Source organism: uncultured Gemella sp. (assembly GCF_963525165.1).
Classification (GTDB): domain Bacteria; phylum Bacillota; class Bacilli; order Staphylococcales; family Gemellaceae; genus Gemella.
This window is the reverse complement of the sequence record NZ_CAURJN010000009.1, coordinates 1-57,671: the sequence shown is the minus strand read 5'-3', so window position 1 is coordinate 57,671 and position 57,671 is coordinate 1. Positions and strand designations below refer to the sequence as shown.

At 29.5% G+C, this 57,671-nt stretch carries 51 protein-coding genes, 1 pseudogene and 2 other annotated features (1 of these 54 running past the window's edge); of the genes and pseudogenes, 42 read left to right on the top strand and 10 right to left on the bottom strand.

Going from position 1 to position 57,671, the window contains the following annotated elements; all coding sequences use genetic code 11:
* The 6 genes from RWQ74_RS03120 to RWQ74_RS03095 form a co-directional block, all read left to right on the top strand.
* A protein-coding gene (locus RWQ74_RS03120) for a TetR/AcrR family transcriptional regulator (protein ID WP_314396711.1) crosses the window boundary here: on the top strand, nt 1–534 show its 3' portion. 102 nt of this gene lie to the left of the window's left edge; 534 of the gene's 636 nt are visible here — the last part of the coding sequence; the start codon falls outside the window, past its left edge; it ends in the stop codon at nt 532–534.
* Between the two features lie 237 nt (nt 535–771).
* On the top strand, nt 772–1,512 hold the full coding sequence (locus RWQ74_RS03115) for an ABC transporter permease (protein WP_314396708.1): 741 nt from the start codon (nt 772–774) through the stop codon (nt 1,510–1,512).
* Nucleotides 1,513–1,683: 171 nt separating this feature from the next.
* Complete coding sequence (locus RWQ74_RS03110; protein WP_314396706.1) at nt 1,684–2,403, top strand: ATP-binding cassette domain-containing protein; 720 nt, start codon at nt 1,684–1,686, stop codon at nt 2,401–2,403.
* Nucleotides 2,404–2,424: 21 nt separating this feature from the next.
* Nucleotides 2,425–4,107 carry an ABC transporter ATP-binding protein gene (locus tag RWQ74_RS03105; protein ID WP_314396704.1) on the top strand — a complete coding sequence of 561 codons (1,683 nt, stop codon included), beginning with the start codon at nt 2,425–2,427 and terminating at the stop codon, nt 4,105–4,107.
* 226 nt (nt 4,108–4,333) lie between these two features.
* Nucleotides 4,334–4,645, top strand: a complete 312-nt coding sequence (locus RWQ74_RS03100; RefSeq protein WP_314396702.1) for a hypothetical protein — start codon at nt 4,334–4,336, stop codon at nt 4,643–4,645.
* A gap of 528 nt (nt 4,646–5,173) precedes the next feature.
* Nucleotides 5,174–6,574 carry an LPXTG cell wall anchor domain-containing protein gene (locus tag RWQ74_RS03095; protein ID WP_314396699.1) on the top strand — a complete coding sequence of 467 codons (1,401 nt, stop codon included), beginning with the start codon at nt 5,174–5,176 and terminating at the stop codon, nt 6,572–6,574.
* 265 nt (nt 6,575–6,839) lie between these two features.
* Here RWQ74_RS03095 and RWQ74_RS08700 read toward each other — a convergent pair.
* Nucleotides 6,840–6,935 (bottom strand): annotated as a pseudogene (locus RWQ74_RS08700) (transposase); the annotation flags it as partial.
* 725 nt (nt 6,936–7,660) lie between these two features.
* Here RWQ74_RS08700 and truA point away from each other — a divergent pair.
* The 11 genes from truA to RWQ74_RS03035 all read left to right on the top strand — a co-directional run bounded on the left by truA (nt 7,661) and on the right by RWQ74_RS03035 (nt 20,661).
* Nucleotides 7,661–8,458, top strand: coding sequence for a tRNA pseudouridine(38-40) synthase TruA (truA, locus tag RWQ74_RS03085; protein WP_314396697.1), 798 nt, complete (start codon nt 7,661–7,663; stop codon nt 8,456–8,458).
* A 317-nt stretch (nt 8,459–8,775) separates the two neighbouring features.
* Nucleotides 8,776–9,597, top strand: coding sequence for an energy-coupling factor transporter ATPase (locus RWQ74_RS03080; protein WP_314396695.1), 822 nt, complete (start codon nt 8,776–8,778; stop codon nt 9,595–9,597).
* Nucleotides 9,582–10,469, top strand: a complete 888-nt coding sequence (locus tag RWQ74_RS03075) for an energy-coupling factor transporter ATPase (protein WP_314396693.1) — start codon at nt 9,582–9,584, stop codon at nt 10,467–10,469. Before RWQ74_RS03080 ends, RWQ74_RS03075 begins: the two co-directional genes overlap by 16 nt.
* Nucleotides 10,462–11,250 carry an energy-coupling factor transporter transmembrane component T gene (locus RWQ74_RS03070; RefSeq protein ID WP_314396691.1) on the top strand — a complete coding sequence of 263 codons (789 nt, stop codon included), beginning with the start codon at nt 10,462–10,464 and terminating at the stop codon, nt 11,248–11,250. Before RWQ74_RS03075 ends, RWQ74_RS03070 begins: the two co-directional genes overlap by 8 nt.
* Nucleotides 11,251–11,275: 25 nt before the next feature.
* Complete coding sequence (locus tag RWQ74_RS03065) at nt 11,276–12,307, top strand: L-threonylcarbamoyladenylate synthase (RefSeq protein WP_314396689.1); 1,032 nt, start codon at nt 11,276–11,278, stop codon at nt 12,305–12,307.
* A 15-nt stretch (nt 12,308–12,322) separates the two neighbouring features.
* Nucleotides 12,323–13,285 carry a glycosyltransferase family 2 protein gene (locus RWQ74_RS03060; RefSeq protein ID WP_314396687.1) on the top strand — a complete coding sequence of 321 codons (963 nt, stop codon included), beginning with the start codon at nt 12,323–12,325 and terminating at the stop codon, nt 13,283–13,285.
* 6 nt (nt 13,286–13,291) lie between these two features.
* The gene (locus tag RWQ74_RS03055) at nt 13,292–14,860 is read left to right on the top strand and encodes a hypothetical protein (protein WP_314396685.1); all 1,569 of its coding nucleotides are present in this window, start codon (nt 13,292–13,294) and stop codon (nt 14,858–14,860) included.
* The gene (locus RWQ74_RS03050; RefSeq protein ID WP_314396683.1) at nt 14,841–16,040 is read left to right on the top strand and encodes a leucine-rich repeat domain-containing protein; all 1,200 of its coding nucleotides are present in this window, start codon (nt 14,841–14,843) and stop codon (nt 16,038–16,040) included. Before RWQ74_RS03055 ends, RWQ74_RS03050 begins: the two co-directional genes overlap by 20 nt.
* A 337-nt stretch (nt 16,041–16,377) precedes the next feature.
* Nucleotides 16,378–18,321, top strand: a complete 1,944-nt coding sequence (thrS, locus tag RWQ74_RS03045; RefSeq protein ID WP_314396680.1) for a threonine--tRNA ligase — start codon at nt 16,378–16,380, stop codon at nt 18,319–18,321.
* 211 nt (nt 18,322–18,532) lie between these two features.
* Nucleotides 18,533–19,117 (top strand): peptidylprolyl isomerase, encoded by a 585-nt coding sequence (locus tag RWQ74_RS03040; RefSeq protein WP_314161151.1) that lies wholly within the window; start codon nt 18,533–18,535, stop codon nt 19,115–19,117.
* Between the two features lie 263 nt (nt 19,118–19,380).
* Entirely contained in the window at nt 19,381–20,661 is a 1,281-nt protein-coding gene (locus tag RWQ74_RS03035) for a solute carrier family 23 protein (protein WP_060914076.1), read from the top strand.
* Nucleotides 20,662–20,793: 132 nt separating this feature from the next.
* Here RWQ74_RS03035 and RWQ74_RS03030 read toward each other — a convergent pair whose 3' ends face one another.
* The gene (locus tag RWQ74_RS03030; protein ID WP_314396676.1) at nt 20,794–22,011 is read right to left on the bottom strand and encodes an MFS transporter; all 1,218 of its coding nucleotides are present in this window, start codon (nt 22,009–22,011) and stop codon (nt 20,794–20,796) included.
* Between the two features lie 71 nt (nt 22,012–22,082).
* Nucleotides 22,083–22,517, bottom strand: coding sequence for a helix-turn-helix domain-containing protein (locus RWQ74_RS03025; protein WP_314396674.1), 435 nt, complete (start codon nt 22,515–22,517; stop codon nt 22,083–22,085).
* A 208-nt stretch (nt 22,518–22,725) separates the two neighbouring features.
* Between RWQ74_RS03025 and RWQ74_RS03020 the strand changes: the two genes are divergently transcribed.
* The 15 genes from RWQ74_RS03020 to RWQ74_RS02950 all read left to right on the top strand — a co-directional run bounded on the left by RWQ74_RS03020 (nt 22,726) and on the right by RWQ74_RS02950 (nt 34,586).
* Nucleotides 22,726–23,616, top strand: coding sequence for a membrane protein insertase YidC (locus RWQ74_RS03020; protein WP_314396672.1), 891 nt, complete (start codon nt 22,726–22,728; stop codon nt 23,614–23,616).
* A 263-nt stretch (nt 23,617–23,879) separates the two neighbouring features.
* Nucleotides 23,880–23,951, top strand: a sequence feature (ribosomal protein L21 leader region).
* A 19-nt stretch (nt 23,952–23,970) separates the two neighbouring features.
* Nucleotides 23,971–24,279 (top strand): 50S ribosomal protein L21, encoded by a 309-nt coding sequence (gene rplU / locus RWQ74_RS03015; protein WP_003144981.1) that lies wholly within the window; start codon nt 23,971–23,973, stop codon nt 24,277–24,279.
* 2 nt (nt 24,280–24,281) lie between these two features.
* Complete coding sequence (locus RWQ74_RS03010; protein ID WP_314160904.1) at nt 24,282–24,611, top strand: ribosomal-processing cysteine protease Prp; 330 nt, start codon at nt 24,282–24,284, stop codon at nt 24,609–24,611.
* A gap of 5 nt (nt 24,612–24,616) precedes the next feature.
* Entirely contained in the window at nt 24,617–24,898 is a 282-nt protein-coding gene (gene rpmA, locus RWQ74_RS03005) for a 50S ribosomal protein L27 (RefSeq protein WP_003145565.1), read from the top strand.
* 221 nt (nt 24,899–25,119) lie between these two features.
* Entirely contained in the window at nt 25,120–26,754 is a 1,635-nt protein-coding gene (locus RWQ74_RS03000) for a Na/Pi cotransporter family protein (RefSeq protein WP_314396671.1), read from the top strand.
* Nucleotides 26,755–26,993: 239 nt separating this feature from the next.
* Complete coding sequence (gene pnp, locus RWQ74_RS02995) at nt 26,994–29,081, top strand: polyribonucleotide nucleotidyltransferase (RefSeq protein WP_314396668.1); 2,088 nt, start codon at nt 26,994–26,996, stop codon at nt 29,079–29,081.
* 9 nt (nt 29,082–29,090) lie between these two features.
* On the top strand, nt 29,091–29,345 hold the full coding sequence (locus RWQ74_RS02990) for a DUF2129 domain-containing protein (RefSeq protein WP_314396666.1): 255 nt from the start codon (nt 29,091–29,093) through the stop codon (nt 29,343–29,345).
* 106 nt (nt 29,346–29,451) lie between these two features.
* Nucleotides 29,452–30,006 (top strand): 16S rRNA (guanine(966)-N(2))-methyltransferase RsmD, encoded by a 555-nt coding sequence (rsmD, locus tag RWQ74_RS02985; protein ID WP_314396665.1) that lies wholly within the window; start codon nt 29,452–29,454, stop codon nt 30,004–30,006.
* Nucleotides 30,007–30,008: 2 nt separating this feature from the next.
* The gene (gene coaD, locus RWQ74_RS02980; RefSeq protein WP_314396662.1) at nt 30,009–30,500 is read left to right on the top strand and encodes a pantetheine-phosphate adenylyltransferase; all 492 of its coding nucleotides are present in this window, start codon (nt 30,009–30,011) and stop codon (nt 30,498–30,500) included.
* Between the two features lie 2 nt (nt 30,501–30,502).
* Nucleotides 30,503–31,585: an undecaprenyldiphospho-muramoylpentapeptide beta-N-acetylglucosaminyltransferase gene (locus RWQ74_RS02975; protein WP_314396660.1), complete on the top strand. Its 1,083-nt coding sequence runs from the start codon at nt 30,503–30,505 to the stop codon at nt 31,583–31,585.
* 1 nt (nt 31,586) lies between these two features.
* Nucleotides 31,587–32,189, top strand: a complete 603-nt coding sequence (locus RWQ74_RS02970; protein WP_314396658.1) for a phosphatase PAP2 family protein — start codon at nt 31,587–31,589, stop codon at nt 32,187–32,189.
* Nucleotides 32,182–32,436 carry a DUF997 family protein gene (locus tag RWQ74_RS02965; RefSeq protein WP_314396656.1) on the top strand — a complete coding sequence of 85 codons (255 nt, stop codon included), beginning with the start codon at nt 32,182–32,184 and terminating at the stop codon, nt 32,434–32,436. The genes RWQ74_RS02970 and RWQ74_RS02965 overlap by 8 nt, the downstream gene beginning before the upstream one ends.
* Nucleotides 32,426–33,880, top strand: coding sequence for a sodium/pantothenate symporter (gene panF / locus RWQ74_RS02960; RefSeq protein ID WP_314396653.1), 1,455 nt, complete (start codon nt 32,426–32,428; stop codon nt 33,878–33,880). Before RWQ74_RS02965 ends, panF begins: the two co-directional genes overlap by 11 nt.
* A 45-nt stretch (nt 33,881–33,925) precedes the next feature.
* On the top strand, nt 33,926–34,102 hold the full coding sequence (locus RWQ74_RS02955; RefSeq protein ID WP_003145576.1) for a DUF6501 family protein: 177 nt from the start codon (nt 33,926–33,928) through the stop codon (nt 34,100–34,102).
* A 16-nt stretch (nt 34,103–34,118) separates the two neighbouring features.
* Entirely contained in the window at nt 34,119–34,586 is a 468-nt protein-coding gene (locus tag RWQ74_RS02950; protein WP_314396651.1) for a LysM peptidoglycan-binding domain-containing protein, read from the top strand.
* A gap of 41 nt (nt 34,587–34,627) precedes the next feature.
* Here the strand turns inward: RWQ74_RS02950 and RWQ74_RS02945 are convergent, their stop codons facing one another.
* The 5 genes from RWQ74_RS02945 to RWQ74_RS02925 form a co-directional block, all read right to left on the bottom strand.
* Entirely contained in the window at nt 34,628–35,839 is a 1,212-nt protein-coding gene (locus tag RWQ74_RS02945; RefSeq protein ID WP_314396649.1) for an OFA family MFS transporter, read from the bottom strand.
* A 116-nt stretch (nt 35,840–35,955) separates the two neighbouring features.
* The gene (locus RWQ74_RS02940) at nt 35,956–37,137 is read right to left on the bottom strand and encodes an aminotransferase class I/II-fold pyridoxal phosphate-dependent enzyme (RefSeq protein WP_314396647.1); all 1,182 of its coding nucleotides are present in this window, start codon (nt 37,135–37,137) and stop codon (nt 35,956–35,958) included.
* Between the two features lie 21 nt (nt 37,138–37,158).
* Complete coding sequence (locus RWQ74_RS02935; protein ID WP_314396645.1) at nt 37,159–37,986, bottom strand: MetQ/NlpA family ABC transporter substrate-binding protein; 828 nt, start codon at nt 37,984–37,986, stop codon at nt 37,159–37,161.
* A 20-nt stretch (nt 37,987–38,006) separates the two neighbouring features.
* Nucleotides 38,007–38,687 (bottom strand): methionine ABC transporter permease, encoded by a 681-nt coding sequence (locus RWQ74_RS02930; RefSeq protein WP_271987873.1) that lies wholly within the window; start codon nt 38,685–38,687, stop codon nt 38,007–38,009.
* On the bottom strand, nt 38,677–39,696 hold the full coding sequence (locus RWQ74_RS02925) for a methionine ABC transporter ATP-binding protein (RefSeq protein ID WP_314396640.1): 1,020 nt from the start codon (nt 39,694–39,696) through the stop codon (nt 38,677–38,679). Before RWQ74_RS02925 ends, RWQ74_RS02930 begins: the two co-directional genes overlap by 11 nt.
* A 45-nt stretch (nt 39,697–39,741) precedes the next feature.
* Nucleotides 39,742–39,955, bottom strand: a binding site (T-box leader).
* Between the two features lie 255 nt (nt 39,956–40,210).
* On the opposite strand from RWQ74_RS02925, the gene RWQ74_RS02920 reads away from it, so the two are divergent.
* The 10 genes from RWQ74_RS02920 to dltD all read left to right on the top strand — a co-directional run bounded on the left by RWQ74_RS02920 (nt 40,211) and on the right by dltD (nt 55,771).
* The gene (locus tag RWQ74_RS02920) at nt 40,211–40,975 is read left to right on the top strand and encodes an isoprenyl transferase (RefSeq protein ID WP_314396638.1); all 765 of its coding nucleotides are present in this window, start codon (nt 40,211–40,213) and stop codon (nt 40,973–40,975) included.
* The gene (locus RWQ74_RS02915; protein WP_314396636.1) at nt 40,965–41,738 is read left to right on the top strand and encodes a phosphatidate cytidylyltransferase; all 774 of its coding nucleotides are present in this window, start codon (nt 40,965–40,967) and stop codon (nt 41,736–41,738) included. Before RWQ74_RS02920 ends, RWQ74_RS02915 begins: the two co-directional genes overlap by 11 nt.
* 20 nt (nt 41,739–41,758) lie before the next feature.
* Nucleotides 41,759–43,051, top strand: coding sequence for an RIP metalloprotease RseP (rseP, locus tag RWQ74_RS02910; protein WP_314396634.1), 1,293 nt, complete (start codon nt 41,759–41,761; stop codon nt 43,049–43,051).
* Nucleotides 43,052–43,431: 380 nt separating this feature from the next.
* Entirely contained in the window at nt 43,432–44,571 is a 1,140-nt protein-coding gene (locus RWQ74_RS02905; RefSeq protein ID WP_314396632.1) for an exonuclease SbcCD subunit D, read from the top strand.
* A complete protein-coding gene (locus RWQ74_RS02900) occupies nt 44,558–47,584 on the top strand; it encodes an AAA family ATPase (protein ID WP_314396631.1) in 3,027 nt (1,008 codons plus the stop codon). The genes RWQ74_RS02905 and RWQ74_RS02900 overlap by 14 nt, the downstream gene beginning before the upstream one ends.
* Nucleotides 47,585–47,610: 26 nt before the next feature.
* Nucleotides 47,611–51,456, top strand: a complete 3,846-nt coding sequence (locus RWQ74_RS02895; RefSeq protein WP_314396629.1) for a PD-(D/E)XK nuclease family protein — start codon at nt 47,611–47,613, stop codon at nt 51,454–51,456.
* A 227-nt stretch (nt 51,457–51,683) separates the two neighbouring features.
* Nucleotides 51,684–53,186: a D-alanine--poly(phosphoribitol) ligase subunit DltA gene (dltA, locus tag RWQ74_RS02890; protein ID WP_314396627.1), complete on the top strand. Its 1,503-nt coding sequence runs from the start codon at nt 51,684–51,686 to the stop codon at nt 53,184–53,186.
* Between the two features lies 1 nt (nt 53,187).
* Nucleotides 53,188–54,345, top strand: a complete 1,158-nt coding sequence (dltB, locus tag RWQ74_RS02885) for a D-alanyl-lipoteichoic acid biosynthesis protein DltB (RefSeq protein ID WP_314396624.1) — start codon at nt 53,188–53,190, stop codon at nt 54,343–54,345.
* Nucleotides 54,346–54,366: 21 nt separating this feature from the next.
* Nucleotides 54,367–54,600 (top strand): D-alanine--poly(phosphoribitol) ligase subunit DltC, encoded by a 234-nt coding sequence (gene dltC, locus RWQ74_RS02880; protein WP_003145008.1) that lies wholly within the window; start codon nt 54,367–54,369, stop codon nt 54,598–54,600.
* A 4-nt stretch (nt 54,601–54,604) separates the two neighbouring features.
* Complete coding sequence (gene dltD, locus RWQ74_RS02875; RefSeq protein ID WP_314396622.1) at nt 54,605–55,771, top strand: D-alanyl-lipoteichoic acid biosynthesis protein DltD; 1,167 nt, start codon at nt 54,605–54,607, stop codon at nt 55,769–55,771.
* Between the two features lie 498 nt (nt 55,772–56,269).
* Here dltD and istB read toward each other — a convergent pair whose 3' ends face one another.
* Both istB and RWQ74_RS02865 read right to left on the bottom strand, forming a co-directional pair.
* Nucleotides 56,270–57,022 (bottom strand): IS21-like element helper ATPase IstB, encoded by a 753-nt coding sequence (gene istB, locus RWQ74_RS02870; protein WP_314396725.1) that lies wholly within the window; start codon nt 57,020–57,022, stop codon nt 56,270–56,272.
* The coding region (locus RWQ74_RS02865) for a Mu transposase domain-containing protein (protein ID WP_399540729.1) at nt 57,012–57,671 on the bottom strand (660 nt) is incomplete at its 5' end. The genes istB and RWQ74_RS02865, both read right to left, overlap by 11 nt.

The window sequence follows — 57,671 nt, the reverse complement described above, 5'->3', positions numbered from 1 at the left end:
ATAATAAATGAATTAGGTGGATTGACAAAAGGTGTTATTTATCATCATTTTGAGTCAAAACAAGAAATATTACAATCGATTATTAGAGCAAACAATCAAGAGATTTTAAATTATAATTGGAGAGGAGATACTGGGTTAGAAAAAATACAAAATTCTTTGATGGATGCTTTCTCTAATTTTGAACAACAAAGGCTTGTATATTCAGCTTCGATTAAGCTAAGGAGCCCACGTTTGTTAGGAGAGCAGTATCTAAGTTTATTTTCTGATTTTTTACCAGAAATTAGAGAAAGAGTTTACGAAGGTGTTAAAGATGAATCGATTAAAACAGAATATCCAGAAGAACTAGCTGATTTGATTGTTTTAACTTTAAATATTTGGATTGGATTTCAAATTTCTGTTTATTCAGTAGAGGAACTAAAGAGAAAAATGAAATTCATTAAACTTTCGTTTGATGGACTAGGGGTACAATTGATTTCTGATGAAATGATGGAGATAATTTTCGAATTATTTGATCACTTAAAAGGTATTAAATAAATAATCTTAGGGTATTTTTGTTAGCAATGATTTTATGTATTTGATATTTTAAAAATAACATACTCAGGTATGTTATTAAAAACCATATTTACATACCGATAGTATGTTTATATTTTTAAATAGTAACATACCGAAGGTATGTGGAATAGTGATGTTTCATTAAAGTGATTATTTTGAATATGTGTTCAGAATAGTCTAAATAATATAAACTATATATACTTTTAGGAGGAAAAATCTATGTTGTCGCTTATTAAAATTGAAATAAATAAGGTTTCAAAATCTAAATTATTTTTGGCTTGGTTTTTTACTATATTGATAGTATTAGGTGTTACGGGAATTATAATTATGGGACTATGTACGGATAATAAATTGGGAGAATTTGTAGGGCAGGGTTCTAATAATTTTAGAATTGCTGATAAATGGGAAAATTGGGCAATTGCTACCTCATTGTTTTCATCTTTATTTACAAAAGCAGCATTTTTAATTTTTGAAGCTTATTTATTGTCTATAATTTTTATTGATGAATTTAAACAAAGAACAATTTTTCAGTTGTTTTCTTACCCTATTTCAAAAATAAAGTTACTATGGGGAAAAGTTATATCGGTGATTTTAATATCATTTATTGCTCATTTTACTGCACATTTAGTTATTCAATTATTAATTAAATTAGTCGCGGTTTTAACTGAATCAAATTATATCCCAGTAGTTAATCAATTAATTAATCTAATCGGAATTTCATTTGGGACAGTATTAATTGGGGTATTACCTTTTGTTATAGGTATGATTAAGTATTCAACACCTATAACAATGCTTTCAGGACTTGGTTTAGCAGCATTACTATCTAATGCAACTCCGGGAAGTTTAACTAATAATTTTGTTAACAACTCATTATTCTTAATATTTGCTAGCTTCATAAGTATAATTATTGCTTCAGTTTCAATTTATAATATTTCAAGAAAAGATATTAATATCAAGTAGTATAACTTAATTTACTGGAATGAATTGTTTCAGGAATAAAAATGAAACGACTAAAATAAGTAATAGTTTTTTAATAATTACTTTAAAAGAGGAGACTATACAAGTTAGTATTTATAATCCTGAAAAAAGAATCTTGTATTGAGAGTTGGATATAGAAAGAGAGGTATAGAAATGAAAAATGTTGTTGAAATAAAAGAACTTTTTAAAACTATTGATAAGGAAGAAATTTTGAGTGGTATTAATCTTCAAATTGCTGAAGGAGAAATATATGGTTTTTTAGGTCCCAATGGTGCTGGGAAAACAACTTTAATGAAATGTATGTTGTCCTTATCAACTATTACATCTGGTAGTATTGAAATTTTCGGGAAAAATTTACAAGAACACAGAGAGGAAATTCTAAGTCAGATTGGTAGTATTATTGAAACACCAATTTTTTATGAAAATTGTACTGCAAAAGAAGTCTTAAAAATTCATGCTCAGTATATGGGGGAAAATATAACTGAATCAGATATAATAAGTGTCTTAAGTATGGTGGGATTAAAAAATACTACTAAAAAAGTAAAAGAGTTTTCGTTAGGAATGAGGCAGAGACTCGGTTTAGCTAGGGCTTTTTTAACAAAACCTAGATTATTAATCTTAGATGAACCAATTAATGGTTTGGATCCAATAGGAATTCAAGAAATTCGAAATCTTTTGCTGACGCTTTCTAAGGAACATGGAATTACAATATTAATCTCAAGTCATATCTTATCCGAAATTTCACAGATAGCAGATAAGATTGGTGTTATAAAAAATGGAGAAATGATTGAACAAATCTCTATGAAAGAAATTATGAGTGAGAATATTGACTTAGAAGAATATTTTATGTCGCATTTTCTAAATAAAATTTAAGAATTATGGGGTGGATTAAGAATGAAACAATTAATAAAGAATCATAAAAAGTTTTATTATGCTTTCATGATTTTTAATATGCTAGTCCCTTTAACTAATATTGCTTTTGCTTATTCTATTAAAGATATTATCGATAGTGGAATGTCGCAAAATAGAGAAGCTCTGACCCAGGCGGTACTAGTCGGCGCTACTGTTATTTTTCTCTATGCAGGGCTTAATTTTATATCCCTTCGATTGAGAAATAAACTTGTTAGAAAAATTATGTCAAGATATAAAAATAAGGTGTTTCAATCGATTTTAGATAAGGATTATAGAGAATTTTCTAAGGATAAATCAGGAAAATATATTTCTATATTGACTGAAAATATGAAGAAAATTGAGCAAGACTATTTGTACCAGTATTTTAATATTTCAAAAAACTTTTCCTTGATGATTTTCTCGCTAATAGCCATGTTTATAGGTAACTGGTTTTTAACTTTATTGGTTATCATTACCAGCATTATTCCAATGATAATTTCAGGATTTATTGGGAAAATGTCAGTTTCGTTACAGAATAGTGCTATTATTGCCGATCAGAAGTATTTAGCTAAGGTTAAAGATATTCTATCAGGTTTTCTAGTTATTAAAAGTTTTAATGTTAAGGAGGCTATTCGTCAAGATTACAGTCATGAAAGCGAAAAATTGGATGAGATATATTTTATGAAAGGAAAATTTGATACTTTGACTAATGTTATTTCTCAGCTTTCAGGGATGATTGTGTTTTTAGTAGCCTTTGGCGGAGGAATGTATCTCGTCTTCGATGGTCATACCACAATTGGAAGTGTAACAGCTATTGTTCAACTAGTCAATTTTGTAGTAATGCCACTAAATGAAATTGGTATGGGAATAAGTAGATTCCATGAAGGAAAGGCAACATTAGGTTCATTTGAGATGAAGGATGTATACGAACTACAAACTGGTAAAAGGAAAGAATATTTCGATGATGTTATTTCTTTTTCAAATATTGATTTTTTTTATCCTAACTCTGAAGAAAAAATTTTCAATAATTTATCTTTGAATATTAAAAAGGGTGAAAAAATTGCAATCGTAGGTATGTCAGGGAGTGGGAAATCAACTTTACTTAATCTATTATTGCGTTTTTACGATGTAACAAGTGGGCACATTTCAATTGATAATCAAGATTTGCAAGATATTTCGTCAGAGAGCCTATATAATTTAATGACTGTTGTTCAGCAAGATGTTTATATTTTTGATGATACTTTAAGTGCGAATATTACCCTTAATCAACCTTTCGCAGAAGATGATATAAAACAAGCTGTACAGCAGTCTGGGTTAGAAAATTATATTTTAGAAAATGAATTAGGTTTGCAAACTTTATGCGGTGAGAATGGATCAAATTTATCCGGTGGACAAAAACAGAGACTTAGCATTGCACGTGCCTTAATTCGTAAAACGCCAATCTTATTATTAGATGAGGCTACTTCATCTTTGGATAATCAAGTTACTACTGAAATTGAAAATTCAATTTTGAAAATCCGAGATTTGACAGCTCTTGTTGTCACACACAAGTTAAATGAAACTATTTTAAAAAAATATGATAGAATTCTTTTTATGAAAGATGGTGTCATTGTAGAAGACGGTATTTTTGACGACTTGATGTATAGGGAAGGTGAGTTTTATAAGTTGTTTAAGTTAAGTGTATGACTTTGATAGTTAAAATATAATATTATAAAATGTAAATCAAAATTTACGAGTCGATTGTGAATTGCTTAATGATTTAAGAATATAGTTCATATATTTAATAAATCTGTTTAATATTGTATATTTACTTATAATATTGATAATCTCTATCAGTAGAATATATTTGTTGTTTCCTAACTCTTAGTATATAATCTTTAATTAAGAGATATACATATTTAGGAGAACAAGAATGAAGTTAGAAGATTTTACAGAACAGGAACAAGAACAGATTAAGAAAGGTCTTACTTTTTCGGTAATTAGTGATAAAGAGACCGCAGAAAGAATACTTTCATTAGTTCCTGAAGAATTAATGAAGAAGATTCCATTTTTCGTAAGAAAACATGCTAACACACGTACAGTAAAGAGAATTTCTGTTGAGTATCCAGAACTTTATGCAGCAGCTCAAAAAGAGGGAGAATGGCCAGAAAAAGAAAAAGAAGAACTGCGTAAAGTTATTACGGAGATTTTCCAAGAAAAAATGAATAAACACAGTATAAGATAATTAATATTTTTTCTGATGTTATTATAAATGTTTAATTCATTTGAGGACGAATTTACTAGATGAATGTAAAACAAATACTTGGATAATATTTTAAAACGAACATGATATGCTGTATCAGTTCGTTTTTTTAGTGAAAACATAATAACTTGCTGATTTTATGTATATATAATATAATGAAAATAATTTATAATATTTATGTAATTAGAAGAGGAAATAAGTTTTTGGAACAAAAATAGGATGATATTATTTTAAATTTTGTTATTTTTCTAATGATTCTAATTCCAATAATTTTTTAATACTTATAAAATTTGAGATATGAGCTATGCTTCGTATCTCGAATTTTTTTTTGTCTAGTATTAATTAAAATGATATTTAAATTTTAATCTTTTTATACAATTTCTAACAGAATTTTATACTAATAATTCAAAAAAAGGATTAATGCTTGCTCAATTTGTTCATTTATATTATAATTATAATGATATAAAAGCGAATTTTATAAACTTTATATGATTTTATAAGGAGGAAGCTATGACTAAAAATAAAAAATATTCAGTAAAAAAAGTTACAGTGGCTGTTACGAGTATTTTAATAGGTATTTCTGCTGGTTCACTTGGAACAGCTTATGCACAAGATAATAATATTAAACCTGCTGTAGAAACAAAACATAATGATACTGAAGAGCATTTAAATAAACCTATTATAGAAGGAAAGAACTTAGCGGGAACTAGTAAACTAGACGAGTTAAATGAAGTAGCTCCAAAAACTATAGATAAATCAGTAGAGAAACCAACGAAAAAACCTGTAGAACCAGCAAAAGATGATAAAACTGATGGAGAAGCTATCGGAGAAAAGATTGACTGGAATTCTATAGATGCAAGAGAATTTTTGAATCATATAATATCTGATGCTAAAACGGATAAAAATAAAGAACATGAAATTAAAATTTTGTGGTTAACTAAAATTAAGGATTTATTAACAGTATACCCTAATAATGAAAATCTTCAAAAAATAAAAACTATTTTAGAAGATGATTTGAAAAAAGATAATGTAAAAGAAGAAAAAACTTCTGGAGATAAGAAAGAAGTTTTAAAAGATAAAGATAATAAAGAAGCTCCAAAAGAAGAGAAGACACCAGAGGATAAAAAAGACAATAAAGAAGTCTCAAAAAATAAAGATAATAAAGAAACTTCTAAAGAAGAACAATCTTCTCAGGAGGGGAATGCTGAGAAAGAACTAAAAAAAGAGACTCCTAAAAAAGAAACTACAGAAAAACAAGAAAATCTGTTAAATAGTGCTGCAGACAATCATGTTTTATCATCAAAATTATCAGGACACGATGTTAATGTATCTTTTGATAAAAATAAGATAAAAGCTGATGAGGTCTTTGTAGGTGCTATAAATGATGAAAATCTTAATAAAGAAATTATCAATAAATTGGGTAACGAATACAAGGTTGTTGAAGTTTTTGAAATTCACTTTAAAAAAGATGGTAAGAAGCTAGATAGTGATGCTGAACGTACAGTTAGAGTATCTGTAGTGAAAAGTAATTCTGCAAAGCTTGAAGTATATCATATAGCAGAGAATAATGTTTTAGAAAAAGTGGAGAAAAGTAGTTTTAGTGATGGAATAGTAGAATTTACAATAAATCATTTTAGTAAATTCACTATATTAGAGAGAATTAGAGTAGGAGCAAAAGATTTAGAAAGTCGTGTTCAAATAGTAACTCCAGTAAAAGCTGAATATAATGAAGAAAGTATACAAATTACTAAAACTGCAACAGCTAACAATCAAAGTAGTAAAAAAGGGGAAAACATAAAAAAAGAAAATGAAGATCTGCCGAAAACTGGTTTAAAAACAACTGATACATTCGGTATTGCATTGTTATCTTTAGGGATTGTAATAGCTATTAGAAGAAAACAAAGACAGTAAAATCTATTTAAATCAAAGATAGAGAAACCACCTCTTTTTAGGTTCTTTGTCAAGTGCAATTGATTTTGAAAATTAGAAGAAAGCTATGCTATATTAAGAGGTATAGCTTTTTTCCTATTTTTTAGTTTTGATTTTATTTTTTTCTTTTTAGCGAGAATAGCTTGACACTCTTCTTTTGAATATCTAGGTTTCTTTATGGCTTTAGAAGGTATAAATAAGCTGAATACAAGGAGTATTTTAGCTTTAAAGTTACTAAAAGATTGCAGCCATAAGAAATACGTTTGATAACTTTAATTTTATTGTTAATTCCCTCTAAAGGACCATTAGAAAGCCCATTGTAGTACATAGTATTTTTAATCTGTCTTTTATATTTTCGTCAGTTATTTGTAGCGTTGTTTTAAGAGATTTGCTATAATTACACATATGAATGTAAATTTCCTTTCTTGACTTTTTGCTCATACTTAAATTATAAAGGAATTTTACATTCTTTTATATTTTTTTATAAATTTAAATACGGTTGATATCTATTATCAAGCGCATTTATTATAGATCAATTCAAGAAATTAATTAATAAAGAAATAATATAAATTTAACCTGGGAATAGTGATTTGCAGGTCTATTTGTCATGCTTTTTTTATTTTGATTCCTTTTGAAAAACTCCCAAAGTAAAAATTCCTTGTTTTATACCGGAACTTACCTTGGAAATATTTTTATTGTTATTTTACTTTTTTCCCCAAGGTAATTTCCACTTTAATTTCTTACTGGAATTTACTTTGGAAATTTACCTATAAATTTAAGAAAGTAATTATTTGAAATCACGATTTTTGAATTACTCCCTTTTTTTGTTTTGTCAAAATAATATTTTTAGTATATAAGGTAAAGTTATAACTTTGTATGCCAGCTGAGTAGAGTTAAGAGTGATTTATACTTATTTGTTGTTGTGCTGAACTCTTATCTTGTCTTTTTCTCTTTCTATTGTTATGGTATAATAGCATATAGAATGAGTCGTTAGAAATCATCCAAGGGATGATGCGACGGTTAAGAAGTAAGAAATAAAGATTAAAATAAAATATTTAGGAGATACGAGTGAGAGTAGTTTTACTTTGTAGGTATGATGGTAGTAATTACCATGGGTTTCAAATACAACCAAACAATAATACAATTCAAGAAGAAATTGAGAAAAGCTTAAAGAAAATTAATAAAAAAGATGTACGACTTTATATGAGTGGAAGAACCGATAGTGGTGTTCACGCTTATGGTCAGGTATTACATTTTGACACTGATTTGAATATTCCAGATGAAGCATGGGTTAAGGCACTAAATGCTACTATTCCAAAAGATATTAGAATAGTGGGGGCGACGTCAGCTTCTGAAGATTTTCATGTTAGGTATAATAGTACACAAAAAACATATTATTATAAATTGCATATTGGAAGAGAAGTGGATCCATTCTTATTAAATTATGTAGGTAAACATAGTTTTGATTTTGATTTTGAAAAAGCTCAAGAAGCGCTGCAATATTTTATTGGAGAACATGATTTTTCATCATTTTGTTCAAAAAATTCTAGCGTTGAGGATAAGGTTAGAACGATATATAGTTTAACTATGGAGAAAGATCCTGTTAATCCTAATATTGTAAACTTTGAAATTACTGGGAATGGTTTCTTATATAATATGGTTAGAATAATTATCGGAACTATACAAAATGTGGCTGCTGGTAAATATGAAGCGGATTATGTTAAAGAAATATTAGAAAAAAAAGAACGCCAATTCGCAGGGCCTAAAGCTGATGCAGCAGGATTGTACCTTAAAGAAGTAGTTTATGATGATGATAAAATAAACAAATTTATAAATAATAGTTTAAAAGCTTATTGTAATAAATAATGGGAGTGACTCAAAAATCGTGATTTCGGAGAAACAAGATTTTGTTGAGTCACCCCCGCACAGTTTATTAGATATATAAAAAGCTTTTCTAAAGCGATTTTAGATATCAATAAACCACTGCGTCTATGAGTTCTCATATGAACTTTGTCAAATTTTAGGACTTTTGGGTCAACCCCGAGAGAAACCGAAGCGAAAGTTCTCTTTAAGAAAAATGAAAATGATATAAATATATTTAAATAGCCATCCATATTTGGTTTGAGAAAAATCGGGATATTTGTTATAATAAAAAGATATTCTGTAGAAAATTAGGTAATAAAATGATAAAATTTGAAGATGTTTTTTTTCAATATTCTAGTTCTAAAAAGACTGCATTATCAAATATAAATTTAGAAATAAAAGAAGGGCGCTGGCTTAGTGTTTTAGGAAAAAACGGAAGCGGGAAGTCAACGCTTATGAAGTTGATTTATGGGCAGAATTTAGCAACTTCAGGGAAAGTAACTTTTAATAATAAAGAATACAATAAAGAACTTTATGATGATATAAAAAATAAAATAGCTATTGTTTTTCAAAATCCTGACAATCAATTCGTAGGATCTACTGTAGAAGAAGATATAGCATTTGGACTTGAGAATAGAAATGTTCTTCAAGAAAAGATGGATGAGATAATAGATAGAGTATTAGAAATTGTTGATATGACGGACTATAGAAAATATGAGCCTTCATCATTATCAGGTGGGCAAAAACAAAGGGTGGCAATAGCAGCCTCACTGGCTTTAGAACCAGAGATTTTAATATTGGATGAGGCTACGAGTATGCTTGATCCTAAAGCTAAAAAGTCTATTTTAGAGTATATAAAAAAAATAAATAAAGAAAAAGGAATAACTATAATCTCTATCACTCACGATGCAGAAGAGAGTGTTTATTCAGATGATATTGTCATATTGGAAAGCGGAGAAATAGTCTATCAAGGGAATTATACAACGTTATATGCTGATCCTGAAATTTTAGAAAAATATAGCTTAGAGGTTCCTTTTGTAGAAAGAATAAAAAAAGATTTAAATAATTACCTGAATCAAGAAATATTTGAAATAGAAGAAGACGAGGGGAGTGTAGTAAGAAAAATATGCAAATTAGTTTAAAAAATATAAGCTATACTTATAATTATAAGACCCCATATGCTAGAGAAGTCTTAAAAGATATAAACTTGAAGATAGATGAAGGAAGTTATACGGTAATAGTAGGTAAGACAGGTAGCGGAAAGTCTACCCTTATAGAGCATATTAATGGCTTATTATTACCCACAAAAGGAGAAGTAGCAGTAGATAATATATTGATTACTAATCCACAGAGTAAAAAAGAAAGAAGAGAATTAGCTAAAAAACTGAAAATATTAAGACAAGATGTTGCGGTATTATTCCAGTTTTCTGAACAGCAATTATTTGAAACAAGCGTACTAAAAGATATTATCTTTGCGCCCTTAAATTATGGAGTCGCAGAAGAGAAAGCTATCTTAAAAGCAAAAGAATTAATAAAATTAGTAGGACTTGACGAAAGTTACTTAGATAAATCTCCTTTTGAATTGTCAGGAGGAGAGATGAGGAAAGTTGCCTTATGTGGTGTACTTGCCTTAGAACCCAAAGTGCTAATATTAGATGAACCTACAGTAGCCCTAGATTATCAGAGTCGTGAGGAAATCATGGCTATGGTGAAAAGACTTAAAGAAGAATTTGATATGACGATAGTACTTGTAACTCACAATATGGATTATGTATTAGAATATGCGGATAAAGTTTTCGTCTTGAAAAATGGAGAAATTAGTTTTGAAGGTAAGGTAGAAGACCTTTTCTTGAATGAACAAGTACTCAAGGCGAATTCATTAGAATTACCAGAAGTATTGAAGTTTTACAAAAAATTAGAAGCAAATAATATAGTATTGGATGTATTTCCTAGGAAATATGAAGAATTGATTAATGCTTTAAAAAATAAGATAGGAAGTAGTAGAAATGAATAATTCGTTAATAAGCAAGTATATTCCATTAAATACTATTATTCATAATCTTGATTCGCGAGTTAAAATATTTTTTGTAATTTGGTACTTAGTAGATGTCTTTATTGCATATAATGTGTTAGAATTTTTTATCTTATTTTTAATGTTGGTGGCGATAGTTATACTATCTAAAACGAGTCCGGCATTTTTAATTAATAGCGTAAAAGCTATTAGTATACTAATTTTATTTACTTCATTGATTCACCTTGTTTTTAATAAAAAAGGTACCGTGTTGTATGAAGTATTAGGTTGGAAGATTTATAGCGGTGCACTTTTAGGAATTGCATTGATTACAGTCAGGTTTATTTTAGTTGTTGCGATAATGGTTGTCTTTATGGCTACTACCTCACCAACAGAAATAACAAGTGCTATAGAAAAGAGTCTTGGGTTTCTACAGAAGGTAGGGGTGCCAATCTCGACTTTTGCGTTAGTATTATCTATATCGCTTAGATTTATTCCGACTATATTAGAAGAAACTAATAGAATAATAAATGCACAGGTTTCACGTGGTTCAGATTTTAATGAAGGAACCTTAGCACAGAAAGTAAGGAAGTTTATTCCTATACTGATACCATTATTTATAGCTACTTTGAAAAGGGCTGATGAGCTTGCTACTGCAATGGAAGTGAGAGGCTATTCTACTACTGCTGTAAGAAGTAAGTATAAAGTACTAAAATATAATAAACTAGATTATTTAAGTTATATATTAATAATAGTTATTACAATATTTATAATGTTAGTGTAGTATGAAATTTTAGAAAGGAGATAGGATGGAAACTGAAATAATTAATATTTCGAAAAGTGAAAGTAAAGAAGAAATATACAGTAAGTTAACTGAGTATTACGAAAGAGGAAAGCTTGTAGCTATTCCAACAGAAACTGTTTATGGCTTAAGTGCTAACGCTATGGATGATGAAGCGGTGAGTAAGATATATGAGGCAAAAGGTCGTCCTAGTGATAATCCACTAATTGTTCATTTTTATGAAATGAGTCAGCTAGATAATATCGTTGATTATAGTGATGAAAATGTTAAGAAATTGATAGATAAGTTCTGGCCAGGTCCGATGACTTTAATTTTAAATGTTAAAGAAGATAATGGTATTTCTAAAAAGGTTACTGCGGGCTTAAATACGTTAGCTGTCAGAATGCCGTCTAATATTACTGCTCGAGAATTATTAAAAGAAACTAAAGTTCTATTAGCAGCACCAAGTGCTAATACAAGTGGAAAGCCATCTCCAACAAAATTTGAACATGTATATCATGATTTGAATGGGAAAATAGATGTAATAATCGAAGATGAACAATCGGATATCGGTTTAGAAAGTACGGTTATTGATTGTACAAGATATCCACTTGTTATTGCGCGCCCTGGGGATATTACTAAAGAAGACATTGAGGCTGTATTAGGAGAAGGTAGTGTGAAGTACAATGATGAAATACTTACACAAGATGCTACACCTATATCGCCGGGAATGAAATATAGACATTATTCTCCTGAAGCGGAATTAGTATTGTTTAATGATTCGTTTGAAAATTTAATAAATATTTTAAAAGATAAAAATCAAAAAACAGGTTTTATTACATACAAAGAAATGGAATCTAGAGTTAATGATTTAAATGTTTCTATAAAATATTTAGCAGATAATGAGAAAAGTGTTGAACAATCTAATAAAAATTTATATAATATTCTAAGGGAGTTTGATGAAGAAAAGGTAGAGGAGATTTTTATACTACCAATCGAAGAAACGAAAGAGAATAAAGCTTTGTTGAATAGACTTAATAAAGCTATAAGTAAAAAGTAAAATAGGAGATTTGTAATGAAAAAGTTATATGTAGTTATACCTTGTTACAATGAAGAAGAGGTATTAAACGAGACTGCAAAAAGATTAGAAGTTAAAATGAATTCTATGATAGAAGAAGATTTAATTTCAAAAGATAGTCGTGTTGTCTTAGTGAACGATGGTTCAAAAGACAGAACATGGGAAATGATAGAAGAACTTCATGAAAAAAATCCATTATTCAGTGGTATTAACTTAAGTAGAAATAGAGGACACCAAAATGCGCTTTTAGCAGGACTTATGACTGTTAAAGATCACTGTGATGTAAGTATCTCAATGGATGCTGATTTACAAGATGATATTAATGCTATGGATGAAATGATGAAGAAGTATCTAGCTGGTGCTGATGTAGTTTATGGTGTTCGTTCTGCAAGAACTACAGATACATTCTTTAAACGTTTTACGGCTGAAGGTTTTTACAAAGTAATGGAAAAACTAGGAGCAAATACAGTGTTTAACCATGCTGACTATCGTTTAATGAGTAAACGTGCGTTGGAAGGATTAGCTCAATTCAAAGAAGTAAACTTATTCTTACGTGGTATTGTTCCTATGATTGGATATCCAAGTGACATCGTTACATATGAACGTGCAGAAAGATTCGCTGGAGAAAGTAAGTATCCACTGTCTAAGATGTTGGCATTCGCTTTTGAAGGAATTACTTCTTTATCTGTAAAGTTAATTAGATTTATTACTATAGGTGGAACATTAATGATATTTATTGCTGCGATAGTATTTTTCTACACATTGTATAGTTATTTTGCAGGTTTTGCAAGACCAGGATGGTCAAGTTTAATGATATCAATGTGGTTTATCGGTGGAATGATTATGATTTCACTAGGTATTGTGGGTGAATACGTAGGTAAAATCTACTTAGAAACAAAAGGACGCCCAAGATTTATTGTTGAAAAATTCTTAAACGAAGAGAAAAATGAAGAGGAATAATTGACAATGAACAAGGAAATATTAAATAAATTTTCTAACTTTTTAGTAAAAGTTATAGCTGTAATTTTTATGGTGCTTATGGGGATAAACTCTTTATTAGTATTAACAAAAACAGCGATATTTCCGAAAGATTATCAAGAAACTTTATATTATGAAAATGTCAGTGCTATACTAAATATTATGTTCCTTATAATATTTAGTATAGTTATCTTAATATTAGCAAGATATTTGAAGAAGATAATAAGTGTTCAAAGATTAGTATTGATAGTTATGATCTATGCGTTTATTATTAGTATCTTGTTTGCAATATTGAGAAGAGACTATGTTCAGTTTGATCCATTTAACGTAATAGATCAAGCTAATAATTTCATAAGAGAAAACTACAGTGGTCTTGATAAAGGAAATAACTATTTATACATATATTCACATCAAATTACAACAGTATTTTTATTCCAAATTATACTGTCATTATTTGGTAGAGCAACATTTATTTTATATATAATGCAAAGTTTTTCAATAAGTTTTATTATCTTTATGTTATATAAAATAGCTAATATAATGTTTGATGATGAGGATACGAATTATCTAGTTGTAATTCTTAGTGGTCTATGTTTTCCGTTAATATTTTATGTTGCATTTGTTTATGGATTGTTACCGGGTATGTTTTTAACACTACTGGCTTATTATTATTTTATAAAGTATACTAAACATAAGCAGTGGTACATGTTGGTAATAAGTGCTATAAGTATTAATGTTGCTATACTATTTATAGGTAATAACTTAATACATATGTTAGCTATATTCTCGGCGGCAGTTATTTATCTTATTAGAGTAAGGGATAAAAAAGCCATTGCGTTTATGGTCAGCTGTCTGTTTTTAATGAGTGCCTCTAAGAGTTTAATCTACAACTATTATGAAGTGAAAAGCCAAAAGACCATTGCTGATGGTGTACCGAAAATTACATGGATAGCGATGGGGATGCAAGAAGGTGATCGTGAAGCTGGTTGGTGGAATAGATTTAACTACGATATTATGCCAGAAGAAGACTATGATGCGAAGCGTATAACTGAGATTTCAAAAGATTCTATAAAGCAAAGATTAGATGTATTTAGGAAAAATCCTAGATATGCTGTAGATTTTTATCAAAGAAAGTATGAAAATCAGTTTATAGAACCGACATTCCAAAGTTTATTGGTAACTGCACCACAAAGGAATTTTGATAATGAAACTAAGTTAGAAAAAGTAAAAGACTTTTTTATAAAACAAATTTACTTTGATGAAACTCATCACGTACTTACCTTTATCATGAAGGTATTTCAAGTATTTGTGTATGTATTTTCTGTAGTATTTGCAGTAAATGTTTATAAAAAGAAAAAAGAAATACTAACGATAATTCCTGTAGCCTTTATTGGTGGAACGTTATTCCATATGATATGGGAAGCAAAAAGTAGATATGTATTTCCGTATTTTGTATTTTTAATTCCACTTGCTGCATATGGATTAATAATTGTAAGAAATAAAATAACTGAATATAGAAAAAATAAAGAGGAAAAAAATGAAAAAGGTAATATATAAAGCTTTTATCATAACGTTATTAGGATTAACAGTATCTGCTCCAGCGATAAAAGCTAACGATGTTTATGTACCCTTTGGAGAAAAGAAATTTGCAGAAATTGAAAATAGTGAAAAAATAGATTTCGATGATCTTAATCTTAAAGCAGCCTTAATAGAATACTATAAGTTTCATATTAATAAAGACTTTAAAGGTGAGGAAATAACTGTAGGTATGATGGAGCAATTTACAAGTCTGTCATTACCTTGGAAAAACATTTTTTCTCTAAAAGGGTTAGAGCATGCTGTTAATCTAAGAAACTTAAATTTATCTAATAACTTTATTGAGGATATTACACCATTAGAAAAGCTAGTAGAGTTGGAAGATTTGAATCTTACTAATAATAAAATAAAAGATCCAAAGAGTATAGCTAAATTAACAAAGTTAAGACAACTAGTTCTTAGAAAAAATTTAATGAATAATTTAGATTTTCTAAATAATCTAAAAGTAGAATCATTAGATATTTCGATGAACAGTGTTTTAAAAGATTATATTCCGAATAATTTAAAACTAGAAAATCTAAGAAGTCTAAATATTTCAGGTATAGGTTTAGATAATATATCATTTTTAAAAAATGCAGGAAAACTTGAGAGTCTAGTCGCAGAAGAAAATGCTATTAAAGATTTAACACCATTAGCTGAGTTGAAATCTCTTAGAGTACTTTATTTGGATAGGAATAGTATAAGTGATATTTCAGCGTTAAGAGATTTGGTTAGCTTGGAGGAATTACTATTATATAAAAACAATATCGAGAATGTAGATGCGTTAAAAGGTAAAAAATATCTATATCGACTAATGTTAAATGATAATCTAGGTTTAAAAAATATTGATGCATTAAAAGATGTGCCGAATATTTCTAGCATAGATATATCTAATACTTTGGTAACTGATATTTCAGCATTAAAGGATGCTAAGTATCTATATTATATCGCTTTGAAAGATACTAAAATCAGTGACGGTGATATAACTTCATTCGAGAAAAGTAATCTAGAGGTTAAAAAGTCTAATAACATAGATAAAAAGCTAGAAATAGTAAAAACAGAAGCTGCGAAATATTTTAGTATTAAAAATTATATTTTTATGGTGTTAATACTAATTTTCACTTTTAGTGGCATTAGAAGCTACTGGAGAAAAAATAAATAAAATGTAAAAGATAGATGAGTTTCCCCTTGAAATTCATCTATCTTTGTGCTAGAATTACATTAATGAAATAAATCAATATATACTTAGGACACGATATATATTTAACTTATTTAAGAGAGGGTATGGTGCTGAAAATACCTATAAGCAATATATGTTACTACCTAGCAATAGTATTAACATAGTTAGTGAGCTTTATTCACAAAGAGGAAGTAAATTTACTTCGAATTTGGGTGGTACCACGAAAATATTCGTCCCTTCTTTAGTTTCGGCTAGAGAAGGGATTTTTTAATTTTTGAGTAAGTTAGATTAAGTATATAAAAAAGAAGGAGACCTTAATATGGCTAAATTAGTTTTTCCAGATGGAAATGTAAGAGAATATGATAATAAAACACCATTAGAAATCGCTGAGAGTATTAGTGTAAGTCTTAAGAAAAAAGTGATTTCTGCAAAATTAGATGAGGATTATATCGAAGTTAACAAACCAATAACAAAAGATGGTCACTTAAAACTTATCGTTGCAGATGATGAAGATAAAGATAGTTTATATGTATTACGTCACACTTGTGCACACGTATTAGCGCAAGCATTAAGAAGATTATATGGTAAAGATGTACACTTCGGTGTTGGTCCAGCTATCGATGGTGGATTCTACTATGATTTTGACGCTGAATACAAAGTGACAGAAGAAGACTTTAAAGCAATTGAAAAAGAAGTTAAGAAAATTATTAGCGAAAATCATGCAATTGAAGGTCGCGAAGTAAGTAAAGAAGAAGCTTTAGAAATCTTTAAAGAAGATCCTTATAAAGTAGAATTAATTAACGATTTTCCAGCTGATGAAGTTATCACAGTTTACACACAAGGTGACTTCACTGACCTTTGTCGTGGTGGACACGTAAGTGCAACTTCAAAAATTAAAGAATTTAAATTATTATCTGTAGCTGGTGCATACTGGAGAGGTAATAGTGATAATAAAATGTTACAACGTATCTACGGAACAGCTTATTTCACTAAAGAACATTTAGAACAACACTTAGTACGTCTACAAGAAGCACGTGAACGTGATCACAGAAAATTAGGTAAAGAATTAGGAATCTTCACAACAAGTCAAAAAGTTGGAGCAGGATTACCATTATGGTTACCAAACGGAGCTACAATCCGTCGTACTATTGAAAGATATATCGTTGATAAAGAAGTAGAGTTAGGATATGATCACGTCTATACTCCAATTATGGGGTCTAAAGACTTATATATTACAAGTGGACACTGGGAGCACTATCAAGAAGACATGTTCCCACCAATGGAGATGGACCACGAAACAATGGTTCTTCGTCCAATGAACTGTCCTCACCACATGATGGTTTATAAAAATGAACGTCACTCATACCGTGAACTTCCAATCCGTATCGCAGAGCTTGGAATGATGCACCGTTATGAAGCGAGTGGAGCAGTGAGTGGATTACAACGTGTTCGTGGTATGACTCTAAACGATGCTCACATTTTCGTACGTCCAGATCAACTTAAAGATGAATTTAAACTTACTGTAGGTCTTATCGAAGAAGCATATAAAGATTTAGGTATTAAAAACTTCAGCTACCGTTTATCATACAGAGATCCAGAAAACACTGAGAAATACTTCGATGATGATGCAATGTGGAATAATGCTCAACAAATGTTAAAAGAAACTGCTGACGAGTTAGGATTAGATTATGTTGAAGCTGAAGGAGAAGCGGCATTCTACGGACCAAAACTTGACGTTCAAGTAGAAACAGCAATCGGAAAACAAGAAACATTATCTACAATTCAATTAGATTTCTTATTACCAGAAAGATTCGAATTAGAATACATTGGTGAAGATGGAAAAGCTCACCGTCCAGTAGTTATCCACCGTGGTATCGTATCAACAATGGAAAGAATGGTTGCCTTCTTATTAGAAGAGTATAAAGGAGATTTACCAACATGGTTATCACCAAACCAAGTACGTATTATCCCAGTAAACAATGATTACCACTATGATTATTCTAAAGAAATCATGCAAGAACTTAAAAAAGCTGGTGTTAAAGTAGCTATCGATGATAGAGATGAAAAACTAGGATATAAAATCCGTGAAGCTGCAAGCAAAAAAATTCCATATACTTTAGTAATTGGAGATAAAGAAGTAGAAAACAGAAATGTCAACGTTAGAACATTTGGTTCACACGATCAAAAAGAAGAAAGCTTTGCTGAATTCAAAGAAAATATCTTAAGAGAAATCAACGAAAGATTAATCGAGAAAAACGCATAGTAAAATAAATAGGGAGTGACTCGACAAAATCGTGATTTCGGAGAAACAAGATTTTGTCGAGTCATCCCCGCACAGTTTATTAGATATCTAAAAAGCTTTTATAAAGAGATTTTAGATATCAATAAACCACTGCGTCTATGTTTTTTCGTATGAACTTTATAAAATTTTAGAATTTTTGGGTAAGCTCATAATCATAATAAGGAGATATATAATGTTAACTCAATTAACAAAAAATGTAAAAAAAGGTCAAGTTAGAGTAAAAATTAAAACTACTCACGGAGATATGACTTTCAAACTATTTGAAAAAGATATTCCAAAAGCAGTAGAAAACTTTTTAACTCATGCAAAAAATGGATACTATAAAGGTATTATTTTCCACCGTGTAATTAAAGACTTTATGATTCAAGGTGGGGACCCAACAGGTACAGGTATGGGAGGAGAATCAATTTGGGGACGTAGTTTCGAAGATGAATTCTCAATGGATTACTTCCACTTCTATGGTGCGTTAAGTATGGCGAATGCTGGACCAAACACAAATGGAAGTCAATTCTTTATTGTTCAAAATTCTCACGTAGATGCTAGAACTTTACAAGCACTTGAACAAGGTGGTTGGCCACAAGAAGCTGTTGAAGGTTATGCTAAACTAGGGGGGACTCCTCACTTAGACCACCGTCATACAGTTTTTGGACACTTAATCGCTGGTGCGAAAACTCTTGAAAAAATTGCAGCTGTAAAAACTGGAGCTCAAGATAAACCAGTTGAAGAAGTTGTAATTCTTGATGTAGAGGTTAAATAATTATAAAACGCAAGGTTAATAGATTTAATCTTGCGTTTTATAATTTTTTGAAGAAATAATCATTATATAATTTTAGAATTTAGATTTGAAAGATTGCGGTAATTTAGGAAACAGAAGAGGATTTTTGTATTATAATAAAATATTATTAATTATTTTAAAAAATTTCAGGTGAAGCTTTTAAAAAAATAGAAAAAAACACTTTCAAATTGACTATTCATGTGATATAATTATGAAAGTTTGAATATAAAAAAAGGAGAAAAAGAATGGCAGAAAAAACAAGAGTAAAACCAATTCTAGATGTTCATGAAAAGCCTAACTTAGCTCTATGGGTAACGTTAAGCTTACAACATTTATTCGCAATGTTTGGAGCAACGGTGTTAGTACCGATTTTAACAGGATTACCAGCAAGTACTGCTTTAACAACATCAGGTATTGGAACACTTACGTATTTATTAATAACTAGAGGTAAAATTCCTGCGTATTTAGGATCTTCATTTGCCTTCATTAATCCGATTATTGTGCTTTCAACTACTCACAGCGTTGAAACAGCAATGCTTGGTGCATTTTTAGCCAGCTTAGTTTATGGTGTTGTAGCGATGTTAATTTATAAATTTGGAGTAAATTGGTTATTGAAACTTTTACCACCAGTTGTAGTTGGACCTATTATTATTGTTATTGGACTTGGAATTGCTCCTACAGCAATCAGTATGGCGATGTATAAAACAGTAGATGGTGCTAAAGTTTATGACTTAAAATACTTCTTAGTAGCTCTTATCACATTAGCAGCAACAATCTTCTGTTGTGTAGCTTTAAGAGGATTTGCGAAACAAATTCCAGTATTATTAGGAATTGTGTTTGGATATATTGTTGCAGTGATTGCAGGATTAGTTGATTTCCAACCAGTTATCGATGCTCCTTGGTTTAGCTTACCGAAGTTCACTATTCCGTTTGTAACATATGCACCAGAGTGGAATGTTGCAGCATTAGCAATGGTACCTATTGCTATAGTAACTATTAATGAACACATCGGTCACCAAATGGTATTATCTGAAGTGGTAGGAAGAAACTTCTTAAAAGATCCAGGACTACACCGTTCGATTTTAGCTGATGGAACAGCGATGATGTTTGCATCACTTTTAGGTGGACCACCAAGTACAACATATGGTGAAAACATTGGGGTTCTTGCTATTACACGTATCTTCTCTGTATTCGTATTAGGAGGAGCAGCTGTATTTGCACTTATCTTAAGTTTTGTAGGTAAGTTCTCAGCTCTAATCTCTACGATTCCATCACCAGTTATGGGTGGTGTATCTATCTTACTATTCGGTATAATCGCATCAAGTGGACTAAGAATGTTAGTAGATGAAAAAGTAGACCTAAGTATCAATAGAAACTTAGTAATTTCATCAGTAATCATTGTTTTAGGTGTTGGTGGAGCAATGCTAAAATTCGAAAGCATTAACTTCGAACTTCCAGCAATGGCTCTTGCAGCTATCAGTGGTGTGTTATTAAATGCATTCTTACCAAAAGAAGATAAAAAATAGAAATTAATTAAATAGTCAGTAACTTGTATTAATAAGTTACTGACTATTTTTTGTATAAAACAATATTTTAAATTAACATGTAGATTATATTTATAATAGTAAAGTATATTTCTAAGTAGAAATTATGATATTTTAATCTCTTATTTCTAGTAGTTTTGAAAAACTAGGTAAATTTCTAATATTTTTATTAAATAACCAAAATAGAAATATACTAAAAATTAATAAAGAAGTAATAATTATAATAGTTTTAATACTATATTTTATACTTAATACTCCTGCCAATAAAGCTCCTAGCGGGCTAAATGCTATAGATAAACCAATCATAGTGGACATAGCGACATCTAATTTATCTTTACTTATGATACATTGAATCATTGTTTGAGAATATGTGTTTAAAATCCCAATCAATATCCAGCCAAAAAGAAATAATGAAAAATTGATAATTTTGTTTGTAATAGAATTATTGTTAAGTATGCTAAGTGCTCCCCAAGAAAGACCGATGCCTAGTGTAAATGTAGTGTATAAAACGCTCAATCTTATATTTTTTAATATTTGGCTGTTAGAAAGAAAGGCTCCTATTAGGATACCAAGACCTGATGCACTAAGTAAAATTCCATAAAAATAACTAGTTTCTGAATACTCAGGAAGTAGTGTTAGTAACGAACTGGTAGAAAAATTAATTATTATAATTCCAATTAATAATGGTTTTAATAATGGTGTATTCCAAATTTTTATACCGCTACTTAATTTAGAAAAGTAGTTTTCTTGAACAGAATTAGTATTTTTAGATAAATCATTTGATAGGAATATGAATATAGTGCTATTAATAAAAAATGTAATGCTATTTATGATGAACGCATATATTGTCCCAAAAACTGTTATAATAAATCCGCCTATTGAATTAAAGAATGCATCACTACCTTGATAAGCTATAGAAAATAATGAATTTGCTTTTACCAAATCTTCTTGTTTAACTATTTTTGGAAGTAAGGCAAGTTGAATAGGATAAACTATTTGATTAATGAAACTAATGCAAACGATAAAAATTATTAGCATAGTAATCTGTAGCTTATTTACGTAGATTAGATACGTAATAGCGAGTAATATTATAGCTTGAAATAACTGTGAAATAATTAAAAACTTCTTCACATTAAATTTACTGATTAGCGGCGAGATAAATATTTGCAATATAGCGGTAAATGAAATTAGAAAAAAAGTAATACCACTATAAAAGGTAGATTTAGTTAATGTGTAAATTAATGTTAGAGTAGCTATTGAATATATGCTATCACCAAAATTAGTGATTAATCTACCGAATAGTAAAATTGAAAAGTTTTTATTTTTAAACATAGAGTTCACATCCTTTTTAAAAATTTTAACGATAAAAAATATTTGACAGTTTATGTATTATTTTACAGCTCTTAATGAGCTGTTGAAATAATACTAATACTAACACTATTTTTATTATCTGAGGAGAATTTCTTTTCTAGTTTTTTAACTTCATTCCAAAAATTTTCCATGTCTTCTTTATTTATATTAAAATTAACTGAAGTATTGTTAAATAAGTCGTTAAAGATACTAGGTGAAGGTACGAATGCTTGTGCAGTCGGTAAATAATATTTTTGGGTTATACCATTTATTGTATCTGTATCAACTACTTCGATAAAATTATTTTCCTCTAGAATATTAAGGTGATAGTGTATTTTAGTTCTATTAATTTTTAATAGTTTAGCAAGTTCTTTTGAGTTTTTCTTTTCTGTACCGAGTGTAGTAAGAATACTTATTCTTAGAGGATCAGAAATGACCTTTAGTTTCTCGATATCTGTTATATATTGTATATCTTTAATGATAATCATCCCTTTCTTACTAATATTATATAACTAATGCTCTCGACTGTCAATTAATTTTGAACGTTATAATTATATTTTTTATGACTTTTGTAAATTTAATGAAGTTTAGTCAAACAATAGTTTGACTACCTCTTTTATATTTGATATAATTTACTAGGTATATTAGTTAGTAAGAACTTACTAAAACTACAAGAAGAAATAAAAATTAAGGAGAATGAAATTGAAAAAACTATCAGCAATTTTATTAGGTTTGCTAGGTGTAGTTACGTTATCTGGATGTTCAGCGTATGATAGATCTGGAACGTTTTATGAAACATTCGTAAAACCGATGGACATATTCTTAGCAAAAATTTATGAGTATACTGGAAGTTGGGGTTGGTCAATTGTAATTATTACATTAATTATTAGATTACTAGTACTTCCATTCATGCTACATAACTATAAAGTACAAAATAAAGCAAGAAAAGGACAAGAATTAGCTCGTCCAGAGTTAGAAGTTGTACAGAAAAAACAACAAGCTGCTAAAGAAAAAGAAGCTAGAGCTATCTCTAACGAAGAAAAAATGCAAGCACGTAGTGAACTTATGGAACTACAAAGAGAACAAATGGCTATCATGAAAAAATATGATGCGATGCCTATAAGTTTAGGTGGTTGCTTACCAATTCTTATTCCTTGGCCGTTTTTAATGGCAATATTCTATACATTGACAAATCCATTATACTCAGCAGGAATCATTGATTCAACATTCCTAGGAGTATTTAGTCTTGGTACACGTTCATATACATTACCAATAATCGCGTTTATAGTTTATGCTATTCAAACAAAATTAAGTATGAAAATGATGCCACAAACGGTGCAACCTGGGCAACCTGGAGCTGAACAAATGCAAATGATACAATGGATATCACCTGTAATGATTGCAGGTTTCTCATTCATCGTAGCTGGAGCAGTAGCCGTGTATTATATCGTTGGGGGATTATTCATGATATTCCAAACATACCTAGGACACGCATTATACCCACCATATAAACCAGAAAAACAAAAGAAACAAGCTTTTGATCCAGAAAAAGTTACATTAGTTTCTAACAAGAAAAAACGTAAATAGTTGAATAAATGGTTTTGCGCCAATTAAAAAATCTATATGAATACTCATAGACGCAGTGGTTTATTGATATCTAAATTCGCTTTATAAAAGCTCTTTAGATATCTAATAAACTGTGCGGGGGTGACTCTAAAAAATCGCATTTCTATGGCATCGCGATTTTAGAGTTACTCCCATTTTTTTCAAAAAAAAGTAAGAAAAGTTATCAATATAGTTGACGTTAGGGTATATATGTGTTAGAATTGTATTGTTGTGTAGCTCCTAAATAGCTACTACAACCGCACGTATAAGGTAAACAAGTGAGAAATCCACCTTATATGGCGAGTCTTAGTAAAAAATATTTAAGGAGGTGCAGATATGTACGCAGTAATTAAAACAGGTGGGAAACAACTACGTGTTGAAGAAGGACAAACAATCTTAGTTGAGAAGTTAGCAGCTGAAGTGGATTCTACAGTTACTTTTGACGAAGTAGTATTAGTAGGTGGAGAAACTACAAAAGTTGGTGCTCCTTTAGTAGCTGGTGCGACAGTAACAGCTAAAGTAGTTGCTCAAGGTAAAGGTAAAAAAATCACAGTATTTAAATACAAACCTAAAAAGAACAATCACCGTAAATTAGGTCATCGTCAACCTTTCACTAAATTAGTAGTTGAAAAAATTAACGCTTAATTATGATTAAGGTGGAAATCGTAAAAGAAGTTGAAGTTATTAGACAAGTAACAGTTGATGGACATGCTGACTATGCTGAACACGGTTCTGATATAGTTTGTGCAGGTGTTTCTGCTGTCGTATTCGGTTTAATAAATGCAGTAGATGAACTAGATGAAGATGTACAGTTTGACATTTCGTCTAACGAAGATGTGACTGGACATTTAACATATAGATCGTTAAAATCTACAGATAAAGAGCAACTTCTACTAAATGCAATGCTAGTTGCATTAAAAACAATTGAAGAAAATTATTCAGATTATATAACTATTGAAGTAAGAGAGGTGAAATAGACATGATGTTACAATTAAATTTACAATTCTTCGCATCTAAAAAAGGGGTAGGTTCTACTAAAAATGGACGTGACTCTGAATCAAAACGTTTAGGTGCTAAAAGAGCTGATGGTCAGTACGTAACTGCAGGTTCTATCTTATACAGACAACGTGGAACAAAAATTTGGCCAGGAACTAACGTAGGAAAAGGTGGAGATGATACACTATTCTCACTAGTTGATGGAGTTGTACGTTTCGAAAGATACGGACGTAGCCGTAAAAAAGTTTCTGTTTATCCACAAGCTTAATAAGCATAATAAAAAGAGGTATTTACTTTATGTAGATGCCTTTTTTATTTTGTTAAAATATTAGTGTTTTATAGTTAAAGTATAAAGTAATTAAAGTAAATATTTGTAATAATATTTTAATATTTCTTGTTTCAGATTTTGGTTGTACTTTTAAAATTTATATGGTAAAATTTACTTGTGTGTTATATGATACACGCAACATATACTAGGAGGACAAAAAAGTGTCAGCACTTTGGCAAGAAATTTTATTTTCTTTTTTAGGAGGTCTTGGATTATTCCTATTCAGTATTAAATACATGGGAGACGGACTTCAATTAATAGCCGGGGAGAAAATGCGATATGTTTTAGATAAATATACATCTAAACCGCTTATGGCAGTTTTAGCCGGGATAATAGTTACGATACTTATTCAGTCGAGTACAGGAACGATCGTAATTACTATAAGTTTGGTAGGAGCAGGATTATTAAAAACTAGACAAGCAATAGCTATAGTGATGGGTTCAAATATTGGGACTACGTTAACTTCATTCATTATTGGTTTTAATATTTCTAAATATGCACTTCCTTTGATATTCTTAGGAGCAGCGTTTTTATTCTTTACTCGTGCTAAAATAGTAAATAATATCGGACGTGTAATATTTGGTTTCGGTGGGATTTTCTACGCTTTAAAAATGATGTCTACAGCTATGGGACCGATGAGAGATATGTCGTGGTTCCAGAACGTATTAGCGCATATTAATGATAGTGCGGTAGTAGGGGTAGGAGTAGGTACATTTCTAACAGTACTTATTCAATCTTCAGCAGCAACTATAGCTATTTTACAAAACTTGTATGCAGATGGTGCTTTAAGTTTACAAGGGGCATTACCAGTATTATTTGGAGACAATATCGGAACAGCGATTACAACAGCTGCATTAGCTATGGTAGGTAGTAATATTGCAGCAAAACGTGTAGCTGCCTCTCACGTATTATTTAATGTTATTGGTACGATAATCTGCTTAATAGCATTAGTTCCTTATGGAGCATTCATTCAATTTTTAGAAACAACGCTAGGTTTAGAGCCGAAAATGACTATTGCATCAGCACATGGTACATTTAATATTTTAAATACATTCCTTCAATTTCCATTTATTAGTCTATTAGTGGTTATTGTAACAAAAATTATTCCAGGTGAAGATGAGCAAATTAAATATAGTGCACAATATCTTGATAAATCACTTATTGCAAGCGCACCTGCAGTTGCACTAGGGCAAGTTCAAAAAGAATTTGTAGAGATGCTAATTTTATCTAAGAAAAGTTTACGAAACTCTGTAGAGTACTTTATGAATCGTGATGAACAATTACGAGAAAAAGGGGAAACTTACGAAGATGCAATAAATAATTTTGATGAACAAATGACAGATTACTTAACTCTGTTATTCAGAGAAAAATTAAGTCCTAAAGAAGGGTTAATAGCTTCAACATTACTAGATGGTACTCGTGATGTTGAAAGAATTGGGGATCACGCTAGAGATATAGTATTATCAGTAGATTACCAAATTAGAAAAAAATTGAAATTTTCGGATACGGCAAAAGCAGAAGTACAGGAAATGTATGATCTTTGTAATGATGTAATTTTAAAAACTATAAAATCGTTAGAGGAGAACAACATAGCTTTGGCGGGGGCAGCATTAGCAGCCTGCGAAAATATTTATGCACTTGAAAAAAATGCACGTAAAAATCATACTCAACGTATGAAAGATGGAATTTGTGAGATTCCGGCTGGCGTAGTGTATATGGATCTTATTCAGCATTTTACGCGTGTATGCGAACACACTAGAAATATTCTAGAAAAAGAGATACAAGGTAATTTATAATTATGTCAAATAAACAAAAAATATATATTATATTATTTGTTATTATGTTGTTAATAATATTAGTTTTATATAAACTATATCAATTACAATTAGTTTAGAAATTAATAAACGAAAATATAGAGAAATCAAAGTTATTTCTACTATGTTTTCGTTTTTTTTCTTTGTAAATACTAGTATTCGTGATATAATAAGGTAGTCGATTTATATAAAGTTTAAGAAAATATTGAAAGGAAATAAACATGTTTCAAGATAAAAAAGTTTATACAACACAATGGGCTGGAAAAACATTAACAGTTGAACTAGGTGAAATGGCTCGCCAAGCTAACGCAGCAGTAGTAGTAAAATACGGAGATACTGTTGTATTAACGACAGCTGTTGCTTCAAAAGAAGCAAAAGATGTTGATTTCTTCCCATTAACAGTTAACTATGAAGAAAAAATGTATGCAGTAGGGAAAATTCCAGGAGGATTTTTACGTAGAGAAGGTCGTCCAGGAACAGAAGCGACTCTTGCTGCACGTTTAATCGATAGACCGATTAGACCATTATTTGAAGATGGATTTAGAAACGAAGTACAAGTTATTTCAACTGTATTATCAGTAGAGTATGATTGTGATCCAGTAATGGCAGCAATGCTAGGAAGTTCACTTTCACTATCAGTATCAAATATTCCATTTAAAGGACCTATCGCTGGAGTAACAGTTGGGTATGTAGATGGAGAATATGTAATTAATCCAACGGTTGAGCAAATGGAACGTTCTACAGTTGATTTAAAAGTAGCTGGAACAAGTGATGCTATTAATATGGTTGAAGCAGGAGCTAAAGAAGTATCTGAAGAGATTATGTTAAATGCTATAATGTTTGGGCATGAAGAAATCAAACGTTTAATCGAGTTCCAACAACAAATCGTTAACGAAATTGGACAAGAGAAAATGGCAGTTGAGTTAAAAGTTATTGATGAGACTATTTACAATGAAGTACTATCAATGGCATTAGCTCAAATGAAAGAAGCAATTGCTATTAAAGATAAACAAGCACGTGACGAAGCTATTTCTGCTGTTAAAGAAAAAGTTCTTGAAGTATTCGAAGAACGCGTAACAGCTGAAGATGAGATAGATATTGTTAAAGAAGCAAAATTATCATTAGATAAAATCGTAAAAGATGAGGTTCGTCGTGAAATCACTGAAGATAAAGTTAGACCTGATGGACGTGCATTAACAGAAATTAGACCTTTAGCATCTAGAGTGGATGTATTACCAAGAACACACGGGTCTGCATTATTTACTCGTGGTCAAACTCAGTCTCTAGGTGTTGTAACATTAGGTAACTTATCAGATGAACAAATCATTGATGATTTAACTCAAGAAGAAAACAAGAGATTTATGTTACACTATAACTTCCCAGCATTCTCAGTTGGTGAAGTAGGATTCAGTCGTGCTCCAGGACGTCGTGAAATTGGTCACGGAGCTTTGGGAGAACGTGCATTAGCTCAGGTTATTCCTTCTAAAGAAGATTTCCCATATACGATTCGTATCGTGTCAGAAATCTTAGAATCTAACGGTTCAAGTTCTCAAGCGACAATCTGTTCTGGATCTATGGCTCTTATGGCAGCTGGAGTTCCGATTAAAGCTCAGGTAGCTGGTATTGCAATGGGATTAGTTAAAAAAGATGAACACTACACTATTTTAACTGATATTCAAGGTATGGAAGATCACCTTGGTGATATGGACTTTAAAGTAGCTGGTACTGCTGAAGGTATCACTGCGCTTCAAATGGATATCAAAATTGATGGTTTAAGTGAGCAAATCTTAAAAGAATCATTAGAACAAGCACGTGTGGGTAGATTACAAATTCTAGATCACATGAACAGCGTTATCGCTGAACCTCGTCAAGAAGTTTCTACATTTGCACCGAAAATTAAAGTTATTAAAATTAAACCTGAAAAAATTAAAGATGTTATTGGTTCAGGTGGTAAAGTTATCAATGAAATCATTGAAAAAACTGGTGTTAAAATTGATATTGAACAAAATGGTGATGTATTCATTTCTTCACCAGAAATTGAAGGAATTAATAAAGCAATTGAAATTATCGAAAATATTACTCGTGAAGCAGAAGTTGGTGAAATCTACTTAGCTGAAGTTAAACGTATTGAAAAATTCGGTGCTTTCGTTGAATTATTCCCAGGAGTTGATGCTCTAGTTCATATTTCTAAATTAGCTGAAGAAAGAGTAAATAAAGTTGAAGATGTTGTAAAAGTTGGAGACACTCTGAAAGTTAAAGTAATTAAAATTGATGAGAAAGGTCGAGTAGACGCAGCAGCTCATTTCTAGGAGAAATTTATGGAGTTATTTGAAAAAGAAAGACGTGGAATATATGTCTATTTTAAAAGTTTTAAAGACTTAAATAAATTGGAAAAATATGGGAACTTTATTTCTTATTCTAAAAGAGGAAGATACGCCTGTATATATGTTGATGAAAACAGATTAGGTAGTATAGTAGAAGAACTTAAGAAAAAGAAATTTGTAAAAAAAGTAGAATTATCAGGAATGTCTGACTTACATTTAAGTTTTGAGCATTTAGATAAAGATTTATAAACAAAATAAAAATATTAAAATAAGGGGGAAGTGTAAGCCATATTCTCCCTTATTTTAAAGATAACATTAATAAATACAGCATATTAGATATTTATTGCGAGGAAACATGAGAGTTATAGCAGGAAAATACAGATCTATAAAATTAAATGCTGTTGAAGGAATGAATACAAGACCGACAACAGATAAAATTAAAGAAAATTTATTCAATATGATAGATTGCTATGATTGTAAAGTATTAGACCTTTTTGGTGGAACAGGTGGCTTAGGAATAGAAGCATTAAGTCGTGGAGCGAAGCACACAACTTTTATTGATGGAAGTAATAATGCAATAAAGGTCATTAAAAGTAATATTGAAAAATGTAGAATAGATGCTACAGATTATTCTTTATATAGGAATGATTTCAAACGAGCATTGAAAATTTTCGGGAAAAAAGAAGAAAAATTTGATATTATTTTCCTAGATCCACCGTATGATAAAGGTTTAATAGACGAAGCATTACAATGTATTTTAGATAATAAACTATGTAATGATGAGGCGTTAGTTATTTGTGAAAAAAGCAATACAGAAAAAATCACTATTACTGATGAAAGACTTGAAGTGATAAAAGAAAAAGAGTATGGAATAACAGATATAGTAATCTTTGAATATATGGAGAAATAAAAATGAAACGAAAAATAGCGATTGTACCAGGTAGTTTTGATCCTATTACTTATGGACATATAGATATTATAAAACGTAGTTCAGAGTTATTTGATGAGATTATAGTAGCTATCTTGGTAAATCCTGACAAGAAATATTTATTTTCACTTGATGAAAGAGTGGAGATGATTGAAGAAACAATAAAAGATATTCCAAATGTTAGAGTGGATGCATTCTCAGGCTTATTAGTAAATTATGCAAAGAAGGTTGGTTCAAGTGTCATAGTTAGAGGTCTAAGAGCCGTATCCGACTTTGAATATGAGATGCAATTAACATTTATGAACAAAGCTTTGGATGAAGGAATTGAGACATTTTATATGATGGCTAATAAACAATATTCATTTATTAGTTCTAGTATTGTTAAAGGTGTTTCAGGTTTCGGAGCAGATTTATCTAAGTTTGTTCCTAAAAATGTAGAAGAGCGTTTGGAAATAAAGATGAAAGAGAGAGGATAAAGGTGAAAAAAATCCTATTTACTGGAGGTGGCTCGGCAGGTCATGTATCTGTAAATGTGGCTTTAATTCCAGAATTTAAAAAAAATGGGTATGAAATCTCTTATATCGGTAGTAAAACTGGTATAGAAAATGAGATGATAGGAAAGATTCCAGAAGTAAAATATTACAAAATAAGTTCAGGTAAATTAAGAAGATATTTTTCTTGGGAGAATTTTATAGATCCATTCAAAGTAATGAAAGGAATTGTAGATTCTTTATTAATATTAAAAAAAGAGAAACCAAATTTTGTTTTTTCAAAAGGTGGATTTGTTAGTGTTCCGGTTTGTGTGGCAGCTAAGCTACTAAGAATTCCAGTAGTCTTACATGAATCAGATTTAACTCCGGGACTTGCTAATAAAATTAATATTAAGTTCTGCAATCATATCTTTACAACTTTTGAAGATACGCAGAGGTTTTTACCGAAAAATAAGGCTAGTTTAATTGGTGCTATTGTAAGAGATGATATTTATACAGGAGATAGTCAAAAAGCTTATGAATTAACAGGTTTTAAAGAAGATAGACCTGTGTTATTAGTAATGGGTGGATCTCTAGGATCAAAAATTTTAAACGATTATATTTGGGATAATATTGATCAACTTACTGAAAAATATCAAATCGTTCACCTAGTTGGAAAAGGGCTATTAGATAACAATATAGATAAAGAAGGGTATAAACAATTCGAATTTTTATCAAAAGAATTGTTTGACGTACTAAAAATTACCGATTTTGTTATTTCAAGAGCTGGTGCAAATTCAATATATGAATTTTTAGCGTTGGAATTACCTCCGATTCTTGTTCCACTTGGAACTAATCAAAGTAGAGGAGATCAAATTGAAAATGCTAGATTCTTCGAAAAAAATGGATTTGCAAAAGTGGTTGTAGAAGAGGACTTCGCAACACTTCCTATTTCACAAATTGACGAATTTTATAATAATCTTGAAAATTATAAATATTCTATGCAAGTTTATAAAAATGAAAAACGTGTTATTAATGATGTAACAGATTTTTATAATAAGATATTAGAAAAAGTAGGAGGTGAAAAATAGGATGAAGAAATTGAGCGTACTTACGTATTTGAAGATATTAGTTTTCATAGTGTTAGCAGTTGTAGCAATAAAATTTCCAAATAATGATTTTGATAGAGTAATTGCTGATTTACTTGAAATAAAAGCTTTGGCGCAAATAGCTAAAATAATATCACTTGTTTTTAATGATAAGTTATTATTATTAATAATGATTTTATTAACAGGATTTTTAGTTTGGATAAAAGAGCTTAAGAAAGCTGTATTTATATTCTTTAGTGCAGGTTTCGGAGGATTCTTCTTAGCAGCATTCAAATATAGTATTCAAAGGGTTAGACCATTACCAGAACTTCATGATGGTTTTAGTTTCCCTAGTGGTCACTCTACTTTTGTAGCATTATTTTTCTTAGCATTACTTTTTGTAATTAATAAAAAAGAAATACTAACTGTAATTGCTACCTTTGCAATTATTGCAGTGCCAATTTCAAGAATGATTCTAGGTGCACATTTTATTAGTGATGTAACAGCGGGATTATTACTTGGAAGTATCATAGTTGATTTTATGAAAGTTTATTATGAAAATATCTATAATATATTAATGAGGGTATTAGGAAAGACAAATGAATAAATTTAAAAATAAAGAGGGGATAGTTGCACTTTGTTTAGCAATTGTACATTTTGCTCTATGGTATTACTTTGCTTATATTAAATTTGATGTAAATAATGTAAAATCATATAAGTATGTGTTAGGACTTCCCGAATGGTTTTTCTATAGTTCTATAGTAGTTAGTGTTTTGGTAATCATTTTAGTTATTATTTTAACAAATCTTTTACTAAATGATGAGATAAAAGAGGAGGAAAATAATGACAAATAATTTAGATTATAGAATATTAATTCTCTTTGTAACTATATTTTTAGGAATAATACTATTACCATTATTTATGAATTGTATTAGTAAAACAGAACAACATGGTGGTTTCTTTGAAAAATATTATTTAGCAGATAGAAAGGTAAGTGGTATTGTCTTAGCGATAACATTAATGTCTACTTATGGATCTGCTTCTACGTTTTTAGGAGGACCTGGTGTTGCTTATAAACTTGGTTATGGTTGGGTATTACTTGCTGTAATTCAAGTGGTAACAGGTTATTTCGTACTATTAGTTTTAGCTAAAAAGTTTAAAACAGCCGCACAAAAAATAAATGCAATAACTATAAGTGATTATTTAAAAAATAGATATGAATCTAAAGTAGTAGCTTTCATATCAACACTTGCTATGATTGTATTTTTAATTGCTGCGATGAGCGCCCAATGGGTAGGTGGAGCTAAGTTATTAGCAGCCTTCATGGGAATTGAGTATAAGACTGGTATTGTTCTTATCTCGGTAATTATTATATTCTGTGTAGTATTTGGTGGACTAAAAAATATACTAATAACAGATATGATTCAGGGATTAATAATGATTTTTTCTACGATAATTTTACTAATTGCAGTAATTAATTATGGTGGAGGTATTGATCAAATTACAGCCAACTTGTTCAACATAAATGAAAAAATACTAACTCCGTTTGGGGCAAATGGTAGTTTAACACCAAGCTATGTTAGTTCATTTTGGGTATTAGTCGGAGTAGGGGTTATTGGTATTCCACAAATTGCCATTAACTCGATGTTATATAAAAATAAACGTAGCTTAAAACAGTCTATAATTGTTGGATCAATTGTTATCTTTATAGTAATGTTTGGAGTTCATTTAATAGGAGTTATGGCAAGGGGAGTATTCCCAGATATTAAGGATTATGATTCAGTTATTCCGATAATAACGTTAAAAGTACTTCCTTGGTATTTAGCAGCGCTAGTTCTTGCAGCACCAATGGCAGCAATCATAACTACAGTAAATGCTCAATTCTTATTAATTTCATCTGCATTAATAAAGGATTTACTATTTAATAATAAATCCATTAAAGAAAAAATTACAGGTAAGAAAGTTCCTATCTTTGTATATGGTGTTAATATTCTTGTGATTCTATTGATAATGTTACTAAGTATGAGACCACCTAGTTTAATAGTAAATGTTAATCTATTTGCATTTGGAGGATTAGAAGCGACTTTTCTATGGCCAATTTTATTAGGATTGTATTGGAAAAAGGCTGAAAAATATGGAGCACTTAGTTCTATAGTTTTAGGATTAGTAAGTTATATACTTATAAAAACTGTATATGTGATTAAATTTATAGAACCAGTAGTGATTTCATTATCAATATCTTTAGTAGCTTTTGTAATAGTTTCATTATTAATGAGTAAAAAACAATTGAAAAAATAGTTATATTGTAATAAAATAAAAAATAAAGAGTAAGGAGGAATAAAAATGTCAAAAAAAGTTATAGTTAAACATACAGATGCTGAGAAATTCACTGTTAGTAATATGCTAACTGTGGGGAAAGAATATGAAGTAGTGAATGAAACAGAAGAATACATATTTGTAGTAGATAACAGTGGAAAAGTTGGCGGATACTACCACGATTATTTTGAAGAAGTAAAGTAATTCAAGGGGCAAAATAATGAAAAAAAATACTATAAAGAATACAGTGCTAGTTGTATTATTTATAATACTAGCGCCGCTTATTTTAGTAGGAGTTACTGCATTAGGAAATTCTCTTGGAGGAAAATCAAAAGATAAGGTAGTTCAAACAACAGAACAAACTGCAAAGGTTCCAGAAGAGACAAAAGCAGAAACTAATAAAGATATACCAAAAGCTAATGATTCAAAAGTAACTGAAGAAAATACTAATAAAAAAGAAACGTCAGCTAGTGAATCAAAAAATAGTGAATCAACAGGAGTAGTTAGTGCAACCCCTGTTGCAGGTCAAGATTATATTATAAAATCTGGAGATACTTTATTTACTATTGCTTCAAAAGCTTATGGAGAAGTTAATTCTCAAAGTGGTGTAGAAAAAATTAAAGAGGCAAATAATATTAGTAACAATAATATTGCAGCTGGACAAAAAATTCAAATACCGAAAATATAAAAAGAAATCATCTCATTTTTTAGAGATGATTTCTTTTTATATTATTTAATTCTACGTTTTGTAAAGATTGAGTAAATAATACTTATTACTAAGCCAACAAGTACTATTGAGATCGCTACATAAAATGCCTCTGTAAAATCACCGTTATTTTTAGCGGCTATTCCAGCAGCGTATTTAGGTGCAAAAAATGCAGCGGTAGAAAATCCTATAAAGACAATTCCATAGTTAACTCCCTGATTAATAGGTCCAAATGTTTTCATAACTAATGGAGCGAAAACTCCCATAATTCCACCAAAACATAGACCAAGGAGAACAAGACCGACTGTCAGACCAACGGTAGTTCTAATGTTAACTAGAGTTAATAATGAAATAGCAATTACCGAATATATTGCAATAAGAGTCTTCTCATGTCCTATTTTATCTGAAACAACGCCCCATACAACACGTCCGAAGGTATTTGAAAGAGCGTAAATACTAACAAAAGTTGCAGCAACTGAAGCAGTTAGTCCGAACATAGTTTGGCTTATTACTGATGCGTTTGATGCTACCATAAGTCCAGAGAATGCTCCAATAGCAAACATTGAAATAATAAAGTAAAATGATAAACTCATTAACATTTGCTTCCAATTTTTATTAGCAGCCTCTTGTTTAATTTCTGCAATAGGTTGTATCCAACCTTCAGGTTGATAATTTGCAGGAGCAACTTTTATGAAGAATAGAGCTATTATAATAATTACTAAGTATGCACTACCTAAGTAGATAAATGCATTATGAACCCCAAAATTAGCTATAAGATTATGAGCTATTGGAGCAGCGATAACACTAGCACCACCCATTGCTCCCGTTATTAAACCAGCAGCTAATCCCCTTTTATCTGGAAAGAATCTAAGCGCATTACTTATAATTCCAGAGTAAGCAAATGCTTGTCCAACTCCAGATAATACACCATAACTAAAATATAACATTCCTTTCGTAGTTGCAAATCCAGTAAGTATGAATCCAACAGCAAATAAGATTCCCCCTAAAATAATAGAGATATTCGCTCTTCCTTTATCAGTAATAAATCCTCCAAGAATAGTGGGGATAGGAGCAATAGCTGCGTTAATAGTAAATGCTAGCATTACATCGGGCATACTCCATCCTTTCGATACACTTAGAGGCTTTGCAAAAACACTAAAAGAATATAGTGAACCTGCACATAGTAAAATTGCCATTGAGGCGATTAAGACAGTCCATCTTGTATTTTTATTCATTTAATCATCCTTTCGAAATAATTTATTTATGTAAAGTAATATGTTAACATTAAAAATTCGGCTAATCAATAGATTAGTCGAATTTTTATGAATATATAATAAAGATTTCAATAAAATTAGCTATTATTTAAATCATTATTTAGCAATTCTAATTTTTCTATTAAAATATCAATTTGCTCATCTGAGAGACTTAAGCTTAGCCTAATATAATTTTCACCACCGTGACCGAATACATGTCCAGGCATAGTAACAATTCTATATTTTTTTAATAATAATTCAAAGAAACTTTGACTATCATATCCATTTTTAACTTCTAACCAGATGAAAATTCCACCTTCAGGTTTAAAATAGGAATATCCTAGTTCATCAAGTTTTGCAGTAATTTTATCTATTCTTTTTGTATAAGTTTCTTTTATATGTCCTGTTAAAAGGTTATGATTTTTTAATGCAGTTACTACTGTATCTTGAATTGCCCCGTAAATATTAGCATGGAATATTGTATTATATTCTTTTAGACCACGAATTATTTCTTTATTACCTACTGCAAAACCGATTCTTAGACCTGAAATTGAAAAATTCTTAGAAAACGAGAAAAATTCAACTCCCACTTCTTTAGCTCCAGTAGTTTGCATAAATGCAGGAGAATATCCGTCTTTATAGTAGAAGTCCGAATATGCATGATCTTGAAGTACCACTATATTGTGTTCTCTTGCCCAAGTTACAGTTTCTTTATAAAATTCTTTTGTAGCAACAGCTCCAATAGGGTTTGAAGGATAGTTAAGAAATATAAGTTTAGCATCTTTAACTAATTTTTCAGGAATGTCAGAGTAATCGACTAAATAATTATTTTCTTGTTTTAATTCTATTTCTTCATATTTAGCTTGAGCTAAAGCAATTCCTTGAATATAATCAGGATAACTTGGTACCGGTAATAATACAGTATCATTTGGATTAAGAAGTACCGAAGGAATACTAGATAATCCAGATTTAGTCCCAAATACTAAAGCAATTTCTTCTTTAGGATCTGCATCGATATTATATTTTTCTTTAAGCCAATGTGAAATTTCATTAAGTAATGTTGCTTTTCCATCAAATGCTCCATATCTCATGTTTTCAGGTTTTCTTATAGCTATTTCTAATTCTTTAAGTAAAAGTTCAGGGGTATCAGAGTCTGGAACTCCGATACCCGCATTTAATAATGGATTACCACTTGAACTTTCCTCAGAGATTAATTTGAAAATAGGATAGAATACATTTTCAGGAATATTTTTAATTGTATTTGATAATTCAATTTTCATAATTAATCACTTCCTTGTTAATTATTTTCCAGGTTTGTCAAATCCTTTGAAATCTTTGTTAATGATTTCATCAAATTCTTTAGATTGAACGATTTCTACTAAATCTTTAGCAAATTGTTTATCTTTGTTTGCTGTAGTTACAACAACATTGTTACGGTTGTTTTCGTTCATTTTTTCTAAGATTAGTGCTTTTGTTAAATCAAATTTAGCAGCAAGTGCGAAGTTACCAGGGACTGCAGCAAGAGTAGTACTGCTTAATGATCTAGCAAGTTGACCAGCTTCTAATTCTGTAAATTTAAGTTTTTTAGGATTTTCTACTACATCATTTTTAGTGATTTTTAGTACATCAGTATTAGGTTTAATTTTGATTAAATCAGCAGCAGCTAATAATGCATAAGCACGAGCAGCGTTTGAAGGGTCGTTTGGAAGAGTTACTTCAGCACCTTCTGGTAAATCTTTAAGATCTTTAACTTTATCAGAATATAATCCCATTGGTGCAGTTGGAACAGGAGCAAGAGCTGTTAAGTCCATTCCATTTTGTTCAGCAAATTTTTTCATGTAAATTTTGTGTTGGAATAAGTTTGCATCTAGTTCACCACTGTTTAACGCTTTGTTAGGTTGGATGTAATCTGAGAATTCAGTAACTTTAACTGTATATCCTTTTTTTTCAAGAAGTGGTTTAAGTGCTTTGTTAACCATGTCAGCATAAGGACCAGATGTTGCACCAATTTTTACTTCTTTTTTCTCTCCACCGTTATTATTGTTTGAGCTTGTAGCTCCACAAGCAGCTAATGTAATAGCTAAAAACGCTGTAAAAACAACTGTTAATATTTTTTTTAGTTTATTCATAAATATAAATCTCCTTTAAATTAATTTTTTTTGAATTTTTTTGAAATTGAATTTCCTATATATTGTGTAATTTGGACTAAGATAATTAATAGAATTACTGTAATCCACATTGTAAAGTTATCAAAACGATAATAACCATATCTGATGGCAAGGTCTCCGATTCCACCACCACCAACAACACCAGCCATTGCAGAAAAAGCAATTAAGTTGATTAATGTCAGTGTAATTGATTGAATAATTCCGAACATAGCCTCAGGTATTAATACTTCTTTAACTATTAATTTTAGAGAAGCACCAGAAGCAACTGCTGACTCGATAACTCCGTAGTCTATTTCATTTAGAGAAGTATCAACTAGTCTCGTAAATAGAGGAATAGCTGCAACTGTAAGTGGCACTATTGCTCCAGTAGGTCCAGTTGATTTTCCTAATAAAAATAGAGTAAATGGTATTAAGAATACCAAAAGAATAATAAATGGAATAGAACGAATTGTATTAACTAGAAAATCTACCGTTTTATAAATAATAACATTTTTAAATAGCAGTCTATTGCTAGTTAAAAATAAGACTACTCCTAAAAATAATCCAACTATTACTGTAATTATAATTGAAACACTTATCATATATAACGAATCGGCAAATGATTTAATTAATTCTGGTTGTAAATTTTTCCATTGTTCTATTAAACTTAGATTATTTTCCATATACATTCACCTCCACATCATTAACTTGATCAATTAAGTGCTTTACAAATTTCTCTGTATTATCAGACTCTCCAACTACTGAAAAAGTTAAACTTCCTAACTGTTTATTTTGAATGTATTCAATTCGACCAGCAAGTATGTTAGTAGTAACATTATATTTATTTGCTAAAGTCTGAATTAAAGGTTCTTTAGTAGCTTCACCTTTAAAAATAACCCTTATGATAGTTTCATTTTTATAATGTTCAGCAAGATGTTCTTCAAAATCTTCGTCATTGTGTAAATTAGCTATAAATTCTTGCATTAATTTCGTTTTAGGATTTGAGAAAATCTCATAAACAGAATTTAATTCAATAATTTCACCATTCTCCATTACGGCTACATTATCACAGATCTGTTTAATAACTTCCATTTCATGAGTAACAAGAATAATTGTAATTCCCAACTTACGATTAATTTCCTTCAATAAAGACAAAATTTGCTTAGTTGTAACAGGATCTAATGCACTCGTTGCTTCATCACAAAGTAATAATTTGGGATTATTCGCAAGAGCTTTAGCAATACCAACACGTTGTTTTTGACCACCTGAAAGTTGACTTGGATAAACATTTTTTTTATCAGAAAGTCCTACAAGTTCTAACAATTCATCAATTCTTTTCGGAATATCTTTTGAATCTACATCACCAGCTTTTAAATTGAATGCAACATTTTCACCTACAGTCTTTGAACTTAGTAGATTGAACTGTTGGAAAATCATTCCGATTTTTTGCCTATAAGAGCGTAAATCCTTTCTATTAAGTTTGTTAACAACTTGATTATCAACGATTACTTCTCCTTCAGAAGGAGTTTCTAGTAAGTTAAGGCATCGTAGTAAGGTACTTTTTCCAGCACCAGAGTAGCCGATAATTCCAAATATTTCACCAGCTTTTACATGTAGATTAGTAGGTTTAAGTGCTTGAATTTCTTTACCTTTTTGATAGAAGGTTTTACTAACGTTATTAAGATTAATCATATATTTCTCCTTTCTTTATAATAAAAAGACGCACTCTAGCTTTTGCTAAAGGACGTCTTAACGTGTTACCACCTTTATTTATACAATAATCACTTATTGTACCTTAGTAAGTTACAAACATAACTTTTGCTATAACGGGCAATACCGTAGTAAAAACTATATGCTCAAAGTCCATTTCTCTTACTCCTAACTATTCTCTTTCACCAACCGAGAACTCTCTAAAAGTAGATAGTAAGATTCTACTCATCAACGCATTAATTGTTAATGACTATATTCTAGCATAAATTTTCTGACAATGCAATATAAAAATTCAAAACTTCATATAAAAAAAGTTAATTTTCGGGATAATAATCATCTTTAATTAAGAAAATTGTGATTTTGTTATAATAGTTAAAATGCTTAATATGGTTAGTTACCTTATAAAATTATTAATATATTGGAATACAAAATTTATTAAAAGTTTGTTGCATTAAGCCTTTTATGATATAATGAAGTGTGTTACATAGGAGGAATTATGTTTAAATTTTTTAGAAAAAATGAATTAGTGGAAAAAAATGACAAACAAGAGTTGAAAAAAATTCCGACACACGTTGCTATCATAATGGATGGTAATGGACGTTGGGCTAAAAAAAGAAATATGCCTAGAGTTAAGGGGCATTATGAAGGAATGCAAACTGTAAAAAAAATAACAAAATATGCTTCTAAATTAGGAGTTAAATATTTAACATTATATGCTTTTTCTACAGAAAATTGGGCGAGACCTAAAGAAGAAGTTAGTTATTTAATGGATCTTCCTGAAAAGATGTTCAGTAGTTTTATGCCAGAACTTATGGAAAATAATGTAAAAGTTGAAGTCATAGGTGTTGTAGAAAAATTACCAGAAAACACAAGAAAAGCAGTAAATGATGCAATAGAACAGACAAAAAATAATACTGGATTAAAGTTAATTTTTGCATTGAACTATGGTTCTAAAGATGAGATGTTAAGAGCTATTAAGCAAATTGCTAAAGATGTTCAAGATAATAAATATAGTGCAGATGAAATTTCTGAAGTTCATGTAAGTGAAAATCTATTTACGGCTAATACTCCAGATCCAGATTTACTAATTAGAACTTCGGGAGAACAAAGAATTTCAAACTTTTTACTTTGGCAAATTGCTTATAGTGAATTTTTATTCACTAAAGTTGCATGGCCAGACTTTACAGAAGAAGAGTTTTATCGAGCTTTATTAGAATATCAAAGTAGAGATAGAAGGTTTGGAGGATTAAATGAAGACTAGGGTAATAACTGCCATAGTGGCATTAATTGTTTTCCTACCATTACTATTTTTAGGTGGAGATTATTTCAAATTTACAACATTCGCACTTGGTGTGATGGCTATGTATGAAATAGTAAGAATGACTTTTAAAGAAACAAATATAGTAGTTTTAGGGGTATCTTCTTTAGCAGGTGCATTGTTATTTTTACATGAAGAGATTTCACAGTTACAAGTATATGGTTTACTATTTTTAATTTTAGTTGGTATGTTAGCGACTGTAGTTGCAACAGGTCATAAAATTAAATTAGTTGAAATTGGTTCGATTATATTTATAACTGCATATATTTTTATAGGATTTTATTGTTTGTTTATGATAAGAGACTTGAGCTTATCGCATGTAGCTTACTTATTACTTACAATTTGGTTTACTGATAGTTTTGCCTATTTTGGAGGAATGAAGTTTGGTAAGAATAAACTTTCACCAAAAATAAGTCCTAACAAATCCATTGAAGGTTCAGTAATAGGTAGTCTATCATCAATAGTAATAGCATTATTGTTTTTCTATACAACTGATGTATTTTCAAGTTTATCAGTTGCGATTGTTGTAACCTTAGTAGTAAGTGTCATCGGTCAATTTGGTGATTTAATTGAATCAGCATATAAGAGAGAATATCAAGTAAAAGATAGTAGTAATTTATTACCAGGGCATGGTGGTATTTTTGACAGATTTGATTCTGTAATATTATCAGCACCATGTTTAATAATTTTACTAAATATATTTTAGAGGATAGAAAGGAGTATTAGATGCAAGGTATTATAGCATTTATATTAATATTTTTTGTGGTAGTAACTATTCACGAATTTGGTCATTTTATAGTTGCGAAAAGAGCAGGAATATTGTGCCAAGAATTTGCAATAGGAATGGGACCTAAAATATTTCATAAAAAAATTGGAGAGACTAACTTTACAATAAGACTTCTTCCTGTAGGTGGATATGTAAAAATGCCAGACAATGTTTTTGATTTTAACAATGACGTGTCGGTATATGATCTAAAAAAAGGAATGAAAGTTAGTTTAAAATTAGATGAAAATGATAAGGTCGAAAAAATAGTTTTAGATAAAAGCAATGACATGGATTTACTTCCATTAGAATTAAATGAATTTGATTTAACTGAAAAATTATTTGTAGAAGGTTTTGTTGGTGATAAAATTGAACGCTATGAAGTAAGAAAAGATGCATGCGTTGCATTTGGTGGAATGGAAGAGCAAATTGCACCAGTTGAAAGAATGTTTTCTTCTCATTCATGGGGGAAAAAATTCTGGACATTATTTGCAGGACCATTAATGAACTTTATATTAGCACTAGTAATTTTCTTAGGTATTTCAATTTATAGTGGAGTTCCATCAAATACTACTCGCTTAGGTGAATTAGCATCTAATTACCCAGCTTACTCTTCTGGATTAAAACAAGGAGATGTAGTTGAGCAGGTGAATGGTAAGAGTGTTACTACATGGAAAGAAATGACTAATGAGATAGTAAATTCTAATGGAGCTGAGCTTACTTTAAAAGTTTCTCGTGACGGTTCACAACAAGAAATTAAAGTTACACCAAAAGAAGAAATAACTGTGAAAAAAGGTAAAGAAGTTAAAACATATAAACTTGGAATAGACCCAGCTTATGAGAAAGACTTAGCGGGTTCTATTAAGAGTGGTTTTGAACAAACTCTATATTACGGAACAGCGATTTTCATGGGAATTATTAATCTGTTTGCTTCATTATTTAGTGGTGGATTTAGTCTAAACCAACTTGGTGGTCCTGTAGCGATTTATGAAATGTCTTCTGCAGCTGCACAGAGTGGTTTAATTACAACATTAAAATGGACAGGAATTTTAAGTGTTAACTTAGGTCTTATGAACTTAATTCCTATTCCAGTTCTTGATGGTGGTCGTATCATATTTGTAATTTATGAAGCAATTTTCAAAAAGCCAATTAATAAAAAAGCTCAATATTACTTAACTGTGGTGTTTGGATTATTAATGGTTGCGTTGATGTTAGCAGTAACATGGAATGATATCCAAAGATTATTTGGGAAATAGATAATATTTATAGCGAGAAGTTAATTTTACTTCTCGTTTTTTATATCTCTAAAAGAAAAGTTAATTTTAAAAATTTTAAGTATAAATTTTGTAATTTATAGTTCAGTTTATTTAATAGGGAATACCCTTTTAAAAATATTCTATATGAGAACTCACAAACGTAATTGTATATTGAAATCTATAGGTGACTCGGCAAAATAGATTACTTCAAAATAACGATTTTCGAGTCACTCCCATTTTTTATATGATGTTTTAAATTTAATTCATTGCTGTAATCTTTATTTAGTAGTGATTGAATATAGGAAGATTTAATATTTGCTACTAATTTAATTGTTTTTAATATATAATATAATAGAGAATATATAGAAAAAGGTGATAATATGGTTAAATTTTTACATACTGCTGATTGGCATATTGGAAGAAAATTACAAGGAAAAGATTTATTAGAAGATCAGCAAGGTGTGTTAGATAATCTAATAACTGAAATGAAGAAAATCAATCCTGATTTTTTAATTATTGCAGGGGATTTATATGATAGAAGTGTCCCTAGTAAAGAAGCTACTGCACTCCTACAAGAACTTTTAGTTAAAATTAATATAGAGTGTAATGTGCCAATTTTTGCTATTAGCGGAAATCATGATAGCAGGGAAAGACTAGCGATTGGGGATGCTTGGTTTAGTAAACATAAATTTTATCTTCACACAAGATTAGAGCAAGCTTTTGATAAGCTTTCTTATGAAGATGCTGATATATATTTATTACCATATTTTGAACCTTTTGAAGCGAGAGAATATTTTGAAGATGCTACATTAACAACGCATAATGCAGCAACTAAAAGAGTAATTGATGAAATTTATAAAAATTTAGATACGAATAAGACTAATATTTTAGTAGCTCATACTTTTGTTTCTGGTGGATTAGAGACCGATTCTGAAAGAGAAATATCTGTAGGAACTGTTGAAAATGTGGCTGTGGAAGTATTTGATAAGTTTGATTATGTAGCTCTAGGTCATCTTCATAATCCAAATGCAATAAAAGAGGAACGTTTGAAATATAGTGGAAGTCCAATGGCGTACTCATTTTCTGAAGCTTCCCAAACTAAAGGAATGAGGCTTGTAGAGGTAACAAAAGAAAGTTATAGTGAAGAGTTTATTCCATTAAAACAAAAAAGAAAGCTACATAATATTAGTGCATCTTATGAAGAAGTTTTAACGAAAGAATTTCAACAAAATTATGATTGTAAAAATGATTATTTTAGTATGGAGCTCAGCAATCTAGAGGGAATAACAGATCCGTTACCTAGAATTAAAGAATATTATCCTAATACTCTGATACTAAAGCAAAAAAGAAATACTAGTATCGATAATGAAGTAAAATTAGATAGAGAGATGCTAACTAAGAGTCCATTACAGTTAATAGAGGGATTCTATAATGAACAAACCGGTAGTGAATTAACTGAAGGTCAAAAACAAGTACTGGTAAACATTATAGATAAGGTGAATCAAGATGAAACCAATTAGATTAGAATTAAAAGAATTTGGTCCATATAAGAACGAAATAATAGAATGGGATAAAATAATAAATGAACCGATATTTCTAATTACAGGGAAAACTGGTTCAGGGAAATCAACATTATTTGATGCTATTACTTATGCATTATACAATAAGACAACCGGAGGAAAAGACATAGCCTCACTAAGAACGAAGACAGCCTTGGATAAGGACAAAACACAGGTTAACTTTGATTTTGAATTAAGTGGAAAAAAATATAGAATAGAGAGAACTCTGGCTTATTTGAAGGCTGGTAATAAAAACTTAACTTCGGGGAAAGTTGCTTTAATGCAATATGATGATGAAAAATTAGAAGTAATCGCTACAAAAGAACAAGAGGTAAAAGAAAAGGTAGAAGAATTGATAGGTTTAGATGATAAGCAATTTTGTCAAATAATTATCTTACCTCAAGGGAAATTTAAAGAGTTCTTATTGTCGAAATCGAGTGAGAAAAAAGAAACTTTGAGATCATTATTTAATACTTACTTCTATCAAAAATTCGTGGATCAATTACAAGAACAAGCCAAAAAATTAGATAGTTCACATAAGCAAAAAGAAAAAGAGTTAATTACTAGATTTGAACAGTTTGATATTGAGGAAGAACTTACAAAGTTTGAATATTTAAAAGACGAAAATTTTGAAGAAATAAAGAATATTATTCATTCGCAAGAAGAAACTATAAAAAATGAGAAAAAAGAATTATTAAAATTAGAACGCAGTTTTTCTAAAGAAAAAGAGAAATTTATAGAATTAAGTAAGCTCAATGATAAATTCACTCAACTTAGAAGTAATAAGTCTGAACTAGAAAAATTAAGTGAAAAAGAAGATTATTATGGTAAACTTAGACTAGAAGTAGAGAAGTTAAAAGAGTTACAAAAGAGTAAAGATAAGATTATAGAGTACGCTTCTTTATTAACTAAGAAAATGCAGTTGAAGAAACTTGAAGAAGCTTTATTAAATGAGGAAGATAAATACAAATTAGATTTAGATACTAATAAGAAATTAGCATTAGAATTAAATGCACAAAAAACTGATATAGAAGAACTTAGAAAGGAAACTATTGATTATAAGTTTTTCTATAATAATTTTGATGAAATAGCTTCTGCTAAAACTAATATTGAAATATATAGCAAAAAATTAAAAGAGCTTGTTTTGAAAAAAGAAACTTTTAGTGAATTAGAATCTAATATAAAAGATGAAAAAGAAGGTCATTTAGAACTTAACGAGGAGAAGAATATACTAGAAAGCGGTATAGGTAAGTTAAAATTAGAAATTTTAAAGAAAGAACAAGAGGTTGAAAAGTTCGAAGAATACAACAATAGGTTATCGGAATTAAACGAAAAAAAATCAAAACTTGATTCAGATAAAAAACAATTAGAAGACTTGAGAATAGATAAGGAAAAACTGGAGAAAGAGTTCTTATTGTTAAATAAAAATAAAGAACAAGAAATTTTAAATGATTTTCTATTGAAATTGCATAAGGGGGATGATTGTCCTTTATGTAAACAAAAAATTGAACACTTACCAGAAATCCCTAACTTAGTTGTGATTGATGATAATATAGAAAATTCACTTCAAAAAATTAATAAGGATATAATTCAACTAGAAACTCTTATTGAAAAAAATGAAGAAGATATAGAACAATTAAGTAAGATTTTAAAAAATCAAGAAGAGATTATAAACTTTAAATCTAAGGAAGAACTATCACAATTAGAAGATGAATTAAAGGTTGAGAATCCCAATTTAACTGAGGTTAGTAAAAAAATCAAAGTATCAGAGGATAAAATTAAGGGACTTTCTCAAGAAATAGAAGAACTTTCAGAGTTATTTAAAAATGAAGATGATATTAAACAAAAACATCTAGAAGCAAAAAATAAAATCGAACAATTTGAAAAAAATGTGAAAGTAGAGTTAGATGAGTTTGCAGGTTATTATGAGAAAATACAATCTCAGGTTGAAGAGTTTGATAATACCTACAACGTTCTACAAAATAATAGTAATGAACTATTGGTGAGAAAAACAAAACTAGAAACAGAACAGAAAAATAATAAGACGAATTTACTAGAAGTTAGTAAAAGAATAGAAAATATTGTTGATAGTTTCACTAATTCTAAGCTTAATAAGTATTACGTAACCTTAGAAATGGCAGAAGAAGATATCGAGAAATTGAATAATTTAGAAGACTATGAATCTCAGATTAATAAATTTGAAGATACTAAGAAAATTATAGTAAACTCAATAGAAAAATTTGAAGAAGAGTTAAAAGAGTTAAATCAACCAGATTTAGAAGAAGAGCAACAGAAACTACAAAATATTGAATCTCAAGTTAATGATTTTATAGAAAAAGTTGCAATTCTTAATACAAGATTAGAAAATAATAAGAAATTATATAAAAAAATTCATATTGAGTATATTGAACTTTTAGAATCATCTAAAGAGATAAGAGAAATCATAGCATTTAGTGATGTTGTCAGCGGAAAAACTGAAAATAGAAAATCATTAGAAACGTACGTTCAAGGATATTATCTAGACTTGATTCTAGTTGCGGGAACTAAAAGATTATTGCAGATGACAAATGACAGATATAGATTCATTAGACGTGATGAAAAATCAAAAGGTGGAGGACTTCAAGGATTAGAGATAGAAATACATGATATTTATCTAAATAGCACTCGTATTATTAGCTCTCTTTCTGGAGGAGAATTATTCTTAGCTTCTTTAGCTCTCGCTTTAGGGTTAGCCGAAGTTATTCAAAATGAGAGCGGAGGAATATCACTTGAGACTATCTTTATCGATGAAGGATTTGGATCATTAGATGCTGAAACACTTGATATTGCACTAACAACGCTAATAGATTTACAATCGTACGGAAGAAATATCGGTATTATTTCACATGTCAGTGAGCTAAAAGAAAGAATTAGACCAAAGGTAGAAGTCTATTCTAAAGATAATTATGCGAAGATTAAAATGACTGGAATATAAGGTGATATAAAAAGAAAGGAGAAAACATGAACTTAGAATTATTAATTGGTTCAAGTGGTGTAGGGAAAACGAACTACATATTAAATGATATCGAGTTAAATAGAGATAACCATAAAATAATTGTATTAACTCCGGAACAGAACAGTTTTAACTTTGAAAAAATATTATGTGATAAGTTCGGTGGTACTTTTAATATTGATGTTATGAATTTCTCAAGTCTAACTAGAAGACTATCAAAACAATTGGGAATGGATAATCTTAGTAGATTAGGAGATAATATTAAGCCATTTTACTTTTATAAAGCTGCCAAGAACTTAGAAAGTAGTGGAAATTTTTTAGTTAAAAGAATTATACAAGATGTTAATTTTATAAAAGTTGTAGAAGAAATTATAAATGAATTAAAAGAGTATAAGGTAAGCATTAATTTATTAGAGGAGTATTTAGAGAAAAATACTAATCTTGAAAGTAGTCATAGAGAAAAATTAGAAGCTATTTTAGAAATATATGTCGAATATTCGAGATTATTAAAGGAGCAGGGAATTTTTGATAAAGTAGATTATATAACTGAATTATTATTGTATCTAGAATATATAGATTTAAGTGACTATATTTTTTATGTAGATGCTTACTATAACTTCACAGCACAGGAATATTATTATATTGAAAAACTTGCCCAGAAGTCTAAAAAGTTAATAATTAGTGTTATAAGTGATGCAAATAGATATTTTAATTTTGATTTGTCGCAATTACTCCAAGGTTACGAACTAGAAAAGATGAAATATAATGATTTTTATCTATCTGATTTATATAGTGAAGAGAAATATAAGCTTGATATTTTTAGAAAATCTCATGAGATTGTTGCTAGTATGAATGAAATAGTGAAAAGTAATAATGATGTGAACTTTTCTGTAGTAGCCTTTGTAAAAAAGGAAGAGATAAATACTCTGAAATTTAAAATAAAAGATAATAATGTAGAGGAATATGAAGTTCTAGAAACTCATAAAGGTCGCTTCAATGGGATTTCTAATGATGTTCTTACTGATAAATATTATAAAAACTTCATAGCGCAGTATGAGATTGATGATAGTATTGAGATTATATGTGCAAAAAATAAGGAGTTAGAGGTTAAACAAATTGCTCGTGAGATTGTGAAACTAAATCATAATAATATTAACCAAAATGAGATAGCAATTCTTTATCGTGATAATACATATGAAAATTATTTGAATATTTTTAAAGATTATAATTTAGAGGTTCATTTAGATAAAAATATAGAAACTAGCAATCATCGTTTAGTTAAGTTTATACAAGAAACACTATATTTTGATGAAGGTAGTTTTAAAACTAGATTATTAAATTTACTGAAAACTAGGTTAACGAATTTTGAGAACATTTATCGACAAAAAGCTATTGCACATGTTTTACTAGGAGATTCAAATATTGATGAAAAACAACTAGAAAACGATATTGCAGAGTTAGATGAAACAGTTATAAAGGATAAATTTGCAATTAGTGATTTAGTAAAAAATCTTGGAAGAAAATATGGATATAGCGATTTATTAGAAAAAGTTAGGGTAATTTCAATAGATGATCTTGAACATATACTAAATGAAAAACTGGTAAATATGCATAGTGATATTTTAAAAGATTACTTTATTGAAAAGACGACAAAACATACGACTGAACAGCTTGAAATTTGTAGACAAGTTTTATTAGAACTTATTAATAAGGTTTCAGAAGTTTCAGCTAAGAATAATCTTCAAGCTAAGAGATATATAAAAAAATTAGCGGATATTTTTGAGCATTGTAAGATTAAAATGTATCTTGATAAAGAAGATGGCGAGTATGATAATATCGAAGAGCTAAAAATTGACAGTATAGATAGGCAAGTTTACAAAAAAGTTCTTGAATATATTAATGATATAAATGAGAACTTCGGTAGTGAAAAGTTTGAGTATAATAAATTTGTAACTCTATTTAATACTGGATTAACATCTATTAAGTATCGTTCAATACCAGAAATAAATAATTCTATTATTATGTCTACTATGGATTTAGCAAAAGTAGAAAATAAAAAAGTTGTTTTTATCTTAGGATTTAATAAAGATGTATTGCCAGTATCTAAGAGTTCAGGGTTAATAGACGATAAAGATAAAGAGAGATTAATTAATGATGCTATCTTTTTATCACCGACAAAAGAAGCGGCGCTTATAGATGAAGAGTTTGTAGCTTATATTGCTATGACAAGAGCTCAAGAAAAAACATATATAAGTTACAGCTTACTTGATAAAAGTTTTAAAGAAAATTTTGCATCTCCATACTTGAATACAGTGAAATCTCTATTCCCAGAATTAGAAGAAAAGCAAACTTCAAAAATTTTAGAGTTTTCTATTGCTGATTATAATTACTATTTAGAAAATATTTCAGAAATAGTTTCATCTAAGGAATTTAATTATTTATTCGCAAAAATTTATCGCAGATTTATGGAAGTGAAAGATAGTAAGACAAAAGAAGTTGAGGTTTTAGTTGAACTTATGATTAAGTTTTTAGAGCAGTATCAACTTACATCAGTAGATGAAAATTATGAAAATTATGAAGTTCTTGATGAATTAAATGATAGGGTATTTTTCTCTAATGATACTAGTATTAAAAATTATTTATCTAAAATAATTAGAGATTATAAGTTTGAGCTTAATCGTGGACACATTGATGAATTTTTAGAAGTTAAGAAAGATAGTTTTTCTAAGTTTAGTATTTCAAAAATTTCTGATTTTGAAAGAAATCCATATCAATTCTTTGTTAAACGAGTACTTGGTATTGCTGAAGAAAGGGATATTGATATAGACAGTCTTGTTACCGGGAAATTCTTCCATGCAGTAATGTCAGAAAAGAAAATTACTAGTTTTATTGCTGAATGTGGAAATAAATTTGATATAGACAAGCTAAAAGATGAAGATATTATAAAGAGATTTAATATTAAAGAAATCTTGAATGATGTTATTTATTCAAGTGATAACAAAGATATATTAGAAGCCTTGCAGTTGATAGAATTATTAAACACTCATAAGTATATTTTTAATAATATGATTCTAAGACTTGAACTAGCCGTAGCAATAGAAATAAAATATTTTGCTTTAACGAGATTTATGCCAACGTTCTTAGAAAGACAATTTAGTCTGGAAATTGTAGACAATGTTATTACATGTGAAAATGAAGAGACTGGTGAAATTAATAAGAAAGAACTGAAACAGAAATATAATATACCACCAATTAAATTTACAGGGGTAATTGATAGGGTTGATGTAAATGGAAAAAATATTTCAATAATAGATTATAAGAGTAGTCAAAGCGATTTTTCTTTAGACAGTTTAGAATTAGGATTTATTTCTCAAATTTTGACTTATGCATTGGCATGTGAAATGATGTTTGGTAAAAATTCAGAAGATATCTTAGGAATATTTTATAGAGAAATAGCAAAATTAGGGAAAGATTTAAAGACATACAGATTAAGAGGGTTAGCTAATAGTGATCTAATATTAGATGATGAATTTTATGAAAAAGCACCGGATATTATGTATATTAGAACAACGAAAGCTAAAAAGATTCACGGAGCGGATAGTCATAAGGCGTTCACGAGTCCTGAACTTGAAAAATTAGTTAATAAGAATCTAGATAACATAATGAAACTATTAGAGAAAATCATTGCATTTGATTTTTCTTTGGATAATTATGAAATTGATAATCAGTATTGCACAGAAAAACAAACTTTATTTAATTTTGCAAGTAATAGTGATACGCGTTTGAACTACAGGGAAATCGTTGAACTTAAGCCGAAAGAATTAAAAGAAAAGATACTTAATGACTTAAGATAATCCCGGTTTAGAAAAATTTTATGAAAATTGATTTGTTGTTTTGAAAATAAAAAGCAACAAATCAATTTTTTTTTATAATTTTTTCTATTTTTTAATCACATTTGACAAGTTTTATATTATAATAGTATAAGGAATATAATGTCAGCTTTTAAATCAAGTTATTTGTATTGATTAACTTGAGTTGAAATATGCTAACGAATAGATATAGAGGCAAGGATAAAATAAATATGAAATTAACTTTTTTTGAAAAACTAGAACAGTATAAAAATAGTTCTAAAGAAGTATATATTAATAATATATATCAGAATGAAAATTTAACGTATAAAAATTTAATAGAGTATTCAGATAGACTTGCGTTTTATCTTGAAGAAAAATTAGGAGAAAATAAAAATCCTATAGTAGTGTACGGACATAAACATCCATTTATGTTAGTATACTTCTTAGCATGTGTAAAATCAGGAAGAGCATTCTGTCCAGTAGATATAAACACACCAAAAGAAAGAGTAGAAGAAATAGTAGAAACAACAGATTCTAAAATAGTACTAGTCACAGAAGAAATAGAGCTAACTAGAGAGGTGCTAGATGTTAAGTCTGCTAAAGAGATAATATTGAGTACTCAAAATGCTATTTCAAAAGAAAGCTGTGTGAAAGACGAAGATATATTCTATATAATTTTCACATCAGGAAGTACAGGAAAACCAAAAGGAGTATGTATCACATACAATAACCTAAATAACTTCTTGCACTGGTACACAGGATACTATGATGAGAAAGAAGAACTAGTATTTTTAGGACATCCACCATTCTCATTTGATTTATCGGTAATGTCATTATGGCCAAGTATTTATCTAGGAGCTTCATTAGTGCAGATAGATAAAAAGCACCAAGAAAACTTCAAAGTAATGTTTGAAGAGTTAAATAAATCAAATGCAACGATATGGATTTCAACACCATCATTTATAGAAATGTGTTTCATAGATAAAAACTTCAATCAAAGCCTAATGCCGAAGGTAAAACAATTTGTCTTTTGTGGAGAAAAACTATTCAGCACAACAGTAGAAAAAATCCACCAAAATTTTGAAGATGCACAGGTAATAAATACTTATGGACCAACAGAATCAACAGTAATGGTCACATGGGTAGAAATAACAAAAGAAGTAAATGAAAAATACTATGAGAACCTACCAGTAGGAGAAGTAAAATGGGGAACAGAAGTACACCTGGCAAATCCAGATGAAGAAAACAAAGGTGAAATAGTAATCACAGGAAACACAGTTGCAAAAGGATATTTCAAAAATGACGCTATAACAAACGAAAAATTTGGTCTAGGAGAAGTAGATGGAAAAGAAGAAAGAAGTTACCTAACAGGAGACTTAGGGTACTTCAAAGACGGTATGCTGTTTTGTGAAGGACGCATAGACTTCCAGGTAAAACTACATGGACACAGAATAGAACTTGAAGACATAGATAATAATCTATTAAAAAATAAAAAAATACGACAAGCAGCGACAGTACCAAGCTATGAAGACGGAAAAGTAAAAGCCCTGACATCATTTGTAGTGTACACTGAAGAAATAGAAAAACGCTTCGAAGTAACAAAACAAATAAAACAAGAACTAAAAAAATTAGTGCCAGAATATATGATACCTAAAAAAATAGTATTCCTAGAAGAAATGCCACTAAACAATAACGGTAAAATAGATAAGAAAAAGTTAAAGGAGTTAGTATAGAATGAGCTACTTTGACGGAAATGAATTTTTCTTTTTCTTAGCTATAGCACTAACCATAGGATTTATAATAAACTATCTAGGTAAAAAAATAGAATATTATATATTGGCATTATCAGTAATATTTGCCATAACGGTATATGGAAAAAGTTCGACAATGTTAGCGTACCTAGTAGGGTTCATATTTTATGAGTACATATTAGTATTAATAGCACAAAAAACAGAAAGCGAGAAATACTTAAAAATCTTAGTAGTATTATCGATATTACCACTAGTAATAAACAAAGTATTTGCAATTACTCACCTACATTTATTAGCCTTTATAGGAATATCGTATATGTCATTTAAGACAATACAAATTATGATAGAAATCTCAGATGGTCTAATAAAAGAAAAAATCAGTGCCATAGAATACGTACAATTCTTATTATTCTTTCCAACAGTAAGCGCAGGTCCGATAGATAGAAGTAGAAGATTCATGAGCGAAATGAAAGAAAGAATGCCGAGGACAGAGTACTTAGAATTAGCAGGAGAAGGAGTCTACAGACTAATATTAGGATTACTATACAAAATAGTATTCTCAACATTAAGTTATCATTATTTAGTAGGTTTAACAAACCATGGCACATTTGTCTATTCTATAAAATACATGTATTTATATACATTGTATCTATTCTTCGACTTTGCCGGATACAGCTTAATGGCAGTAGGGAGTAGTAACATCTTAGGAGTAAGAACACCGATGAACTTCAATAAACCATTCCTAAGTATAGATATAAAAGACTTCTGGAATAGATGGCACATAACACTATCTACATGGCTAAGAGACTTCGTATTCTCAAGAGTCTTTATGGAAGCTACAAAGAAAAAACGCTTCAAAAAACGACTAACAACAGCGATGTATGCCTACATGGTAAACATGGTTCTTATGGGATTTTGGCACGGCTTAACAATAAGCTATATAGTATATGGATTTTACCATGGAATACTTATGGCAGGATTTGAGTATTATCAGAAGAAAAGTAAATTTTACAAAAAGAATAAAAATGAAACATGGTACAAAGTACTTAGTTGGTTCATAACGATTAACCTAGTAATAATAGGTTTATATATCTTCTCAGGAGAACCATATAAACTAATAAGCCATGTATTAAAAAAATAATAAAGAGTTAGGAGAACAAGCATGATAAAAGAGCAAGTATTAGAAATGTTAGAAGAAATCTGCGAAGATGAAGTAGTAAGAGAAGACTTAGACATAAACATGAAAGAAGAAGGGTTAATGGATTCTTTAGCTTTTGTAGAAATGTTAGTGAAAATTGAAGAAATCTTTGGACTAAGCATAGCTCCAACAGAAGTAACATATGAAGAAATCGATACGCCAAATAAAGTAATTTCATATATAGAAAATAGGAAATAAAATCATGATAAGATTAAAAGCATTTTTAATATCAATAATATTGGTATTAATTACACTTGTAATTTTAAACATGACCTTTCTAAAGAAGATTGAAACTTATTATAAAACAAATGATAATAGCGTTAGATACAGTACCTCTTTTGAAAAGTACAAAAGTAGAGATATAATAGTAGAAAATATGACACCAAGAACGCTGTTACTATTAGGCTCATCAGAGTTAACTACAACGATTAATGAAAATTATCATCCTAAGAAAATATTTAATTATAATGATTTTAATATTATGCAGGTAGGAGTAGGAAACTCTCAAAATATTATTCACGCAGCAACTATTGGTTCTATAGGGGATGATGTGAGGAATAATGAGATAGTAATGATTCAATCTATTCAATGGTTTGATAATAAGAATGGTATTTTGAAAGATGCATTTTTATCAAGAATATCTAGTGAGCATGTTTATAATACTATGAGAAATGATAAAATAAGCTATCAAACAAAAGAAAAGTTTATAAATAGAGTTATAGAACTTTCAGCTTCTAACAAAGAATTAAATAAAAAATATAAGAGTTATAAACGTTATTTTTTGAAGGATAAGGGAAATGGAGTTACTGAAGAATTTTTGAAATTAGATAATTATTTTTATGTTTTAAAAAATAAATTAAACTTTTATAAAAATAAAGGTAAAGAGAATTATCCGGTTAGTGGTGAAAATACTCCAAATTATAATTGGGGAGAATTAGAAAAACAGGTAACCGAAGAAGCTAAAGAAAGAACTAATAATAACGATTACCAGATTGATAATTCGTACTATGATAAATATATAAGAGCTAAGTATGATCAGTTAAAAAATATTTCTAAGAACACAAAATATGATGATTCTAAAGAATATGAGGATTTAGATATATTATTATCAATTGTAAAAGATTTGAATTTGAATATTAAATTCGCTATTCTTCCTGCTCATGGGAAGTGGAGTGACTATACTGGAATTGGTAGCGAAAAAAGACAAGTTGCTTACAATAAATTAAAAGAAATTGCTAAAAAGAATAATATAGAAGTAATGGATTATTCAAGTAAAGAATATGAAGACTATTATATGTACGATGCAATGCATGTAGGTTGGAGAGGATGGATTGATTTTGAAAGAGATCTTTACAAACTTAAAAAGTAAATTAAGCTATAAACAAAGACTAATACTATGGATATTATTCTTTTATATAGTAATAATGGGAATAATAATATACTGCTTTTTAACGGATTTTTCAAATGTCCAAGAATATGTATATAGTGAGTTTTAAAATAGAAGAGGGGCTGTCCTAAAAGTCCTAAATTTAAAAAGTGTGTATGATAACTCATAGACGCAGGGGGGTATTGATATCTAAATTCATTTTATAAAAGCTTTTTAGATATCTAATAAACTTTGCGGGGGTGACTCGACAGAATCTTGTTTCAAAAGGAATCATGATATTGTTGAGACGCCCCCTTTTTTATTGGCTCTTTGTCAAGTTGCATATAAAAATTGAAATCCGGAGCTGGAATTTTTTCCATGCCCCAGCTTTAGTATACAACCAATATTTCCCAGTTACTACTACTTGTCTTAGCATTAAAGTTGTTATGATGTAAATGTCAATATAAAAATGTACAAAAGTGACAAAATAAAAATGTACAATTATTCAAAACTAACATGATTTTTTAGTCGATAAGAATTACCTATAATAGGTACTACATGGGCATGATGAAGTAACCTGTCAAGTATAGCTGAAGCTACTTTGTCATCACTAAATAATGTAGCCCATTCAGAAAAAGGAATATTAGATGTGGCTATTATGCTCTTCTTTTCATAACGTCGGTCTATTAGTTGGAATAATAACCGCTCATCACCTTTTTCTAAAGGTAAATAACCAATTTCATCTATTATCAGTAATCTATACTTTGAATAGTGTTTTAATCGCTGCTCTAGCCTATTTTCAGCTAGAGCGGCTTTTAAATTCGCTATTAAATCATGACATTTTATAAAGTATGTTGAATATCTAGAACTAGCCGCCAATCTTCCAATTGCTGTCGCTAAATGAGTCTTACCAACATCACTATTACCTATAAATATTAAATTTTTATTGTTTTCTATAAAATTTAAGCTAGCTAAGTTCCTTATTTCTAATTCGTTTATATCAGAATTGAATGAAAAATCAAAATCATCTAATGATCTATTATAAGGAAAATTAGCTACTTTAATTATAGATTCCTTTACATTTTGTTTTTTTACATCTACTTCATAATCTGTTAGTTTTAATAGAATATCTATTACCGACATTGTTCTATTTTGAGTTAGTTCTATTATTTCATCTAGTCTGTGATTGAATTGCTTTAAATTAAGATATTCTAAATTCTCTTTTAATCTAGTATAATTAGATCTATTTGTTATCATTGAACCGTTCTCCTATCATCGCTAGATTTCTTTTAGTTTGTTCTTTTAATCTTTTTTCATCTATATCATTCCAAGTGTGTTTAACAAATTGTTCATAATGAGCTTCTTTATAATTTAATTTTTTCTCACTTATTAAATGACTTACCACCAATTTCATGTTATCATATAGGTATAAATAATTATCTTCTACTTGTAGATTTAGTTTCTTACCTATATATTTAATTGGTACTGAATATTGATTGGACTTGTAAGAAATCATTGCTTGTTTATTTACTTTTACTTGTAGGGTTGTTATTTTATAGCGATTCCTTATTTTCTCATGTGGTAATGGTAGTAAGGAATCTTTTTCTTTTTGTAAACTGATTATTGGAATCTCTCTTGTTGTTTGATGAACTTGTAGGTTCCATCTCATCATTATTTTATTCACCAATTCTACTAATTCTGTATAATCTAACTTACCATTATAAGCGTATATTTCATCTAGTAATTTTACTATATTTTCTACTTTACCTTTTGTTTGTGGTCTGTACGCTATACATGGTTTCAATTCAAATCCCATCTCCTTTGTATATTCTTGAAACTTTATATTAATTACTCCAGATGTCTTAACAGTTCGCGCTTTATCCATTGTAGTTTTCATATTATC

Excerpts from the sequence above, each read along its gene's own strand:
- RWQ74_RS03030 (WP_314396676.1), bottom strand. The coding sequence starts at position 22,011 with ATGTTTAAAAATAAAAACTTTTCAATTTTACTATTCGGTAGATTAATC.
- RWQ74_RS03020 (WP_314396672.1), top strand. The coding sequence starts at position 22,726 with ATGAAATTGAAAAAACTATCAGCAATTTTATTAGGTTTGCTAGGTGTA.
- RWQ74_RS03080 (WP_314396695.1), top strand. The coding sequence starts at position 8,776 with ATGATAAAATTTGAAGATGTTTTTTTTCAATATTCTAGTTCTAAAAAG.
- RWQ74_RS02950 (WP_314396651.1), top strand. The coding sequence starts at position 34,119 with ATGAAAAAAAATACTATAAAGAATACAGTGCTAGTTGTATTATTTATA.
- rsmD (WP_314396665.1), top strand. The coding sequence starts at position 29,452 with ATGAGAGTTATAGCAGGAAAATACAGATCTATAAAATTAAATGCTGTT.
- RWQ74_RS03055 (WP_314396685.1), top strand. The coding sequence starts at position 13,292 with ATGAACAAGGAAATATTAAATAAATTTTCTAACTTTTTAGTAAAAGTT.
- RWQ74_RS02915 (WP_314396636.1), top strand. The coding sequence starts at position 40,965 with ATGAAGACTAGGGTAATAACTGCCATAGTGGCATTAATTGTTTTCCTA.
- rplU (WP_003144981.1), top strand. The coding sequence starts at position 23,971 with ATGTACGCAGTAATTAAAACAGGTGGGAAACAACTACGTGTTGAAGAA.
- RWQ74_RS02970 (WP_314396658.1), top strand. The coding sequence starts at position 31,587 with ATGAAGAAATTGAGCGTACTTACGTATTTGAAGATATTAGTTTTCATA.
- RWQ74_RS02920 (WP_314396638.1), top strand. The coding sequence starts at position 40,211 with ATGTTTAAATTTTTTAGAAAAAATGAATTAGTGGAAAAAAATGACAAA.
- RWQ74_RS03110 (WP_314396706.1), top strand. The coding sequence starts at position 1,684 with ATGAAAAATGTTGTTGAAATAAAAGAACTTTTTAAAACTATTGATAAG.
- RWQ74_RS02930 (WP_271987873.1), bottom strand. The coding sequence starts at position 38,687 with ATGGAAAATAATCTAAGTTTAATAGAACAATGGAAAAATTTACAACCA.
- pnp (WP_314396668.1), top strand. The coding sequence starts at position 26,994 with ATGTTTCAAGATAAAAAAGTTTATACAACACAATGGGCTGGAAAAACA.
- RWQ74_RS02925 (WP_314396640.1), bottom strand. The coding sequence starts at position 39,696 with ATGATTAATCTTAATAACGTTAGTAAAACCTTCTATCAAAAAGGTAAA.
- RWQ74_RS02905 (WP_314396632.1), top strand. The coding sequence starts at position 43,432 with ATGGTTAAATTTTTACATACTGCTGATTGGCATATTGGAAGAAAATTA.
- RWQ74_RS03095 (WP_314396699.1), top strand. The coding sequence starts at position 5,174 with ATGACTAAAAATAAAAAATATTCAGTAAAAAAAGTTACAGTGGCTGTT.
- RWQ74_RS03075 (WP_314396693.1), top strand. The coding sequence starts at position 9,582 with ATGCAAATTAGTTTAAAAAATATAAGCTATACTTATAATTATAAGACC.
- RWQ74_RS02945 (WP_314396649.1), bottom strand. The coding sequence starts at position 35,839 with ATGAATAAAAATACAAGATGGACTGTCTTAATCGCCTCAATGGCAATT.
- RWQ74_RS02955 (WP_003145576.1), top strand. The coding sequence starts at position 33,926 with ATGTCAAAAAAAGTTATAGTTAAACATACAGATGCTGAGAAATTCACT.
- thrS (WP_314396680.1), top strand. The coding sequence starts at position 16,378 with ATGGCTAAATTAGTTTTTCCAGATGGAAATGTAAGAGAATATGATAAT.
- RWQ74_RS03100 (WP_314396702.1), top strand. The coding sequence starts at position 4,334 with ATGAAGTTAGAAGATTTTACAGAACAGGAACAAGAACAGATTAAGAAA.
- RWQ74_RS03050 (WP_314396683.1), top strand. The coding sequence starts at position 14,841 with ATGAAAAAGGTAATATATAAAGCTTTTATCATAACGTTATTAGGATTA.
- RWQ74_RS03060 (WP_314396687.1), top strand. The coding sequence starts at position 12,323 with ATGAAAAAGTTATATGTAGTTATACCTTGTTACAATGAAGAAGAGGTA.
- RWQ74_RS02940 (WP_314396647.1), bottom strand. The coding sequence starts at position 37,137 with ATGAAAATTGAATTATCAAATACAATTAAAAATATTCCTGAAAATGTA.
- RWQ74_RS03105 (WP_314396704.1), top strand. The coding sequence starts at position 2,425 with ATGAAACAATTAATAAAGAATCATAAAAAGTTTTATTATGCTTTCATG.
- dltD (WP_314396622.1), top strand. The coding sequence starts at position 54,605 with ATGATAAGATTAAAAGCATTTTTAATATCAATAATATTGGTATTAATT.
- RWQ74_RS03065 (WP_314396689.1), top strand. The coding sequence starts at position 11,276 with ATGGAAACTGAAATAATTAATATTTCGAAAAGTGAAAGTAAAGAAGAA.
- RWQ74_RS02935 (WP_314396645.1), bottom strand. The coding sequence starts at position 37,986 with ATGAATAAACTAAAAAAAATATTAACAGTTGTTTTTACAGCGTTTTTA.
- RWQ74_RS03010 (WP_314160904.1), top strand. The coding sequence starts at position 24,282 with ATGATTAAGGTGGAAATCGTAAAAGAAGTTGAAGTTATTAGACAAGTA.
- rseP (WP_314396634.1), top strand. The coding sequence starts at position 41,759 with ATGCAAGGTATTATAGCATTTATATTAATATTTTTTGTGGTAGTAACT.
- RWQ74_RS03035 (WP_060914076.1), top strand. The coding sequence starts at position 19,381 with ATGGCAGAAAAAACAAGAGTAAAACCAATTCTAGATGTTCATGAAAAG.
- dltA (WP_314396627.1), top strand. The coding sequence starts at position 51,684 with ATGAAATTAACTTTTTTTGAAAAACTAGAACAGTATAAAAATAGTTCT.
- dltB (WP_314396624.1), top strand. The coding sequence starts at position 53,188 with ATGAGCTACTTTGACGGAAATGAATTTTTCTTTTTCTTAGCTATAGCA.
- rpmA (WP_003145565.1), top strand. The coding sequence starts at position 24,617 with ATGTTACAATTAAATTTACAATTCTTCGCATCTAAAAAAGGGGTAGGT.
- RWQ74_RS02895 (WP_314396629.1), top strand. The coding sequence starts at position 47,611 with ATGAACTTAGAATTATTAATTGGTTCAAGTGGTGTAGGGAAAACGAAC.
- RWQ74_RS03115 (WP_314396708.1), top strand. The coding sequence starts at position 772 with ATGTTGTCGCTTATTAAAATTGAAATAAATAAGGTTTCAAAATCTAAA.
- coaD (WP_314396662.1), top strand. The coding sequence starts at position 30,009 with ATGAAACGAAAAATAGCGATTGTACCAGGTAGTTTTGATCCTATTACT.
- dltC (WP_003145008.1), top strand. The coding sequence starts at position 54,367 with ATGATAAAAGAGCAAGTATTAGAAATGTTAGAAGAAATCTGCGAAGAT.
- RWQ74_RS03070 (WP_314396691.1), top strand. The coding sequence starts at position 10,462 with ATGAATAATTCGTTAATAAGCAAGTATATTCCATTAAATACTATTATT.
- RWQ74_RS02990 (WP_314396666.1), top strand. The coding sequence starts at position 29,091 with ATGGAGTTATTTGAAAAAGAAAGACGTGGAATATATGTCTATTTTAAA.
- RWQ74_RS02965 (WP_314396656.1), top strand. The coding sequence starts at position 32,182 with ATGAATAAATTTAAAAATAAAGAGGGGATAGTTGCACTTTGTTTAGCA.
- RWQ74_RS03040 (WP_314161151.1), top strand. The coding sequence starts at position 18,533 with ATGTTAACTCAATTAACAAAAAATGTAAAAAAAGGTCAAGTTAGAGTA.
- RWQ74_RS02900 (WP_314396631.1), top strand. The coding sequence starts at position 44,558 with ATGAAACCAATTAGATTAGAATTAAAAGAATTTGGTCCATATAAGAAC.
- RWQ74_RS03025 (WP_314396674.1), bottom strand. The coding sequence starts at position 22,517 with ATGATTATCATTAAAGATATACAATATATAACAGATATCGAGAAACTA.
- panF (WP_314396653.1), top strand. The coding sequence starts at position 32,426 with ATGACAAATAATTTAGATTATAGAATATTAATTCTCTTTGTAACTATA.